Annotated in this window: 49 protein-coding genes, 3 tRNA genes and 3 rRNA genes (1 of these 55 running past the window's edge); 27 read left to right on the top strand and 28 right to left on the bottom strand. The window is 51.5% G+C overall.

Translation table 11 applies throughout. The annotated features are described in order from the left end of the window. Positions 1-792: the 3' portion of a bifunctional DNA-formamidopyrimidine glycosylase/DNA-(apurinic or apyrimidinic site) lyase gene (mutM, locus tag HMF8227_RS00270; protein ID WP_109338265.1), read on the top strand. Its footprint begins 18 nt before the window's first position; only the last 792 of its 810 coding nucleotides appear in the window; its start codon lies off the left edge, out of view; the stop codon is at positions 790-792. Here the strand turns inward: mutM and coaD are convergent. The 3 genes from coaD to HMF8227_RS00255 form a co-directional block, all read right to left on the bottom strand. After that, a complete protein-coding gene (coaD, locus tag HMF8227_RS00265) occupies positions 789-1,271 on the bottom strand; it encodes a pantetheine-phosphate adenylyltransferase (RefSeq protein WP_109338264.1) in 483 nt (160 codons plus the stop codon). The two genes, mutM and coaD, sit on opposite strands and share 4 nt — an antisense overlap. A 61-nt stretch (positions 1,272-1,332) precedes the next feature. Continuing rightward, positions 1,333-2,397: a glycosyltransferase family 9 protein gene (locus HMF8227_RS00260; protein ID WP_109338263.1), complete on the bottom strand. Its 1,065-nt coding sequence runs from the start codon at positions 2,395-2,397 to the stop codon at positions 1,333-1,335. 2 nt (positions 2,398-2,399) lie between these two features. After that, on the bottom strand, positions 2,400-3,818 hold the full coding sequence (locus HMF8227_RS00255) for a capsule assembly Wzi family protein (protein ID WP_162558427.1): 1,419 nt from the start codon (positions 3,816-3,818) through the stop codon (positions 2,400-2,402). A gap of 199 nt (positions 3,819-4,017) precedes the next feature. On the opposite strand from HMF8227_RS00255, the gene HMF8227_RS00250 reads away from it, so the two are divergent. After that, a complete protein-coding gene (locus HMF8227_RS00250; protein WP_109338261.1) occupies positions 4,018-4,803 on the top strand; it encodes a glycosyltransferase family 2 protein in 786 nt (261 codons plus the stop codon). Between the two features lie 4 nt (positions 4,804-4,807). On the opposite strand, the gene HMF8227_RS00245 is transcribed toward HMF8227_RS00250, so the two are convergent. Next, positions 4,808-5,551: a 3-deoxy-D-manno-octulosonic acid kinase gene (locus HMF8227_RS00245; protein ID WP_109338260.1), complete on the bottom strand. Its 744-nt coding sequence runs from the start codon at positions 5,549-5,551 to the stop codon at positions 4,808-4,810. A 45-nt stretch (positions 5,552-5,596) separates the two neighbouring features. Here HMF8227_RS00245 and HMF8227_RS00240 point away from each other — a divergent pair, with 45 nt between their 5' ends. Further along, positions 5,597-6,631: a glycosyltransferase family 9 protein gene (locus HMF8227_RS00240; RefSeq protein ID WP_109338259.1), complete on the top strand. Its 1,035-nt coding sequence runs from the start codon at positions 5,597-5,599 to the stop codon at positions 6,629-6,631. On the opposite strand, the gene waaA is transcribed toward HMF8227_RS00240, so the two are convergent. Beyond that, positions 6,611-7,903 carry a lipid IV(A) 3-deoxy-D-manno-octulosonic acid transferase gene (gene waaA, locus HMF8227_RS00235; protein WP_239421164.1) on the bottom strand — a complete coding sequence of 431 codons (1,293 nt, stop codon included), beginning with the start codon at positions 7,901-7,903 and terminating at the stop codon, positions 6,611-6,613. The genes HMF8227_RS00240 and waaA overlap by 21 nt on opposite strands. Positions 7,904-8,092: 189 nt before the next feature. Between waaA and kbl the strand changes: the two genes are divergently transcribed. The 7 genes from kbl to HMF8227_RS00200 all read left to right on the top strand — a co-directional run bounded on the left by kbl (position 8,093) and on the right by HMF8227_RS00200 (position 16,710). Further along, entirely contained in the window at positions 8,093-9,289 is a 1,197-nt protein-coding gene (gene kbl / locus HMF8227_RS00230; protein ID WP_109338258.1) for a glycine C-acetyltransferase, read from the top strand. Then, entirely contained in the window at positions 9,286-10,311 is a 1,026-nt protein-coding gene (tdh, locus tag HMF8227_RS00225) for an L-threonine 3-dehydrogenase (protein ID WP_109338257.1), read from the top strand. The genes kbl and tdh overlap by 4 nt, the downstream gene beginning before the upstream one ends. A 3-nt stretch (positions 10,312-10,314) precedes the next feature. Further along, the gene (gene glpE, locus HMF8227_RS00220; RefSeq protein WP_109338256.1) at positions 10,315-10,635 is read left to right on the top strand and encodes a thiosulfate sulfurtransferase GlpE; all 321 of its coding nucleotides are present in this window, start codon (positions 10,315-10,317) and stop codon (positions 10,633-10,635) included. After that, entirely contained in the window at positions 10,628-11,476 is an 849-nt protein-coding gene (gene glpG, locus HMF8227_RS00215; RefSeq protein WP_162558426.1) for a rhomboid family intramembrane serine protease GlpG, read from the top strand. The genes glpE and glpG overlap by 8 nt, the downstream gene beginning before the upstream one ends. Before the next feature lie 107 nt (positions 11,477-11,583). After that, positions 11,584-12,246: a recombinase RecA gene (locus tag HMF8227_RS00210; protein WP_109338254.1), complete on the top strand. Its 663-nt coding sequence runs from the start codon at positions 11,584-11,586 to the stop codon at positions 12,244-12,246. Between the two features lies 1 nt (position 12,247). After that, positions 12,248-13,639, top strand: a complete 1,392-nt coding sequence (locus HMF8227_RS00205) for a Y-family DNA polymerase (RefSeq protein ID WP_109338253.1) — start codon at positions 12,248-12,250, stop codon at positions 13,637-13,639. Continuing rightward, complete coding sequence (locus HMF8227_RS00200; protein WP_109338252.1) at positions 13,639-16,710, top strand: error-prone DNA polymerase; 3,072 nt, start codon at positions 13,639-13,641, stop codon at positions 16,708-16,710. The genes HMF8227_RS00205 and HMF8227_RS00200 overlap by 1 nt, the downstream gene beginning before the upstream one ends. A gap of 70 nt (positions 16,711-16,780) precedes the next feature. On the opposite strand, the gene HMF8227_RS00195 is transcribed toward HMF8227_RS00200, so the two are convergent. Continuing rightward, positions 16,781-18,367 (bottom strand): AbgT family transporter, encoded by a 1,587-nt coding sequence (locus HMF8227_RS00195; protein WP_239421162.1) that lies wholly within the window; start codon positions 18,365-18,367, stop codon positions 16,781-16,783. Between the two features lie 177 nt (positions 18,368-18,544). On the opposite strand from HMF8227_RS00195, the gene HMF8227_RS00190 reads away from it, so the two are divergent. Next, positions 18,545-19,441, top strand: a complete 897-nt coding sequence (locus HMF8227_RS00190) for a DUF2785 domain-containing protein (protein ID WP_109338251.1) — start codon at positions 18,545-18,547, stop codon at positions 19,439-19,441. Between the two features lie 621 nt (positions 19,442-20,062). On the opposite strand, the gene rrf is transcribed toward HMF8227_RS00190, so the two are convergent. From rrf to HMF8227_RS00165, 5 genes are all read right to left on the bottom strand, one after another. Then, a 5S ribosomal RNA gene (rrf, locus tag HMF8227_RS00185) occupies positions 20,063-20,178 on the bottom strand. A gap of 108 nt (positions 20,179-20,286) precedes the next feature. Beyond that, positions 20,287-23,168: ribosomal RNA gene (locus HMF8227_RS00180) — 23S ribosomal RNA — on the bottom strand. Between the two features lie 287 nt (positions 23,169-23,455). Beyond that, a tRNA-Ile gene (locus tag HMF8227_RS00175) sits at positions 23,456-23,532 on the bottom strand. Position 23,533: 1 nt separating this feature from the next. Further along, positions 23,534-23,609 (bottom strand) — tRNA-Ala (locus HMF8227_RS00170). Positions 23,610-23,679: 70 nt separating this feature from the next. Beyond that, positions 23,680-25,212 (bottom strand): 16S ribosomal RNA (locus HMF8227_RS00165). The 16S, 23S and 5S rRNA genes sit together here with 2 tRNA genes alongside, the layout of an rRNA operon. Positions 25,213-25,272: 60 nt before the next feature. Between HMF8227_RS00165 and HMF8227_RS14980 the strand changes: the two genes are divergently transcribed. Further along, the gene (locus HMF8227_RS14980) at positions 25,273-25,575 is read left to right on the top strand and encodes a hypothetical protein (RefSeq protein WP_162558425.1); all 303 of its coding nucleotides are present in this window, start codon (positions 25,273-25,275) and stop codon (positions 25,573-25,575) included. A 50-nt stretch (positions 25,576-25,625) separates the two neighbouring features. After that, entirely contained in the window at positions 25,626-26,153 is a 528-nt protein-coding gene (locus HMF8227_RS00160) for a gamma carbonic anhydrase family protein (RefSeq protein WP_109338250.1), read from the top strand. A gap of 3 nt (positions 26,154-26,156) precedes the next feature. On the opposite strand, the gene aroE is transcribed toward HMF8227_RS00160, so the two are convergent. Continuing rightward, a complete protein-coding gene (gene aroE / locus HMF8227_RS00155; RefSeq protein WP_109340961.1) occupies positions 26,157-26,975 on the bottom strand; it encodes a shikimate dehydrogenase in 819 nt (272 codons plus the stop codon). Here aroE and HMF8227_RS00150 point away from each other — a divergent pair. Next, positions 26,944-27,444, top strand: a complete 501-nt coding sequence (locus HMF8227_RS00150; RefSeq protein WP_338056538.1) for a group II truncated hemoglobin — start codon at positions 26,944-26,946, stop codon at positions 27,442-27,444. The genes aroE and HMF8227_RS00150 overlap by 32 nt on opposite strands. Here the strand turns inward: HMF8227_RS00150 and hemF are convergent. From hemF to HMF8227_RS00120, 6 genes are all read right to left on the bottom strand, one after another. After that, a complete protein-coding gene (gene hemF / locus HMF8227_RS00145) occupies positions 27,405-28,331 on the bottom strand; it encodes an oxygen-dependent coproporphyrinogen oxidase (protein ID WP_109338249.1) in 927 nt (308 codons plus the stop codon). The two genes, HMF8227_RS00150 and hemF, sit on opposite strands and share 40 nt — an antisense overlap. A 2-nt stretch (positions 28,332-28,333) precedes the next feature. Further along, on the bottom strand, positions 28,334-28,903 hold the full coding sequence (gene tsaC / locus HMF8227_RS00140) for an L-threonylcarbamoyladenylate synthase type 1 TsaC (protein WP_109338248.1): 570 nt from the start codon (positions 28,901-28,903) through the stop codon (positions 28,334-28,336). A gap of 83 nt (positions 28,904-28,986) precedes the next feature. Then, complete coding sequence (locus HMF8227_RS00135) at positions 28,987-29,562, bottom strand: DNA topoisomerase family protein (protein WP_109338247.1); 576 nt, start codon at positions 29,560-29,562, stop codon at positions 28,987-28,989. A 60-nt stretch (positions 29,563-29,622) separates the two neighbouring features. Continuing rightward, complete coding sequence (locus HMF8227_RS00130) at positions 29,623-30,099, bottom strand: DUF494 family protein (RefSeq protein ID WP_109338246.1); 477 nt, start codon at positions 30,097-30,099, stop codon at positions 29,623-29,625. 1 nt (position 30,100) lies between these two features. Beyond that, positions 30,101-31,213: a DNA-processing protein DprA gene (gene dprA, locus HMF8227_RS00125; RefSeq protein WP_109338245.1), complete on the bottom strand. Its 1,113-nt coding sequence runs from the start codon at positions 31,211-31,213 to the stop codon at positions 30,101-30,103. 31 nt (positions 31,214-31,244) lie between these two features. Next, complete coding sequence (locus tag HMF8227_RS00120; RefSeq protein WP_109338244.1) at positions 31,245-32,300, bottom strand: LysM peptidoglycan-binding domain-containing protein; 1,056 nt, start codon at positions 32,298-32,300, stop codon at positions 31,245-31,247. 149 nt (positions 32,301-32,449) lie between these two features. Here HMF8227_RS00120 and def point away from each other — a divergent pair, with 149 nt between their 5' ends. The 5 genes from def to HMF8227_RS00095 all read left to right on the top strand — a co-directional run bounded on the left by def (position 32,450) and on the right by HMF8227_RS00095 (position 37,314). Then, positions 32,450-32,959: a peptide deformylase gene (gene def / locus HMF8227_RS00115; protein ID WP_109338243.1), complete on the top strand. Its 510-nt coding sequence runs from the start codon at positions 32,450-32,452 to the stop codon at positions 32,957-32,959. Between the two features lie 10 nt (positions 32,960-32,969). Beyond that, on the top strand, positions 32,970-33,905 hold the full coding sequence (gene fmt / locus HMF8227_RS00110; RefSeq protein ID WP_109338242.1) for a methionyl-tRNA formyltransferase: 936 nt from the start codon (positions 32,970-32,972) through the stop codon (positions 33,903-33,905). Continuing rightward, positions 33,902-35,194, top strand: coding sequence for a 16S rRNA (cytosine(967)-C(5))-methyltransferase RsmB (gene rsmB / locus HMF8227_RS00105; RefSeq protein ID WP_109338241.1), 1,293 nt, complete (start codon positions 33,902-33,904; stop codon positions 35,192-35,194). Before fmt ends, rsmB begins: the two co-directional genes overlap by 4 nt. A 37-nt stretch (positions 35,195-35,231) precedes the next feature. Then, positions 35,232-36,611, top strand: coding sequence for a Trk system potassium transporter TrkA (gene trkA / locus HMF8227_RS00100; RefSeq protein WP_109338240.1), 1,380 nt, complete (start codon positions 35,232-35,234; stop codon positions 36,609-36,611). A gap of 121 nt (positions 36,612-36,732) precedes the next feature. Then, positions 36,733-37,314 carry a DUF2452 domain-containing protein gene (locus HMF8227_RS00095; RefSeq protein ID WP_109338239.1) on the top strand — a complete coding sequence of 194 codons (582 nt, stop codon included), beginning with the start codon at positions 36,733-36,735 and terminating at the stop codon, positions 37,312-37,314. 42 nt (positions 37,315-37,356) lie between these two features. On the opposite strand, the gene HMF8227_RS00090 is transcribed toward HMF8227_RS00095, so the two are convergent. The 4 genes from HMF8227_RS00090 to elbB form a co-directional block, all read right to left on the bottom strand. Beyond that, positions 37,357-37,443, bottom strand: a tRNA-Leu gene (locus HMF8227_RS00090). 103 nt (positions 37,444-37,546) lie between these two features. Beyond that, complete coding sequence (locus HMF8227_RS00085; RefSeq protein WP_109338238.1) at positions 37,547-38,998, bottom strand: TrkH family potassium uptake protein; 1,452 nt, start codon at positions 38,996-38,998, stop codon at positions 37,547-37,549. A gap of 102 nt (positions 38,999-39,100) precedes the next feature. Beyond that, positions 39,101-39,742: a helix-turn-helix transcriptional regulator gene (locus HMF8227_RS00080; RefSeq protein WP_109338237.1), complete on the bottom strand. Its 642-nt coding sequence runs from the start codon at positions 39,740-39,742 to the stop codon at positions 39,101-39,103. Beyond that, entirely contained in the window at positions 39,735-40,391 is a 657-nt protein-coding gene (gene elbB / locus HMF8227_RS00075; RefSeq protein WP_109338236.1) for an isoprenoid biosynthesis glyoxalase ElbB, read from the bottom strand. Before elbB ends, HMF8227_RS00080 begins: the two co-directional genes overlap by 8 nt. A gap of 394 nt (positions 40,392-40,785) precedes the next feature. Between elbB and polA the strand changes: the two genes are divergently transcribed. After that, entirely contained in the window at positions 40,786-43,530 is a 2,745-nt protein-coding gene (polA, locus tag HMF8227_RS00070) for a DNA polymerase I (protein ID WP_109338235.1), read from the top strand. A 367-nt stretch (positions 43,531-43,897) separates the two neighbouring features. Here the strand turns inward: polA and yihA are convergent, their stop codons facing one another. Then, positions 43,898-44,518 (bottom strand): ribosome biogenesis GTP-binding protein YihA/YsxC, encoded by a 621-nt coding sequence (yihA, locus tag HMF8227_RS00065; RefSeq protein ID WP_109338234.1) that lies wholly within the window; start codon positions 44,516-44,518, stop codon positions 43,898-43,900. A 193-nt stretch (positions 44,519-44,711) separates the two neighbouring features. On the opposite strand from yihA, the gene HMF8227_RS00060 reads away from it, so the two are divergent. From HMF8227_RS00060 to HMF8227_RS00045, 4 genes are all read left to right on the top strand, one after another. Continuing rightward, positions 44,712-45,329 carry a c-type cytochrome gene (locus tag HMF8227_RS00060; RefSeq protein WP_109338233.1) on the top strand — a complete coding sequence of 206 codons (618 nt, stop codon included), beginning with the start codon at positions 44,712-44,714 and terminating at the stop codon, positions 45,327-45,329. 353 nt (positions 45,330-45,682) lie between these two features. Then, positions 45,683-46,315 carry a class I SAM-dependent methyltransferase gene (locus HMF8227_RS00055; RefSeq protein ID WP_109338232.1) on the top strand — a complete coding sequence of 211 codons (633 nt, stop codon included), beginning with the start codon at positions 45,683-45,685 and terminating at the stop codon, positions 46,313-46,315. 21 nt (positions 46,316-46,336) lie between these two features. Continuing rightward, the gene (gene yihI / locus HMF8227_RS00050; protein WP_162558424.1) at positions 46,337-46,846 is read left to right on the top strand and encodes a Der GTPase-activating protein YihI; all 510 of its coding nucleotides are present in this window, start codon (positions 46,337-46,339) and stop codon (positions 46,844-46,846) included. A gap of 3 nt (positions 46,847-46,849) precedes the next feature. After that, positions 46,850-47,290 carry a DUF2489 domain-containing protein gene (locus HMF8227_RS00045; RefSeq protein ID WP_109338230.1) on the top strand — a complete coding sequence of 147 codons (441 nt, stop codon included), beginning with the start codon at positions 46,850-46,852 and terminating at the stop codon, positions 47,288-47,290. Here the strand turns inward: HMF8227_RS00045 and HMF8227_RS00040 are convergent. Continuing rightward, complete coding sequence (locus HMF8227_RS00040) at positions 47,278-47,874, bottom strand: DNA-3-methyladenine glycosylase I (protein WP_109340959.1); 597 nt, start codon at positions 47,872-47,874, stop codon at positions 47,278-47,280. The genes HMF8227_RS00045 and HMF8227_RS00040 overlap by 13 nt on opposite strands. Before the next feature lie 104 nt (positions 47,875-47,978). Between HMF8227_RS00040 and glyQ the strand changes: the two genes are divergently transcribed. From glyQ to HMF8227_RS00025, 3 genes are all read left to right on the top strand, one after another. Continuing rightward, entirely contained in the window at positions 47,979-48,887 is a 909-nt protein-coding gene (gene glyQ / locus HMF8227_RS00035) for a glycine--tRNA ligase subunit alpha (protein ID WP_109338229.1), read from the top strand. Next, positions 48,887-50,956 carry a glycine--tRNA ligase subunit beta gene (glyS, locus tag HMF8227_RS00030; protein ID WP_109338228.1) on the top strand — a complete coding sequence of 690 codons (2,070 nt, stop codon included), beginning with the start codon at positions 48,887-48,889 and terminating at the stop codon, positions 50,954-50,956. The genes glyQ and glyS overlap by 1 nt, the downstream gene beginning before the upstream one ends. Before the next feature lie 99 nt (positions 50,957-51,055). Next, positions 51,056-51,490, top strand: a complete 435-nt coding sequence (locus tag HMF8227_RS00025) for an early set domain-containing protein (RefSeq protein WP_109338227.1) — start codon at positions 51,056-51,058, stop codon at positions 51,488-51,490. Positions 51,491-51,594: 104 nt separating this feature from the next. Here the strand turns inward: HMF8227_RS00025 and gyrB are convergent, their stop codons facing one another. Genes gyrB through dnaA form a run of 4 tightly spaced genes read right to left on the bottom strand, consistent with a single transcriptional unit; the run spans position 51,595 to position 57,671 of the window. After that, the gene (gyrB, locus tag HMF8227_RS00020; RefSeq protein ID WP_109338226.1) at positions 51,595-54,015 is read right to left on the bottom strand and encodes a DNA topoisomerase (ATP-hydrolyzing) subunit B; all 2,421 of its coding nucleotides are present in this window, start codon (positions 54,013-54,015) and stop codon (positions 51,595-51,597) included. Next, positions 54,016-55,122, bottom strand: coding sequence for a DNA replication/repair protein RecF (gene recF, locus HMF8227_RS00015; RefSeq protein ID WP_109338225.1), 1,107 nt, complete (start codon positions 55,120-55,122; stop codon positions 54,016-54,018). A gap of 28 nt (positions 55,123-55,150) precedes the next feature. After that, a complete protein-coding gene (gene dnaN, locus HMF8227_RS00010) occupies positions 55,151-56,254 on the bottom strand; it encodes a DNA polymerase III subunit beta (RefSeq protein ID WP_109338224.1) in 1,104 nt (367 codons plus the stop codon). 19 nt (positions 56,255-56,273) lie between these two features. Then, positions 56,274-57,671 carry a chromosomal replication initiator protein DnaA gene (gene dnaA / locus HMF8227_RS00005; RefSeq protein WP_109338223.1) on the bottom strand — a complete coding sequence of 466 codons (1,398 nt, stop codon included), beginning with the start codon at positions 57,669-57,671 and terminating at the stop codon, positions 56,274-56,276.

Below are 57,671 nucleotides of genomic sequence, written 5' to 3'. Positions count from 1 at the left end.
GTCGAAGTCAGCCGCCGAGGCATCAGCCCTCATATTAAAGGACAGACCATTGCTCGCTGGGTTATCCGTCAGCGTCAGTTGCGCTGGCCCATTCCAGAAGCCGTCGAGCAAAGCCGCGGACTCAGGATCACCGACATCCGTCGAAGGGCGAAATACCTGCTTTTAGATACAGACGCGGGCAGTATTATTTTGCACTTGGGCATGTCGGGTAAGCTCAGAGTGGTTGACGCCACTCTGCCAGCAGAAAAGCATGACCATCTGGATCTCGTGTTCACCAATGGGCAATGCCTGAGGCTGAATGACCCCCGACGTTTTGGTGCATGCCTGTGGCAGTTCAAAGACGAGCAACATGAACTCTTACAGAACCTGGGACCAGAGCCGCTCACCGAAGATTTTGATGCCGGGCATTTGTATTTAAGCTCCAGAAATCGTCGCCAGGCGGTCAAAAACTTTATTATGGACAATCGTATCGTGGTGGGTGTCGGCAACATCTACGCCAGTGAAGCGCTGTTTATGGCAGGCATCCATCCTAAGCGCGCCGCAGGAAGGGTAGGCCAGAAAGCCTACCAGAGATTAACGGCCGCCATAAAACAGGTACTGGCAGGAGCCATAGAGCAAGGCGGCACCACCTTAAAAGACTTTACTCAGGCCGATGGCAACCCCGGCTATTTTGCCCAGAGTCTGAATGTCTATGGACGCAAGGGTGAGCCCTGTTTGTTGTGCGGCAACGCGATCCAAGCTCAGGTAATAGGGCAACGCAATACCTATTACTGTGTTAGCTGCCAGAATTAGCGGCCAAACTTGCCTGTCAGGGCCTGCTGTACCACCGGATGGCAGAAACTACTGACATCGCCGCCATGCAGTGCCACTTCTTTGACCAAGGTACTGGAGATAAAAGAGTTTTCTTCCGAAGGGGTCAGAAACACACTCTCCAGATCAGGGTTCAGACGACGATTCATATTAGCCAACTGAAATTCGTATTCGAAGTCAGATACCGCTCTTAGCCCCCGAATCAGAATATTGGCATTTTTTTGACGGGCAAAGTCCGCCAGTAAGCCGGTAAACCCTTGCACATCGACGTTATCCAAGCCAGCAGTAATCTCTTTGATCAGTTCAACACGCTCTTCCAGTGTGAACAGTGGTTTCTTACTCGGGTTAGAGGCAATGCCCACGGTGACATGGCTAAACATACTAGCCGCACGCTGGATCAAATCCGCATGGCCATTGGTAACAGGGTCAAAGGTTCCAGGGTAGATGGCTCGGGTATGCATAATTATCGTGATTTATTAACGAGGGCTAAGCTTAGCATCTCAACTCGGGTATTTAGAAGCCTCAAACAAAGAAGTGCTTCACGCATGCATCAGTCACTTTCTCTGGTGGTATATCGTTAATATACCTTGAACTGAACAGCACCTTGGATGCATTAGGCGGGCACCAGTGAGCACTTTGCTGACGCATCAGAGTAACCTGGGGTTTATCAAATACTGATGCCAGATGGGCTATTGCTGTTTCAACCGTCAACACGGCATTCACCGCTTGTACCATAGCCGCAAGCTCGAAAACGCCATCGCTAGATGAAGCAACACAGGCTAGTCCTCTTTCCTTGGAAAGGCTTTTCGTGAGGCTCTCTACCTCCTGTTTTTGGTGTGGCGGTGTATTAATGATAAATAAACACTCTGGATGAACCTTAGCCAGCTGTTCAATCACATCAACCATTTTAGTCCAGCTATAATCACGCTTATATGTGGTGGATAAATGATTCACTAAGACACTCTTCTGAGTCCCAAAGGGCTTATGCCAGTTTGCTATCGCTCTGTTCACGCGACGGACTGCCGTTCCATTCAAAGTCAACGGGGCGACTTCAATAGCTGGTTTTATGCCCGTTAGCGCCTGAAATCTCTGGCCGTAAATTCGATGAATTGAGCTACCATCAAAATCATCGGGTACGCAATCGTCCAGTCGGGAGAACCGCCAATAACCAATAGGAGATAAAACCCCCGAAGGCTTAAGACCACTGCAATACGATTTATCCGCAATAAACCGCGCATATTTTGCGTAATAGGAACTTCGGGCTGTAGCAATAAAAAAGACTGCATCGTAACCGTTGGAGCGTGCCATCTGCAATAATTGCTGCCGATGCGCCTCATCTTTCGCCAGAGGGTAGACACGATCAATAAAGCTTTCGCTTTCTAACCAACCTTTTAAGAGAGAGGCTCGTCCGGCACTCCAGGCTTTAGGGCGCGGACGAAAATCATCCAGCCAGATATCTAATTGCAGTTGAGGATATTTTTGCCTGACTTGCTGCAAGAATGTTCGCTGGTATATATAGTCACCTATTGCCAGGTGACTCATGTAGAGTACTTTGGTGGCTTTTGGGAAAATTTGGTAAGCAAGCATGGTCACCACCGATAATAGATATTCAATCGGCTCTGCGTGTCACCAAGCGTCGTCTTGCTATAAAGCAAACCGGCCCCAAAAAAGCCATATGAGGTCGCATGACTGTATTGGAGCTCAACCTGGTAGCCTCTCTGATAATCAAAGGCATCCCGCTGCTCGTTGCGAATCAAGGCGATTCGAGCATGCAGTACCCCCAGGCCCGGCCACTGGTAATTAATTCCTAGCGTGTCGACCGACGCTGGCGGAGCTGTGTTTTCTACTTTTTGCTCTGCACCCCAGTGCCCCATCAGCCGGCCCGCATTAGTGTAACCATCCGGATAGAGGTGATGCACATACCACGCCGTTGACCAGTGGTTGTGCTCATATCTCAATGAGAGATTTTCAGCAACCATGGGCAAATAAAGCCCTACAGAAAATGTTTGGTTGCCCAACTTATAGTTAGACTCATCTAACGTGTCCTCGCCACCAAACTCACCGTAAACCTGAAACGGCATGCCCCAGTTAAGATTCAATTGAGTGGTAATGGATGCCTGTTGGTTACCAAACTCATAATTCGGATCATTTTCCTTTTCATCCCTACCTAAGTTGTCTTTGCCCGCCGGATTGAATAACGCCTCAAATACATCACCAAGGTCGACGTCACGCTCTCCACCGCCGAACTGTAACGTTCGATTAAGCCCTAAAGTCCAGAATTCAAACGGGGTAAAACTCAGGTGCAGGCCTCCATGACGAGGGCTCCCCGGGAACAGCTTATCTCCCAACCTGATACCCTCTACAGACTCCAACTTAGAATAAAAAAGCTCGTATCGAATATTCCAGTCTGTTATCGGTGTTGCATTACTGACTGTAATGGATGGAGACGGTTCAGCGTGAGTACTTACCAACATTGATGAGTACTTAAAGGGCGAAAACCAGTGTTCTCGATACCCGAACTCAAACTGAGCGTACTCATAACCAAACCCGAGATAACTATTGGTATGTCTAAATCCAGCAGCCTCACTGTAATTGATGCCGGCAGAGGCTAGAAAATAAGGAGAAGGTTGGTAGAAAGCTCCGCTCGAAAGGGCATAACTGTCGCTTATCATCGCGCCCCGGTTGTTAGCCAAAGGCTGCTCTCCATCGTCACTCAGCGCCAATTCGAGATCTATATGCGTACGGCCATAGGTGCGGGTATATCGCGACATATAGCGACTCAACTGCCCATAAAGACTGGGGTGACTGGTTTCAATCTGCTCCAGGCGGCGATATACCTCGACCGCTTTATATGGCTTCGTTAAAGGCGCACCGGGTGTAATTGCCAACAACTGGTCAATTAAAGCCTCAGCCTCGTAAGCCGTGTTTAGAGGAAGGTAAGGTGACAAACCTTTGGCTAACGTGGAGCAACTGAAAATAACGAGCAAAAAATAAATACTGGGTTTCAATGTCCTTTCCATGTTCAATGACTGTTGAGCACAGGTTCTGGCAAGTGGTAGCCTGCTAAATAGCGTGACGATATACTATCAAACTGTGGTCTTTAGCACATTGGAATAAGCCCACATTGTTTTTTGACACGTCTAGGCTCGGTAAAAAGCCGGTTAACATCTATCGACCACAACTATTAAATGGCTACCAGGACAGCACATGAGCACCACGCCGATCAGCGCCTTTATTATTACCAAAAATGAACAAGCCCATTTAGCAGAAGTGCTGGATTCACTGAGCAAGTTTGACGAAGTCGTAGTGGTAGATTCAGGCAGCACAGACCAAACAAGGTCTATAGCCCGGGAGAAGGGGGCCAGAGTCATTGAGCGTGACTGGCCTGGTTTCGCCAAACAAAAGCAATACGCGATGACGTGCTGCCAACATGACTGGGTCCTCAACGTGGATGGCGACGAAGTCCTGCCAGAGGGGACTTACGAACAATTGCAAAAGCTCATTGGCGCACAGGCTCAATCCAATACGGTAATAAGACTGTATTTTGAAGACTTGTTCTGGGGCGAGCCAATGGCGTCGATGTCTGCCAAACGCTCCATAGTCCGCTGTTTTCATAAGTCGGCTGTCTCGTACCCTGACGATCGACGGGTGCATGAAAACGTTGTACCAAAGAATGTGGTTAATGAGAAACCCATGCCCAACTTGGTAAAGCACTATGGCTATGACAGCACGCACGGCCTTATGGATAAGCAGAACCAGTATTCCCTGCTAAAGGCGAAGGACAAATACGATAAAGGCAAGCGGGGGTCGATACTCAAGCTGGCGGTCATATTTCCGCTCACCTTTATCAAAGCCTATGTGTTTAAGAAGATGTTCGCCTCCGGCGCCCGCGGTTTTGTGCATGCAACCATAGAAGCCATGTATGCCTTTCTCAAAGAAGCCAAGCTGCTTGAAATGAACTATCGTCAGCGCACGAAAGATAGGAGTATCTGAGCATCTAGTCCAAGCCTTCCTGTAACAGCTCCCAGTCCGTGGAGCCCCAGTTAAAACCGTGTTCTCCTGTGCTGGCTTTTTGCAAAGAACGCTTAAGCCTGTTGATGGGCTCCTGCTTCCACTGCTCCCCCGACCTGATATAGCAACGGTCGAAGTCGATAATCCAGACCTGACCATCCTGATCCATCATAATATTGCGGATATTCAGATCGTGGTGATACACCTGATGGCGATGCAGTGTGGCAATGGCTGCGCCGACGCGCTGCCACTCTTCACCGGTTAACGGCCGCTGAGAGAGTATCTGATGTAAATCCTGGCACTTGGGAATCAATTCTGTAATAAGATCCGCACAGTAAGTAAGCCCTCGCTTTTCGACATGCGCTGCCACCGGCTTGGGTACATTCAAACCTTGTTTACGAAGCTGATACAACAAATAAAACTCGCGCCAGGGCCGGCTGCGCTCAAGGCCGGTAAAGAGGTATTGGTCGGTCAGTAGCTTACCCACCATACCACCACGGTGAAAATGACGCAGAGCCCAACGAGTGTGCTCTTTAGCCTGCACAAACACCGTGGTGCCCCGCCCGCTGGCCTGCCCCTTCAGTTTGCCTCGTTCACGCCAGAAATCAGGCGTGAACAGCTGCGCCGACATACTATCGATTTGCTCCCTGTCGAACAAAAAATAATGGGGCTTAGCTGTCTGGGTGCAAATTCGGGTCATGGTGACGATGTTCTGTGGTAAATTGCCCATTGTAATTAAAACCGCCGCAAATGCAGTAAGGAAGCCCGGATAACGATGAAAAAGCTGTGCTTACTCCGCCTGTCAGCCATTGGGGATGTCTGTCATGCCGTGACCCTGGTTAATCGCATTCGTAGCTATTGGCCAGACACCGAGCTAACCTGGATTATCGGAAAGATTGAATACCAGCTGGTTCAGCACCTCTCCGGTGTGCGCTTTATCATTTTCGACAAGAGCCGTGGCAAGGCCGCTTACGAGGAACTCAAAGCAACCCTTAAAGGCGAGCGTTTTGACGCTCTGTTAATGATGCAGGTGGCCTTACGCGCTAACTTAATCTCACGCGCCGTTAGGGCTGACAAACGCATTGGCTTTGACTGGCAGCGCAGCAAAGAGCTGCATTGGCTGTTTACCAATAATCGCATTGACCCACAAACCCACGCCCATGTATTGGATGGCTTTATGGCCTTTGGGGATGCCTTGGGTCTGCCCCGTCCGCAAGCGCCCGACTGGCAAATCCCCATCCCGGAAGAAGCCACTCGTTGGGCCAAGTCTGAAAGAAACCAGCTCGGTAAATTCGCCATTATCAGCCCGGCCGCCAGTAAAGCCGAACGTAACTGGCTGCCCGAACGGTATGCCCAAGTAGCCGATGCCCTGAATCAAAGAGGCATTAAGACCGTTCTGTGCGGCGGTCCTGCCGATATGGACCGGGCGCTCGCCGCGAAAATTCAACGCCATACAGACCATATTAGCGCCGATTACGTAGGCCAAACCTCTCTGGCGCAGTTGATGGCTTTGATCGGCGAAGCGGATTTAGTGATCGCCCCTGACACAGGCCCTGCTCATATGGCCACCAGCATTAACACCCCAGTTATCGGCCTCTATGCCCACAGTAATCCCAGACGTACAGGCCCTTACCGGGATCAGCACAGAGTCGTGTCGGTATATGATGAAGTGATTAAAGAGCAACGAGGTAAACCCTGGACAGAGCTGCCTTGGGGAGCGCGAGCCAAGGGTGAAAATTTAATGACGCGGATTTCAGTAAAAGCCGTGGAAGCCAGGATTGACGACTGGCTAGCCGAACAGGACGGCTAGAGTCTTTTCAATCGCGCCACTATTACGCTCAATGGCCCGCAAACCGGCCCTACCGGATTGCTGTCGCAAGTTTGGGTTGAGCAGGCAGTCTCGGATCTGCCGTTGAAGCTCAGCGGCGTCTTCTACGCTGCAGAGAGCCCCCACATCTTCCAGCGCCTGACAAATCATCGGATTATTGTATTGGTTCGGCCCCATGATAATAGGCAGGCCACAAGCGGCGGGCTCGAGGGCGTTATGCCCGCCCCTATCAGCAAGACTCCCTCCCACAAAAGCCAGGTCGGCCAGCAGGTAGAGCTGGTTCAGTTTACCCATCTGATCGGCCAGCAATACTTCGGTCTCTGAGGTGCAAGGGGTGTTCTGACTCAGTCGAATGAGGTTCACCCCCTGCTTCTCACAAAGGTCGGCCACGCTATCAAATCGCTGAGGATGCCGCGGCACCAACACCAGTAACAGCTGAGGCCAGTTTTTTCTCAGCGCCCGATAGGTTCTCAGCAACGTCATCTCCTCAGGATCATGGGTACTGCCGCCGATAATCACCAGCCGGTTCTCAATAGCCCACCGCCGACGCAGATCGGCGCGTTGCTCCTTAGCCTGGTGAGGAATGGCAATATCAAATTTCATATTGCCGGTATCCACTAGCTGGTCCTCGCTCGCTCCCAGGTTGCGGTATTGGATAGCGTCTCGCTCGCCTTGTGCACAGATACGGCTTAAGCCTTGAAGCATGGGCTGAAACAGCGCCCCGAAGGATTGGTATCGTGCCGCCGAGCGCTCGGTCATTCGGGCATTCACCAAGTAGACCGGTATCTGACGCAGGCCGCACTGGCGCATCATATTGGGCCAGAGCTCCACTTCCATAATGACCACCCGCTTAGGGGCCAGTCGGCGCAACAAGCGGTTCATGGCCCAGCCCGTATCATAGGGCAGATAGCAATGACGTACCCTATCACCCAGCAGGCTATTAACCTGTTCAGCGCCGGTATCCGTGGTGGTGGTGATCACGATGGGTAGCTCAGGTTGGCGTTTTAAGATGGCTTTAATCAGTCCCGCCGCGGCTGTTACCTCCCCGACGGAAACACAATGTATTAGCCAGCCTCCGGTGGGCAGCTTATCGGGCAGCACGCCAAACCGTTGAGCCCACTTGGGATCTTTTCGAACGCCTTTTAGCAACTGGCGAATAAAAAGCACCGGCAACAAACTCCACACCAACGCCGAATAGCCCAGCAGGGCCAAGTGCTGCTTTACACTTAACTTGTATAGAGAAGTTGACACCATAGGCACCCCGTATCGGTTTCGGCGGCATCATAGCAAAGCCCGAGAATAAAATCTCAGGCCCGCCCCTGCCACAAAAGCTGTACGCCGATTCATGCGGCCTGCTCTACAAGCACGCCGATACGCGTTAAAATAACCGTTAAACGACAGAATACTAAGAGCAGGCCCCGCCTGTTCTAGCGGAGAAACATTATGAACAAGGGCTTTTTTACCCATCTCCAACATGAGCTGGACGACATCCGTGAACAAGGGCTGTACAAGGCCGAGCGCGTGATCACCTCACAGCAACAGGCTGATATTGAAGTCAAAAATGGCGAGCATGTACTGAATTTCTGCGCCAATAACTACCTGGGACTGGCCAATCACCCCGAACTAATCCAAGCCGCCAAAGAAGGGCTAGACACCCATGGCTTCGGTATGGCTTCGGTGCGTTTTATCTGTGGTACCCAGGACAATCATAAACTCTTAGAGCGCAAGCTAAGTGACTTTTTGGGCATGGAAGATACCATCCTGTATTCCTCCTGCTTCGACGCCAACGCGGGGCTCTTTGAAACCCTGTTGGGTCCGGAAGACGCCATCATCTCCGATGCACTGAATCACGCCAGCATTATTGATGGCGTACGCTTGTGTAAAGCTAAGCGCTATCGCTACGCCAACAACGACATGGCGGCTCTGGAAGAACAACTGCAGCAAGCTCAAAAAGACGGGGCCCGATTTAAGCTCATTGCCACCGACGGGGTCTTCTCCATGGACGGTGTCATCGCCAATCTAAACGGCGTCTGTGACCTGGCTGAGAAATACGATGCCCTGGTCATGGTAGACGACTCTCACGCCGTGGGTTTTGTGGGCGAAGAAGGCCGCGGTAGTCACGAGCACTGCGATGTGATGGGCCGGGTGGATATTATCACCGGTACCTTAGGTAAAGCGTTGGGCGGCGCATCCGGCGGCTTTACCTCGGCACGCAAGGAAGTCATCGACATCCTTCGTCAGCGCTCACGGCCTTATCTGTTCTCCAACTCACTGGCGCCGGCCATTGTCTCCGCCTCCATTAAAGTCCTGGATATGCTGGAGCAGCACGACGACCTGCGTCAGAAGCTTAACGACAACAGCCAATATTTCCGTCAGCGAATGACTGAAGCGGGCTTCGAGTTAGCCGGCGCAAACCATGCCATCATCCCGGTCATGCTGGGCGATGCTAAGCTGGCCAGCCAGATGGCCGACAAAATGCTGGAGCGTGGCATCTATGTGATCGGCTTCTCCTTCCCTGTTGTGCCTAAGGGCCAGGCCCGTATCCGCACCCAAATGTCGGCGGCACACAGCAAAGAGCAGCTGGATAAGGCCATTGACGCCTTTATCGAAGTTGGCAAAGAGTTGGGGGTGATTTCATGAAGGCACTTTCGAAACAGCATAGCGAAAAAGGCATCTGGCTTACCGAAGAGCCGAAGCCGGAGATGGGCCACAACGATCTGCTCATCAAGATCCGTAAGACCGCCATCTGTGGTACTGATATGCACATCTACAATTGGGATGAGTGGTCACAAAAGACCATCCCGGTACCCATGGTGGTGGGCCACGAGTATGTCGGCGAGGTCGTCGACATGGGTCAGGAAGTAAGGGGCTTTGAGATAGGAGATCGGGTATCCGGTGAAGGCCATATCACCTGTGGTCACTGCCGCAACTGCCGTGCTGGCAGACGCCATCTCTGTCGCAACACCTATGGCGTGGGCGTTAATCGCTCCGGAGCCTTTGCCGAGTATTTGGTCATCCCGGCGTTCAACGCGTTTAAGATTCCCGACAACATCAGCGATGAACTGGCCTCCATTTTCGATCCCTTTGGCAACGCAGTACATACCGCCTTGTCCTTTGATCTTGTCGGTGAAGATGTATTGATTACCGGCGCCGGGCCCATTGGCATTATGGCCGCTGCCGTGGCTCGCCATGTGGGGGCTCGCCATGTGGTGATTACGGATATTAATGACTACCGACTGGACCTGGCCCGACAGATGGGCGCAACCCGGGCGGTGAATGTAAGCACCGAGTCTCTGGACGATGTCATGGAGGAGCTGGGCATGAGCGAAGGCTTCGACGTCGGGCTCGAAATGTCCGGTGTGCCTATGGCATTTCGCGACATGCTGGACAAAATGAATCATGGCGGCAAGGTCGCTATGCTCGGCATTCCCTCAGAAGACACCGCCATTGACTGGAATCAGGTGATCTTTAAAGGTCTTGTGATTAAGGGTATCTATGGTCGGGAAATGTTCGAAACCTGGTATAAGATGGCCAGCCTGATTCAGGGCGGTCTGGACCTGTCGCCGGTGATTACACACCAGTTTAAGGTGGATGACTTCCAGCAAGGTTTCGATGTCATGAACTCCGGCCAGTCCGGTAAAGTTATTTTGAACTGGGACTAGCCCATGACCTTTAAACACATCTCGGCGGCGGATGCCCAGCCGAAGCTCACAGCGGGCGAAGCGGTATTGGTGGATATTCGCGATCCCCAGTCATTCTCTCAAGGGCATATCGAAGGGGCGGTGCATCTTACCAACGACACCGTCGCCCGCTTTTTAGCCGGGCAGCCCCCTGAGCAACCGGTCATCGTATGCTGCTATCATGGCATTAGCAGCCAACAAGCAGCGGAGTATCTCAGCCAACAAGGGCTTAAAGAGGTTTACAGCCTCGATGGGGGCTTTGAGGGCTGGCGTCTGGCGTTTCCTTTTGTGTCGGCCGATGACTAACATCCTTGCTGGCTTTAAGACCGAGTCTCACGCCCGGGTACTGATGGATTATCTTCGCAGTCAGAATATTGGCTGCCATGTCGAGTGTGATGATGAAAGTGAGTACTCACACCAGATTATTTTAGCCGACGCCACCGATGGTAACCGCGCGCGGCATATTCTCGATGATTTCCTGCATAACCCCCATCAGGCCAAATTCCAACAGGCTGCATGGCGGCTGGGTACGGGTATCGATACGGGCAGCCAGGCCTGGCTCGGCATCAACCTCAAGGCTGCTTTCTGGCGTGCGCCCCTAACATGGCTGATACTGGCCAGCGTGCTGCTGGTGTTTCTGCAGGCTCATTTGGTGGGTATGACGGTGCTATTGCAGCACCTTCACTTTCAGCCAATCTCTGCGGTGCTTGAAAACGGTGAACTATGGCGCCTGGGCTCACCCATATTGCTGCATTTCTCACCGACCCACCTGATCTTTAACCTGTTCTGGTGGGGCCTGCTGGGTCAACGAGTCGAACGGATATTGGGCCGCCCCGTGCTACTCCTGGTGCTGGTACTGACTGCTTTCATATCCAATTATGTGCAATACCTGCTTTCCGGTGCCAACTTTGGTGGTCTCTCCGGCGTGGTATACGGCCTGATGGGATTTGTCTGGTGGTGCGGCTGGCTTAGGCCCCAGCTGGGCCTGTCACTCGACAAGCCCCTTGTGGGCTTTATGCTAATCTGGCTGGTACTGGGCTACACCGACCTGCTGTGGGTCAATGTGGCCAATGGCGCTCATACCGCAGGGCTGATTTCAGGCTGCCTTCTCGCATTCATCTTTTGCCGACGCTCACTAAAGACCTGAGTAGGGCCTGCTCTCTACAGTCAGTTAACAGCCGCATTAATCTGGTTTTCAGAGTCAAAAACCTGTACTAGAATAACTGTACGTTTATACAGTTATTCTAGTGCAATATGAACTCGCTCGTCTCTCAGCTAAAACAACGTGGACTGGTATGGCAAGCTTCGGCGGCACCTGATCTGCCTCAAGGTGCCGCCTTACCGTTCCCCGACTTGGACAAGCAGCTCCCCCAGCCGGTGATGCATCATCGGCTGATTGAAATACAGTCACTTGTAGGCATTGGCGAGCTGAGGTTATTGCTACCCAGTCTTGCCGGGCATTTGAAGAAAACACAGCGACAATTGGCATTTATTGCGCCGCCTTATCAGCTATCCAGCGATGCTTTGCATTACAGCAACTTTGATCTGTCTAAGATCTGGGTGATTCCTACGGAACAACAACAAAATGCCCTGTGGGCTGCAGAGCAATGCCTACGAAACGGCTGCTGCCTGAGCGTCATAGCCTGGCTCCCCCACCTCAGTCATGCACAGACCAAGCGCTTAGTACTGGCCGCACAGGAGGGTCAGTCTCATATCTTCGTATTGCGTCCCCTCCAGAGTGACTCCCTTGGTCATGGACTCTGTCTGCAGGTGGCACCCCATTCCAGGGGCTTAACCATTGAGGTAAAACGGTCTCAGGGTGGATGGCCACCGCCTCCTTTTGACGTTGACCTAAACGACTCATGGCCCATGCTGACCTTACCCGCAACGATTAACACCTTAAAGCGAGCAAGCTGATATGCTGTGGCTGTATTTGCACTTCCCTAGCTTGCAACTCGATAACAGCGACGACCAATTCTCAGAGCTAGCCGTCGCGATCATCTGCCCCAGACAATACCAGTTATTGCAGGTTAATAAAGTCGCCGAGCAAGCAGGCCTGTACCCGGGCATGGGCCTGGCTACCGCTGCCGCCCTCTGCCACTCTCTCAAGGCCATCCCTTACTGTAGGCGGAAATCAAGACAGGCCTTAAGTCACCTGGCTAACCGGCTTTACCAAGTGACGTCTGATATCAGCCTTTATCCTCCTGATGGGCTGCTATTCAGAGTTAGTCCAATGCTGAGAATCTATGGCGGCCTAGAGGCCTATTGGCAAAAGGTGAAAGGCACACTACCGGCTTGGCTGAACTATCATTACGCCTGTGCCGAAACCCCTCTGGCTGCGCGTCTTCTGGCTCACGCTCAGACCCAGCTCATCACCAACTGTTCAGACAGGATTCAACAAGCACTGAATCAAATTTCTGTCGACAGGCTGGATTGTGACCACAAAACCCAATCACAACTGATCAAAGTGGGCGTACGGACAGTCGGAGCGCTCTTAACCATTCCACCGGATCAACTCACCCGACGCTTTGATAAGGCCTTCATGCACTATCTCTTTCAACTCAGTGGCCGGTTGCCTCACCCGGTTAATTGGTATCAGCCTCCAGGCTATTTTCAGGTTGAACTAGAGCTACTGTATGAATGTGACAATAGTAAAAGGTTGGCTCGCCCCATCAAGAAGCTGCTTGAACAACTGACCGAATACTGGATAAGCAGAGATAAAACCAGTCAACATATCCGCTATGTACTGCTAATGCGTGACGCGCCCGCGTACTGTCTGGATGTCCACGCCGCAGAAGCAAGCCGCTGTGCCGAGTTTTGGCTCAAGCTCACAGAGCTGAAACTAGAAACAGTGAACCTCCCCGCGCCGGTTTATGCCATTCACCTTATTTGTCATCAACTCCAGCCCTATCACGCCGACAACGGTTCACTGGTTGCTCCCCAACAAAGCGGCAATGTCGCCATACTGCTATCCAGACTCTTAAGTAAACTGGGACACGAGGGCGTGCTTACGCCAATATTAAAAGACGATTACCGTCCAGAGGTGCGTAATGCCTATCAGCCGGCCTCAAAATCCCCTCAGCAACTCAGCTTAGCCCGACAACTCAGGCCCAGCTTATTACTCTCCCCTCCCATTCCCTTGATGAAGAAACTTCGCATCGTACAAGGTCCTGAGCGACTCGTCACAGGATGGTGGGACCATAGCCCAATCCACCGAGATTACTTCATCGCCACCAGTGACGAAGGGCGCTGGCTTTGGATCTACCGCACGCCGGACAAACAGTGGTACATCCACGGATTTTTTAGCTAATGAGCTACGCAGAGCTGGTGTGCCAGAGTAACTTTTCTTTTCTCACCGGAGCCTCGCACCCGGAAGAGTTGATCGGGCAGGCGGATAAGCTGGGGTATAGCGCTCTGGCCATCACCGATGAGTGCTCGGTAGCCGGGGTCGTCAGAGCCTATCGGGCCCTGCAGGAGCATCAGTACCGAGTGAAACTCATCGTTGGCAGCCTGTTTCGGTGTGAACAGCAGAACATGGTTTTACTCTGCCCCAATAAGTCGGCTTACAGCGAACTATGCCAGCTGATAACCCAGACCAGACGACGAGCAGACAAAGGCCATTACCAACTCGAGCGTAAGGACTTAAGTGCAATGAAGCATCTGCTGGCTATCTGGTTACCCGATACCGAATGCGACAAACTCCATACCTGGGCTGCATTCTTAAAAAAGCACTTTGCCGAGCGCTGCTGGCTGGGTGCCAAACGTCACCTGAATGCGCAAGAAGAGCAACAAGTCCAACAACTTCAGCACCTATCCCGACAGTGGCAACTGCCCATTGTGTGTCATAGCCATGCGTTAATGCATCAGCCAGAACGACTCCCCGCTCAGCACACTCTGACTGCCATTCGACACGGCTGCCGAATTGATCAGCTCGGGGAAGCTGCCTTGTCCAATGCTGAAGCCTGCCTGCGACCACAGGCCAAACTACGCCGACTCTATCCAGAGTGCTGGATCCAGACAACCCAAGACATTGCCGACCAATGTGATTTTTGTCTCAGTGAGCTGTCTTACCAATACCCTTCTGAATTTATTCCCTCAGGCTCTACCGCCAGCCATTACCTTAAACACCTGGTCGAAGAAGGGGCGCAAAAACGCTACCCCGAAGGGGTTCCGGATGACATTCAGGCTTTAATTGATAAAGAACTGACACTGATTAAACAACAACAGTACGAGTGTTTCTTTTTAACCATTTACGACCTGGTTCAGTTTGCTAAGAAAAATAATATTCTTTACCAGGGCCGAGGCTCGGCGGCCAATTCGGTCGTTTGCTACTGCCTGGAGATTACCGCGGTCAGCCCGGACAAAATCGGCATGTTGTTCGAACGATTTATCTCAAAAGAGCGTAACGAGCCGCCGGATATCGATGTGGACTTTGAACACCAGCGCCGTGAAGAAGTCATTCAGTACATTTATCAAAAATACGGCCGCGAGCGCACCGCTTTGGCGGCCACGGTGATCAGTTACCGACGTAAGAGTGCTATTCGTGATGTGGGCAAAGCCTTGGGCATTCATGAAGCCAAGTTGGACTTTTTTATTAACAATATTAACCACAGAGACAAGGAGATTCCCTGGACTGAACAGCTTTCTCAGCTCGGGTTGGACCCTAAGTCTCCAAAAAGTAATGATTTTGTCAGCTTAGTGAACACGCTTATCGGCTTTCCCCGCCACCTGTCGCAACATGTTGGTGGCTTTGTCATTTCGGCCAGCCCTTTGCACGAGTTGGTGCCAGTGGAAAACGCCGCCATGGCCGAACGCACCGTGATTCAGTGGGATAAGGATGATCTCGAAACCTTAAAATTACTCAAAGTTGATGTCCTGGCGCTGGGCATGTTGACGGCCATCCGACGCTGCTTCGATTTGATTAAGCTTCATTATGGCCATCACTGGTCTATCGCCGATATCAGTAACCTGGGTGATGACCCCGGTGTTTATAAAATGATTCAACGGGCCGACACCATCGGTGTATTCCAGATTGAGTCACGTGCTCAAATGAGCATGCTGCCCCGACTAAAGCCCAAGAGCTATTATGACCTCGTGATCGAAATTGCCATTGTCCGACCAGGCCCTATTCAGGGGGACATGGTTCACCCCTACCTGCTGCGCCGATTTGGTCGTGAACCGGTGGATTATCCATCTGAACCAGTCAGGGGCGTGTTGGAACGCACCCTGGGCATTCCGATTTTTCAGGAGCAAGTGATCCAGCTAGCCATGGTAGCGGCTGGGTTTTCCGGTGGTGAGGCCGATCAGCTCAGACGCGCTATGGCCAGCTGGAAAAAAAACGGTAAATTAAACGCCTTCCGCGATAAGTTGCTCTCTGGCATGACCGAACGAGGTTATTCCGAAGCCTACGCCGAACGGATTTTTCAACAGATTTGTGGCTTCGGTGAATACGGTTTTCCTGAATCCCATTCCGCTTCGTTTGCCATCCTGGCTTATGTTTCGGCCTGGCTGAAGTACTATTACCCTGAGGTCTTTTTCACCGCCTTACTCAATAGCTGGCCGATGGGCTTTTACCCCCCATCACAACTGGTTCAGAATGCCCGATGCCATCGAGTGGCATTTTTGCCCGTATGTATAAATCGATCACAGTGGGAACATCAATTGGAAGCCTCCCCATCAGGCTGGTCGGTACGGCTAGGGTTCCGGCAAATAAAAGGGGTGCCCAGAGCCCTTTGCGAGACACTCTGTCATAAGCGGCCTCCACAGGGCTTTCGGCACATACATGAACTCAAAGAGCTCTTACCCATGAATGTGCTACAGGCACTTGCCAGTGCCGATGCGTTAAGATCAATGAGCGAAAATCGCTATGCCTGCCGCTGGCAGTTAATGGATGACACCCAAACCCTGCCACTGTTTAAGAATGAAGAGTCTTCTACCTCAGGGTGGGGCTTCCAGCCTAACCTGATGGAGAGTATGCAAGAGGACTATGCGAGCCAGTCCCTGAGCCTTGATCACCACCCTGTGGCCTTACTGCATCAGGCTGGGAAGCTACCAGAGTGTACTTTTTCCGAGCAGTTACCTCAGTTGCCCCATAAAGCCCTCGTTACCGTTATAGGCCTGGTCACTTGTCGTCAGCGCCCTGGAACGGCCGCCGGCGTCACGTTTATCACTCTGGAGGACCATACCGGACTTACTAATGTTGTTTTATGGAAAGGAACGGCTCAACAACAGCGTCACGCCTATATCTCTGCCAACCTGCTCAGGGTCGAGGGTATACTGGAGCGCGGGGATGGTGGTGTTACCCATGTCATTGCCGGGCGGCTGGAGAAACTGGATCATCTATTAGATGATTTTACCTGCCACTCTCGCGACTTCCATTAGACTTTTATACCAACCTCATTCAGTAAAGGGTGATTGGCCAGCCGTTGCCGGCCAATCACCGTCTTCGCCCTTACTGATAGTACGTAGCGGCTCCTGGTCCAACGGGTAAACCGAGTAAAAATACCCAAACGTAGAATAAGATCGTCCAACCCGCCAGGAACACCAAAGAATAGGGCAACATCGTGGCCACCAGGGTGCCTATGCCTAAGTTCTTCTGATAGCGGCTGGCGACTGCCAGGATTAAACCAAAGTAACTCATCATAGGTGTGACAAGGTTGGTAACTGAGTCTCCGATTCGATAAGCCGCCTGTATCACTTCAGGGGCGAAGCCTACCAACATCAGCATGGGCACAAATATCGGTGCGGTCACCGCCCACTGTGCCGAAGAACTGCCTAGGGAAAAGTTCACCAATGCACACATGAGAATAAACAAGACGAAGACTTCAGGCCCATTTAATCCAAAAGCCTGCAGCGCAGCAGCGCCTTTAACCGCTAATACTGTGCCAAGGTTAGTCCACTTAAAAAACGCCACAAACTGTGCAGCAAAGAACACCAAAACAATGTAAAGACCCAAACTGCTCATGCTCTTGGCCATGGCATCGATAATATCGCGATCAGTCTTCATAGTGCCGACCGTCTTCCCATAAGCAAACCCGGGCACAGCAAAAGTGATAAAGATGATCGCCACAATACCTTTTAAAAAGGGAGAACCTGCCACCTCTCCGGTTTCCGGATGCCGCAATACGCCCCACTCAGGTACAATCGTCAGCGCAAGTACAGCGGCGAGCGCCAAAAACGCTAGCCCGGCATTTCTAAGTCCTCGTTTCTCGCCTGCTGACAACGGCTCCATGGATTGCTCACCTAAGTCCACCGACGCGGACTCAGGGTCATATTGACCTAACCTCGGCTCAACCACTTTTTCTGTGACCCAGGCCCCCAAAGCCGCGATCATAAACGTACTCACGCCCATAAAGAACCAGTTAACTTCAGGACCCACGATGTAATCCGGATCCACCATGTGCGAAGCCGCTTCGGTAATACCCGCCAATAACGGGTCAATCGTACCCAGCAGCAAGTTCGCACTGTAGCCGCCAGATACGCCTGCAAATGCTGCGGCGAGTCCCGCTAGCGGATGTCGCCCCAAAGAATGAAAGATCATCGCTGCCAGCGGTATCAACACCACATAACCGAGTTCAGAGGCGGTATTAGACAGAATGCCAGCAAATACCACCACGACAGTTACCATACGCTGGGACGCATTCATAACCATCCCACGCATTGCCGCAGACAATAACCCCGAATGTTCCGCCACAGAAACACCCAGCAATGCCACCAGAACCGTACCTAAAGGGGCAAAGCCGGTAAAGTTGGTTACTAACCCGGTAACAATCCTTTGGAGACCTTCGGCATTCATTAGGGACACAACTTCAATTACCCCATCCGGATCTCTTCCTGCTGCATCGGCCGGTCTTGGGTCTACGACACCAATATCGAAATATCCCAGAATGCCGCTCATCACTACTACAGCAACGGCAAAACTGGCAAACAAGGTAATTGGGTGAGGCAGCAGATTACCTAACCACTCAACCGTGGCGAGGAAGCGATTAAACCAACCACTTTGGTGTGGATGACGTTCAGCACTGTCGATGAATGACACAATATACTCCAATCTCCTCAAAACCGGCGCGATTCTATCCTAATCTGACATCTAACGCATCGATCTACCCTTTTTGCAGATTGCTTATCTGTACACCCAGCCGACGGAAATCTGTAGTAGGAATTGAGCCGTCATTGAGGCAAGCTGAGTCTGGAGCTCGCTATTAAGGTATTCTCAATGAAAGCCATTTTTTTACTGACCACCCTTTTATGCTCATGGCCTGTATTCGCATCATCAGTGTCCGAAAAACAGTGCCTAAAGGATTGGGGCGGGAAAGCTCAACTGCAGGAATTACAGACTGCCAACTTCCGGTTAGAGGATGCAACACCAGAACAGCTTCTCGGCATGCGTCACTGCCTGGCATCCAAGAGTCCCGTCATTCGAGACCAAATCGCCTACCAGGCTTTTTATACCTGGCTGCGAGAAGGCGTACTCCCTCAAGAGATCAAGAGAACACTTGCTACTCTGCTCATTAGCGACATTCAGCATCGTCGTTCTGACCCGCGCAATGTTTACTTACCTTTTGCGGTCTTGGTTTTATCAGAGGTAGTGCGCGCAGACGGAGTCAGCCCCTTTTTGTCTTCCCAAGAAAGACGTGACTATGCAACAAAGTTCAGCGAGTACGTAAAAAGCATCAGCGATTATCGGGGTTACGACGACACTATGGGGTGGCGTCACCAGGTAGCTCATAGCGCCGACGTCGTCTTACAGATGATTGTCAGCCCTCACTTCGGCACTGAGACTAAACTCCATATGCTTGACGCCCTGGCAACGCAAATATCGCCTGAGGGTCATTTTTATCACTTTGGCGAACCCAAGCGAATTGCCAGAGCAGTAGCCTATGCAATGATGATGCTCCCTGCCGACAGCGTAGACTGGGAAGTATGGCTTATATCCATTAGCCAGCCCTTCCCCTATAAAGACTGGGAAACAACCTATACCAGCGAAGCGGGGCTGTCTAAACGCCACAACACCGTCGCATTTTTACAATCACTTCTTGTGTATACCCACCAAGCAGAAGAGCTTACACAGTACCAGACCCTGGTTATGGATCGATTAATCACCATGAGGTAATCGCACCGACCAAAGACAAGAAGATAATCTCGCTTGTGAGCAGTCCATGGACATTGCGATATTGGGACTTCAGCATTAGACCAAAGCATTGTTTAAGAGATGTGACCTTCGTCAGCATGACGAGTGTTCTACTGCAGAGGTATTCACCTCTCACATGGGGGCGGAGCAAGACCGTTATGCCGGTGGCATAACGCAGCTTGTGGAGCGACGAGCATGGAGGCCTACATGGATGTAGGTCATTAGAACAACGCAGGAGCAGTTGTCGTGATGCGAGGCGGCTTCATGGACGAATGACAGATGACTGCTGGCCGTTGGAATACGATACCCTTGCCAGTGCGATGGGTTGGGTCTTCCATAAGGCAGCACGTCAGTGCTGCTTAAAGCACAAAACCCCGAGCCTTTCGACTCGGGGTTTTGCTTTAATTAGAAGCCTGGCGGTGTGCTACTTTACTCCGCGCAATCCTGCGCTACGCCCTTCGGGCCGTCGTCGCGTAGCTCCGACGTTCAAATTCGTTCCCGACGAATTTGTCACATTCCATGTTCGAGTGCACACCCGAATACTATTGATGCAAATAAAAAAGCCCCTCTCTTTCGAGAAGGGCTTTTCTATTTGAATTAGAAGCCTGGCGGTGTGCTACTCTCACATGGGGAGACCCCACACTACCATCGCCGCTAATACGTTTCACTTCTGAGTTCGGAATGGAATCAGGTGGTTCCGTATTGCTATTGCCGCCAGGCATAAACTGTGAACAATTTGAGCAAGCTGTCTTTAAATCGGTAATCTGTCTGTCTTGGTATTGCTCTGATGCGCGTTACTTACTGTTTTAACGTCACTTGGGCGTTGTATGGTTAAGCCTCACGGGCAATTAGTACGGGTTAGCTCAACGCCTTACAACGCTTACACATCCCGCCTATCAACGTCCTGGTCTTGAACGACCCTTTAGAGAGCTTAAGCTCTAGGGATGACTCATCTCGAGGCTCGCTTCCCGCTTAGATGCTTTCAGCGGTTATCGATTCCGAACGTAGCTACCGGGCAGTGCCATTGGCATGACAACCCGAACACCAGCGGTTCGTCCACTCCGGTCCTCTCGTACTAGGAGCAGCCCCTCTCAATCATCCAGCGCCCACGGCAGATAGGGACCGAACTGTCTCACGACGTTCTAAACCCAGCTCGCGTACCACTTTAAATGGCGAACAGCCATACCCTTGGGACCGACTTCAGCCCCAGGATGTGATGAGCCGACATCGAGGTGCCAAACACCGCCGTCGATATGAACTCTTGGGCGGTATCAGCCTGTTATCCCCGGAGTACCTTTTATCCGTTGAGCGATGGCCCTTCCATACAGAACCACCGGATCACTATGACCTACTTTCGTACCTGCTCGACGTGTCTGTCTCGCAGTTAAGCTGGCTTATGCCATTACACTAACCTCCTGATGTCCGACCAGGATTAGCCAACCTTCGTGCTCCTCCGTTACTCTTTGGGAGGAGACCGCCCCAGTCAAACTACCCACCAGACACTGTCCGCAATCCCGATAAGGGACCAACGTTAGAACATCAAACATACAAGGGTGGTATTTCAAGGTTGGCTCCACATCATCTGGCGACAATGCTTCAAAGCCTCCCACCTATCCTACACATGTAGGTTCAATGTTCAGTGCCAAGCTGTAGTAAAGGTTCACGGGGTCTTTCCGTCTAGCCGCGGGTACACCGCATCTTCACGGCGATTTCAATTTCACTGAGTCTCGGGTGGAGACAGCGTGGCCATGGTTACACCATTCGTGCAGGTCGGAACTTACCCGACAAGGAATTTCGCTACCTTAGGACCGTTATAGTTACGGCCGCCGTTTACCGGGGCTTCGATCAAGAGCTTCGCATACGCTAACCCCATCAATTAACCTTCCGGCACCGGGCAGGTGTCATACCGTATACGTCCGCTTACGCGTTAGCACAGTACTGTGTTTTTAATAAACAGTCCCAGCCACCTGGTCACTGCGACCGCCATCTGCTTAGGGAGCAAGTCCCATCACAAACAGCGGCGTACCTTCTCCCGAAGTTACGGTACTATTTTGCCGAGTTCCTTCACCCGAGTTCTCTCAAGCGCCTTAGTATTCTCTACCTGACCACCTGTGTCGGTTTGGGGTACGGTTCGTATTATCATATGCTTAGAGGCTTTTCCTGGAAGCGGGGCATCTGTGACTTCAACTCCTTGGAGTCTCGTCTCGTGTCTCGGCCTTAGAATCCCGGATTTGCCTAAGATTCCAGCCTACGCACTTTCACATGGACAACCAACGCCATGCTCACATAGCCTTCTCCGTCCCCCCTTCGCTGATAATACAAGTACGGGAATATTAACCCGTTTCCCATCGACTACGCATTTCTGCCTCGCCTTAGGGGCCGACTTACCCTGCCCTGATTAGCATGGGACAGGAAACCTTGGTCTTCCGGCGTGGGGGTTTTTCACCCCCATTATCGTTACTCATGTCAGCATTCGCACTTGTGATATGTCCAGCACACCTCTCGATGCACCTTCAGCCACTTACACAACGCTCCCCTACCCAGCATGTAAACATGCTGCCGCAGCTTCGGTGACTAGTTTTAGCCCCGTTACATCTTCCGCGCAGGCCGACTCGACTAGTGAGCTATTACGCTTTCTTTAAAGGGTGGCTGCTTCTAAGCCAACCTCCTAGCTGTCTGTGCCTTCCCACATCGTTTCCCACTTAACTAGTACTTGGGGACCTTAGCTGGCGGTCTGGGTTGTTTCCCTCTCCACGACGGACGTTAGCACCCGCCGTGTGTCTCCCGGATAGTACTCTACGGTATTCGGAGTTTGCATGGGGTTGGTAAGTCGGGATGACCCCCTAGCCCAAACAGTGCTCTACCCCCGTAGGTATTCATCCGAGGCGCTACCTAAATAGCTTTCGGGGAGAACCAGCTATCTCCCGGTTTGATTGGCCTTTCACCCCCAGCCACAAGTCATCCCCATCTTTTTCAACAGATGTGGGTTCGGTCCTCCAGTTGATGTTACTCAACCTTCAACCTGCTCATGGCTAGATCACCGGGTTTCGGGTCTATACCTGGCAACTAGACGCGCAGTTAACACTCGCTTTCGCTACGGCTCCCCTAAACGGTTAACCTTGCTACCAAATATAAGTCGCTGACCCATTATACAAAAGGTACGCAGTCACCTAACAAGTAGGCTCCCACTGATTGTACGTATACGGTTTCAGGTTCTATTTCACTCCCCTCACTGGGGTTCTTTTCGCCTTTCCCTCACGGTACTGGTTCACTATCGGTCAGTTAGGAGTATTTAGCCTTGGAGGATGGTCCCCCCATATTCAGTCAAGATAACACGTGTCCCGACCTACTCGATTTCACTATCAGATTGTTTTAGTGTACGGGGCTGTCACCCTGTATCGCGGCACTTTCCAGAGCCTTCCACTAACGCACTGATAACTTAAGGGCTAATCCCCGTTCGCTCGCCGCTACTAAGGGAATCTCGGTTGATTTCTTTTCCTCGGGGTACTTAGATGTTTCAGTTCTCCCGGTTCGCCTCTCATGCCTATAGATTCAACATGAGATACCTCTAAAGAGGTGGGTTTCCCCATTCGGACATCTGTGGCTAATAATGCATTTTGTCAGCTCACCACAGCTTTTCGCAGACTTACACGTCCTTCATCGCCTCTAACTGCCTAGGCATCCACCGTATACGCTTTGTCACTTAACCATACAACCCCAAATAACGTCAGAATCGTACAGTCAGTAACGCGCTAATCATCAGATAAAGCAATACCAGACGACGTCTAGATTACTTCGCTTGATTGATTTAAATATCAGCTTGCCAAATTGTTAAAGAACATTAAGTGTCGAAACACTTATCAATAATGACTGTCAGTCAGTATTCATAAGTATTTCTGTATAGCGATTCGCGGACATATTTGCTAGTCAAGGCGTCGTGCAGCGTAGCGTACAATCAGTACGTGAGCTGTGCGACAACGCAGAATAGCGAATATGTGGTAGGCTTGGGCAGACTTGAACTGCCGACCTCACCCTTATCAGGGGTGCGCTCTAACCAGCTGAGCTACAAGCCTATGGTGGAGCTAAGCAGGATCGAACTGCTGACCTCCTGCGTGCAAGGCAGGCGCTCTCCCAGCTGAGCTATAGCCCCTCGCTATACTCTTTCTCTTTGCAACAAAACAATCTGTGTAGGCACTGCATCAAAAGATGTCAGCATTTCGTAAGGAGGTGATCCAACCGCAGGTTCCCCTACGGTTACCTTGTTACGACTTCACCCCAGTCATGGAACACAAAGTGGTGATCGCCCTCCGAAGTTAGGCTAACCACTTCTTTTGCATCCCACTCCCATGGTGTGACGGGCGGTGTGTACAAGGCCCGGGAACGTATTCACCGCAGTATTCTGACCTGCGATTACTAGCGATTCCGACTTCATGGAGTCGAGTTGCAGACTCCAATCCGGACTACGATTGGCTTTAAGGGATCCGCTCCAGCTCGCGCTCTCGCTTCCCTCTGTACCAACCATTGTAGCACGTGTGTAGCCCTACACGTAAGGGCCATGATGACTTGACGTCGTCCCCACCTTCCTCCGGTTTGTCACCGGCAGTCTCCTTAGAGTGCCCAACTTAATGCTGGCAACTAAGGACAAGGGTTGCGCTCGTTGCGGGACTTAACCCAACATCTCACGACACGAGCTGACGACAGCCATGCAGCACCTGTGTCAGAGTTCCCGAAGGCACCAATCCATCTCTGGAAAGTTCTCTGCATGTCAAGTGTAGGTAAGGTTCTTCGCGTTGCATCGAATTAAACCACATGCTCCACCGCTTGTGCGGGCCCCCGTCAATTCATTTGAGTTTTAACCTTGCGGCCGTACTCCCCAGGCGGTCTACTTAGCGCGTTAGCTTCGCTACTCACAACCTATAGTCGCAAACAGCTAGTAGACAGCGTTTACGGCGTGGACTACCAGGGTATCTAATCCTGTTCGCTACCCACGCTTTCGCACCTGAGCGTCAGTCTTTGGCCAGGGAGTCGCCTTCGCCACTGATGTTCCTCCAGATCTCTACGCATTTCACCGCTACACCTGGAATTCCACTCCCCTCTCCAAGACTCTAGTCTGCCAGTTCTAAATGACCCTCCCAGGTTGAGCCCGGGGCTTTCACATCTAGCTTAACAAACCGCCTGCGTGCGCTTTACGCCCAGTAATTCCGATTAACGCTCGCACCCTCCGTATTACCGCGGCTGCTGGCACGGAGTTAGCCGGTGCTTCTTCTGTGACTAACGTCAATATGTGCAGGTATTAACTACACATCCTTCCTCATCACTGAAAGTGCTTTACAACCCGAAGGCCTTCTTCACACACGCGGCATGGCTGGATCAGGGTTGCCCCCATTGTCCAATATTCCCCACTGCTGCCTCCCGTAGGAGTCTGGGCCGTGTCTCAGTCCCAGTGTGGCTGTCCTTCCTCTCAAAACAGCTAGAGATCGTCGCCATGGTGAGCTCTTACCTCACCATCTAGCTAATCTCACTTGGGTTCATCCGGTAGCGAGAGCCTAAGCCCTCTTTGGTCCGTAGACGTTATGCGGTATTAGCCACCGTTTCCAGTGGTTGTCCCCCTCTACCGGGCAGATCCCCAAGCATTACTCACCCGTCCGCCGCTCGTCAGCAGAGAAGCAAGCTTCTCTCTGTTACCGCTCGACTTGCATGTGTTAGGCCTGCCGCCAGCGTTCAATCTGAGCCATGATCAAACTCTTCAATTAAATAATCATGAATATCTTTGGCTGACACTCTTTTAACGAGTGCCCACACAGATTGTCTCGTTGCAAATTGTTAAAGAACATTTCGCTTCAAATCCAAGCTTGGCTTGCCCTGAAGCGGGATGCGCATTCTACGCTAACCCCATCGACTGTCAAGCATTTTTATTTAAAAAGTTGCTTGCCTTTCCCTGTCTCGCTGAAGCGCTTAAATGCCTCTTCAGCAACTTCGATTCGCGTCCTGCTGCGGCGCCGTTAGTGGCTGTCCCGTCGAAGTGCGGCGCATTCTACAGCTCCCCGCTTATCCTGCAAGTGCTTTTTGATATTTTTATTTCAACTGCTCAGGAAATGGGCAAACTGCTTATTTAGCGACTCATTTTGCTATGATCAGGACAGTTTCCACTAATTAAAGAGCCGTTATGACCATTCGTAGCTATAAAGACATTCAACCTCGCTTTGGCAAGAACTGTTATGTGGACGAGTCTGCCGTCTGGGTCGGTGATATTCACTGTGGTGACGATGTCAGTGTGTGGCCATTAGTAGCAGCGCGGGGAGACGTGAACATCATCCGCATCGGCAACCGAACCAACATTCAGGATGGCAGCGTGATTCATGTCACTCGGAAGTCCACATCGACCCCTGATGGATATCCGACCATCATCGGTGATGATGTGACCATAGGCCATAAATGCATGTTGCACGGATGCACTCTGGGTAACCGTATTTTAGTTGGTATGGGCGCTATTATTATGGACGGCGCGATAGTTGAAGACGATGTATTTGTTGGAGCGGGCTGTTTGGTGCCACCGAATAAACGTCTTGAGAGTGGTTATCTCTATGTTGGCAGCCCTGCGAAGCAGGCCCGCCCATTAAAAGACAGCGAACGTGCCTTTTTAAAACAGTCGGCGGATAACTATGTCACTCTTAAACAGGATTACATTGAGTAAAGATTAAGCCGAAAGGTTATTCCGCAGTGCCTGACGCACACTCTGTGTATCAGGCATCACCCCTCGCCAGATGGAGAAACTTAAGGCTGCCTGTTCCACCAGCATGCCCAGACCATCGATAACCTTCACCGCCCCTTGTTGTTCGGCCCATTGGTTAAAGGGGGTTTGCTGCTGCCCATACACCATGTCATACACATAGGTTTCCTGGCCGATGATCTCTGAGCTTATATCCGGACGCTCACCTGACAAGCCACTGGAGGACGCGTTAATAATAATATCAAACGGCTGACTCCACTTGTTGTCCAGACCACTGGCACTGACGTTGCCCTTTTTAAACACCAGCTTTTCCAGGTCCTGAGCTTTGGAAGGCGTGCGATTGGCAATGTGCAGCGCATCGACACCCGCTCGCAGCAATGGTAACAGCACCCCGCGTGCTGCACCGCCGGCACCGATCAACAATACTCGCGCCTTGGTCAGCGGAACCTGGTGGTACTTCAGATCATTGATCAGCCCCTCACCATCGGTGTTATCACCGAAAATGCCCTCTTCTTCACAGGACAAGGTATTCACTGCCCCCGCCAGTTCGGCATCTTCAGAGTGCCTTGTGGCCAACTGGAATGCCTGTTCTTTAAATGGCAACGTAACATTGCACCCCATACCCCCTGAGCGAATAAAGTCCTGCACGGTTTCCGAAAAGTGTTCCAGAGGTGATAGGATCTTTTCGTAACTCAGTTCTTGCCCCGTCTGCTCGGCAAACTGCCGATGAATCAGCGGCGACATACTGTGTGCGATGGGATTTCCAATAACGGCGTACTTATCCATGATCATGAAGCGGCTTAAAAAACTTACTTCGAGACTAACGCAGTCCTCCACAGAAGCAAAACCAAAAAGCTTATATGACATAATTGGCGGTGAGGGCGTCACTCGCCAGCTCTGTGAAACGTTTTACGATGTTATGGAGAACGACCCTAACGCCGCCGAACTGCTGGCCATTCACCAAGAAGACATGTCTCTCACCCGGCAGAAGTTTTTTGAGTTTATGAGCGGCTGGTTGGGAGGCCCTCAACTCTTTGTCGAGAAGTACGGTCACCCCCGTCTCAGGGCCCGCCACCTGCATGTGGCCATCGACGACACCATGGTGACTCAGTGGCTGTATTGTATGCAGCGGGCGCTGAAGCAGACCCTGCCCGAGCGCCAGCATCAGGAGTTAATCTGGTCGAACATTCAACCCTTGGCCTGGCATATGAAGAATCAGGACTCCGGCAGTTCCGATAGCCAGTCGCGCGGATAAAGGTAGTCTTTGGTGAGCTTTTCCTCTGGGCTACCTGGAAGAGGCTGGTAGTCATATTCCCAGCGGGCCAAAGGAGGCATAGACATTAGTATCGACTCGGTTCTCCCGCCGGATTGCAGACCAAATAAAGTTCCGCGATCATAAACCAGATTGAATTCCACATAGCGCCCACGACGGTAAAGCTGAAAGTCCCGCTCCCGATCACTGTAAGCCAGCTCTTTACGCGCTTCAACGATGGGCACATAAGCATCCAGGTAGCCGTTACCCACCGCCTGCATGAAGGCAAAGCTTTGATCGAAGCCCCACTGATTCAGATCGTCGAAAAACAGCCCCCCAACACCCCGAGTCTCATCACGGTGTTTCAGGTAAAAATAGTCATCGCACCATTTTTTATAGTCCGGGTACACTTTTTCGCCAAATGGCGAACAGAGGTCATGAGCGGTCTTGTGCCAATGGCGGACGTCCTCGTCAAAGGGATAAAAGGGCGTAAGGTCGAAACCACCGCCGAACCACCATACCGGCGCCTCGCCATCTTTTTCAGCTATAAAGAAGCGCACATTGGCGTGGGATGTCGGCACGTAGGGGCTACGGGGATGAATGACTAAAGAAACGCCGAGAGCCTGAAACCGGCGTCCGGCTAACTCGGGTCGTGAGGCGGTAGCCGATGGTGGCAAGGTCTCACCATGAACATGGGAAAAGTTCACTCCGCCCTGCTCGATCACCTTGCCTCCTCGCATCACGCGAGTACGACCGCCCCCGCCCTCTTCGCGGGTCCAGGCATCTTCGTGAAAATTCCCGCGCCCATCCACCAGCTCCAAGGTCTGGCAAATGTTGTCCTGCAGCCCCAACAGGAACTGCTTTACCGATGCTATATTAACTTCAGACATAATCAGCTACTTCTAATGACCTGACCGGTCATACCATTTCTAATTTGAGTGGGCGCTGCATTGCCTCCCACCTCTCCATCCACCAGGTAGACCTGCTCATCAAAGTAGGCTTTCACCTCAGCGGCACTGCGCGCCGGTTCGTGACCCGAAGGGTTAGCACTGGTGGAGACAATAGGCTTATCAAGCTCATGACACAGGGACTGTACTATCGGGTGAGCCGATACACGTACCGCTATCAGTTCCGACCCTCCAGTGATCCAGTCCGGGGCTTTAGCCGACTTAGGCAGCAGCCAGGTGTAGGGACCTGGCCAGCTGGACACTATCTCCGCTCGGCGGTCCATGGGAATCGCTGCATCGTTGATATAGGGAAACAGCTGAGAGAAGGTAGCACCAACTAATATCAGCCCCTTGGAAACGGGCCGCTGTTTTATCTGCAACAAACGCTCTACGGCCGCTTGCTGTTCAGGGTCGCAACCGAGACCAAAGACGGCTTCGGTGGGGTACGCGATCAACTGCCCCTCAGCATAGGCTTGTTGCAGAGGCGTTAAACTCTCTGTGGATGTTGTGTTCACGGGCTTAGGTTATCCATGGTTTGTAGAGCGGCATCTTATACCAATCCGGATAGACTTTTAACCACTCAGCGGAGTCAATCCTCCTAGCCGTCTGCTATAACTTTAGCCTGGCATTGCTTTTGCGGGCACTGCCATACCTGCTCACCGTTGAGCTGCCGCTCAACCATAATCGGCCAACCACACTCCGGACAGGCTCTTTCCACAGGAGAGTGATTCAGGATATAGCGACATTCGGGATATTGGTCACAAGCGTAAAAGTGCTTACCGTAACGATTGGTCTTTTGATGAAGCTTTCCCTTAGCGCAACTCGGACAGTCAACAGGACTATCCTCCTGCGGTTCGGAATCATCTAATTTCTCAATATGATGGCATTCGGGAAAATGAGTGCAGCCAATAAACAAACCGTAACGGCCTTTTTTTACCGCCAGTTCAGAGCCACACTCCGGACAGGCACTGCCCTCGATCACCTTAAGCTGGTAGTGCTGTTGTTCGTGCAGCGGTTTACTGAAGTGACAATCAGGATAACGGCTGCACCCTAAAAATAAGCCAGAACGTCCCGACCGAATTTGCAGGTTAGCGGCGCATTCGGGGCACTCACCATAAGCATGGTGTAAAGCATGCTCGTCGGCATTAAACAAAGAGTGATCAATCTTCGACATAGGCCGATTATGCCATAAAGGGAAGGCGCTTAATATCTAAGCGCTGTTATTACGGGCAGGCTAATGTAGCTGGCCGTCGGGCTCCAAGAACAGTAGTTCTTCCATCTGGGCGTAGGCATTTTCCTTGCCAGGCACATTGAAGAGCACCATCAACACCACCCACTTCAGATCTTCCAGGCAAAACTCCTTGGCATCCAGCTCCATTACCCGATCAATAACCATTTCCCGGGTATTGGCATCCAGCACATTGATTTGCTCCAGGAACATCAAAAAGCCTCTGGACTCAACGTCCAGGCGCATCTGCTCCTGCTGGGTGTAAATCCGGTTTACTGCCGAGGTGGACACCTGGCCCAGATAGGGATGCTGATCCGATTCCTGCAACTGAGCCAACTTTTCTAACCACGCTAACGCCTTGTAAATCTCGTCATGGTGGAAGCCGGCACGCACCAGCTCATCGGTCAGTTCGTCCTGATCGACACGGATTTCCGTTTCACTGTGGATGAAGTTTTCGAAAAGATACATGAGGATGTCAAACATACTATCTTCCCCTCAGTTTGATGTAGCCACCGGGGACGGCTGCTACCAGACCGCGCAGTTCATACTCTACCAACTGAGAGAGTACCGCCGTCACTGGCCGATTACTGCGCTGTGCCACCACGTCTATGGGGGTCACTTCATAGTCTACACTATCTAACAATGGATCCCTTGCCAAGCTTTCAGCCTCACTTTTTTGTTCATTGGGTATCGCCTCAAACGAGGTTTCGAGCCTAACATGGGGATACTCCTCAAGTATTTCATCGGCCGATTCAATTAATTTTGCACCCTGTTTGATCAGAAAGTGACACCCCTGAGCCATAGGGTTATGAATATGCCCGGGCAATGCGAACACATCCTTCCCCTGCTCGATGGCATAACGGGCGGTAATTAAGGAGCCGCTCTTTATCGCCGCTTCTATCACTACTGTACCCAAGGACAAGCCACTGATAATGCGATTGCGTCGGGGAAAGTTCTTCGCCAGTGTCGGAACGCCGGGAGCAAACTCCGATAGGATACAGCCGCCTTGTTCAATGATTTTGCTGGCCAGCTCTTTATGTCGTCGGGGATAGACCTGATCGATACCGCAGCCAAGTACACCAATGGTTTTACCTTTCCCGGCCAGCGCGCCTTTATGGGACCAGCCATCAATACCCAGTGCCAGTCCCGAAGTCACCACCATACCCTTTTCGGCTAATCCTCTGGATAAGGCATAGGCCTGTTCGCGACCATAGGTATCCGGATTACGGCTGCCGACCATGGCAATCTGAGGCCGTGAAATAACGGAAGGATCACCGATACCAAATAACAACAGCGGTGGCCGGGCCAACTCCCGTAAATGTTCAGGGTAGGCCTCATCACAAAAAGTCAGTATGAAGTGCGAAGGTTCTGAGTCCAACCATTCAAGCCCTTGCCTAAGCCATAGCTGATTGGGCTGGAGCAGAATATTGACTTGTTCTTTAGATAAGCCCCATTGACTCAAGTTACCCTTATGAAGCCTTGCCAGTCGGGCCAGGTCCGGCCCAAGTCCCTCGATGAGCCGTTGGAATAACGAAGAGCTTAAGCCCGGCATCTGGTCCAGAATTAGCCAATGTTCCAATGTCAGTTCCTTTGACATGCCTCATACTCCTAAAGCTTATAGTCTCCACCTATGGGTGACCGACCCGAGTTCCCCGTTGTATAAAGTCTTCAGCCTCGACGATTAAACCATAGCTAACCCGGTCAAAAACCTGAAACAGAATCAATTCTCCCACTTTGATGGCTGGGCCTCTGTGGATGTTGTCCTCTCCGGTAAGCCAGGTTTGACCTTCTTGGGTGTAGCGAGGTTTCTCCTCACTGGCATCTACCGTCTCACCTTCATTGTACAGCCCCATCACCATACCTGGCGCCGCTTGTTCACGTCCAAGGTCCACCACAACTACATCATATTTACCCATCAGTTTGTGGCTCTGGAAATTATCGATCACAAACCCGGTCACTCCGGCAGGAGCGGGTACCAAGGGCAAGGGTTTCTGAACCGGTAACCAGGTCTTGGGCAACAACCGATCCCCCTGAACCGTTTCATAGTTAGTGTTATCAACTCGGATCAGGTGGTGCTTACCGGAGCTATCGTCCAGCTTCTCGACATCGGCCACCTTCCGACCCTGAACGCCCAAAACATTGCCTCGCATATCTTTAAGCTCACCCTGCTTACGTACCACAACCCGTGCTGCTGGTTCGCCGTAGGCTTCGGTCATCAGTATGTCATCGGAGGCGTACATCACTTGCCCATGATAATCCCCCAGGACTCTGGGCTGATTCTGATAAGCCAGCACGTCCACCACCAGCATTTCCTCCACAAACGGAGCGAGCACATCGGGCGAAATGGTCGGGATTGGCTGAGTCTTTCGGGTCTTGTGCCCCTGGGGGCTCAGAATCAGCTCAGGCTTTGACTCCACCAGCAATACCGGCTCACCGGCGTCATCAAATTTAAGCCTCAGTACATCGCCGGGGTAGATAAGGTGAGGGTTCTCAATCGTCGTGTTGTGTCGCCACAGCTCAGGCCAGAACCAGGGATTGTCCAAATACATTCCCGAGATGTCCCAAAGGGTATCCCCTTTTTTCACCACATAGGTTTCAGGGGCATCGGGTTTAACCTCCACCGCCGCCAGTGACAGAGATAAAGTGGCAAAAAGCCCTGAAATTAGCCATCGGAGTGTGCCCATAGAGTCCTCTTAACAATACGCCAGTTATTATGTTTTAACCTTGGAATAGGTTAGAATAGCCTTTATTAGTGAACATTAAATAGCTTATACGAGTCCAATCGTATGGCTTTTAATACGAGCCAGTTACCCTAGTTTAGTTGAAGATTGCCATGGCGAAATTAGAAGTATTACGTTTTCCTGACGAGCGCCTGCGTACCGTCGCAAAAGATGTGGAAAAAGTGGATGACAACATCCGACAATTAGTCAGTGACATGTTTGAAACCATGCGCGAAGAAAGCGGCATTGGTTTGGCGGCTACTCAGGTAGATGTGCATAAACGAGTGGTGGTTATGGATGTCTCCGAAGAGCAGGATGAACCCCGCGTGTTCATCAACCCAAAGATCACCCATAAAGATGGGAGCACCATCAGCGAAGAAGGCTGTCTGTCGGTGCCCAACAACTACGCTAAAGTGGATCGCGCTGAAAAAGTTACCGTGGAGGCCTTAAATGAACAGGGTGAAGCCTTCACTCTGGATGCGGAGGGTCTGTTAGCCATCTGCATCCAGCACGAACTTGACCACCTCAAGGGCGTGTTGTTTGTGGATTACCTATCGCCCCTGAAGCGCCAGCGCATTCGCAAGAAACTGGAAAAAGAAGCCCGCCTATTGGCCAAAGCCTAAGGGATATTGGATGAGCCAAGCTCTGCGTATTGTTTTTGCCGGGACGCCGGATTTTGCCGCACGCCACCTTCAGGCGCTGATCGACTCAGACCATCACCTGGTGGGTGTCTACACCCAACCGGACAAACCTGCAGGCCGGGGCAAGAAGCTCACTCCAAGCGCCGTTAAATGCCTGGCTGAAGAGCATGACTTACCCGTTTATCAGCCGCAAAGCATGAAAACCGACGACGTCCAGCAGCAACTGGCCGAGCTTAATGCCGATGTGATGGTAGTCGTGGCCTATGGTCAGATTTTACCTCAATCGATTCTGGACACCCCCAAACACGGTTGTCTGAATGTGCATGGCTCGTTGTTGCCACGCTGGCGCGGTGCCGCTCCCATCCAGCGCGCTATCTGGGCAGGAGATCCAGAAACGGGGGTGACCATCATGCAGATGGATGCGGGGCTGGATACCGGTGCCATGCTACATAAGGCCAGCCTGCCCATTAAAACGACGGATACCAGTGCCTCACTTTACGAGAAACTGGCAGAGGTGGGGCCTAAGGCCTTAATCGACTGCCTGGATCGTCTCAGTGAATTAATCCCCGAGCCACAAGACGAGCAACAAGCCAGTTACGCCCAGAAACTGTCCAAGGACGAAGCCCGCATCGACTGGCAACTTAGCGCCGAACAGATCGAGCGCAATAGCCGCGCCTTCAACCCCTGGCCAGTGGCGTTTTTCCGCCACCAGGACAATAACATTAAAATCTGGCAGGCCAGCGTGATCGATCAGCAAGGAAAGCCCGGGGAAATTATCAGCGCCGACAAGTCCGGAATCCTGGTGGCCACCAAAGATAAGGCATTGCGTCTGGAGGTGATCCAGCTTCCCGGTAAAAAAGCCATGCCGGTCTCTGATGTACTGAACGCCCGTGGTGACTGGTTTAAGCCCGGGACTCAGTTGTCGTGAACGGCGCTCAGTTACGCAGCGATGCGGCCAAGGCTTTATTTGCGGTCCTAGAACAGGGCCAGTCCCTGCGCGAATGCCTACCACCATTACAACAGTCCCATGAGAGTCGTGACCGCGCCTGGTTACAGGAAATGGTGTACGGCAGCTTGCGTCAATTACCGATCTTACAATTCTGGTTGCGTCCCCTGTTGCATAAACCCCTAAACAAACAGCAAAAAATCGTTGAGTCCCTGCTGTTAGTGGGCCTCTACCAATTGGGTTACTCCCGGGTGGCCCCTCACGCTGCTGTCAGCGAAACCGTCGCCGCCTGTGATGTGTTAGGTCATGGCAAGCTGAAAGGTCTAGTAAACGCTTGCTTACGTAATGCGCAGCGTCAAAATGTGTTCGAGCACGCTCCAGAAAGCGAGCAAGTCCGACTCACTTTACCCAAATGGCTATACCGGGAGCTCAAGCAGGCCTATCCAGACAACTATCTGAGCATTAGCGCTCAGATGCACCGACAAGCCCCCCTTTGGCTCAGGGTTAACCAACAACAAATAACGGCTGCCAATTACGCCCAGACGCTGGCCGATCAAGGCATTCCGTTCGACACCTCGCCGCTCTGCCCGGATGGGCTGATTCTGAGAAAGGCCTGCGAGATCACTCAATTACCCGGCTACGATGAGGGTTGGTTTAGCGTCCAGGATGGTGCGGCACAACAAGCGGCCCGGTTGCTGAGCCCCGATTCAAGCGAGCGCGTGCTGGATATGTGTGCCGCTCCCGGAGGTAAAACCGCTCACCTGGTGGAGTCACAACCCAGTATTCACTGTGTGGCTCTGGATTCGGAAGCGCCCCGCCTTGAACGCCTCAGGCAAAATTTCGAGCGGCTGCATCTGGATGCCGAAGTGGTCTGTGGAGATGGACTTGCACCAGAAAGCTGGTGGGATGGCCAGCTCTTTGACCGGATTCTGCTGGATGCCCCCTGCTCAGCAACCGGTGTAATTCGTCGCCACCCTGATATCAAATGGCTGAGAAAGGGCGCCGATATAACAGCTCTCACAAAGCTGCAAGAACAGTTATTGCAGCGGGCCTGGTCCATACTGAAACCAGGCGGAACCTTACTTTATGCCACTTGTTCATTGTTGCCCCAGGAAAATCATCAACAAGTGTCGGCATTTTTGGCCCAGCAGAGCGACGCGAAACTCAGTAAAATTCAACCCGAAGAAACCGATGCGCATCCCGGCTGGCAAATACTGCCGGGGGATCAGGATATGGATGGTTTCTATTATGCTAGGCTGATAAAGTGCTAGCTACCACGCTCAAACAACAACACAATAACAGCAAGCCATGAAGATCATTATCGTGGGTGCCGGACAGGTAGGCGGAACGCTGGCCGAGAATCTGGTTGGCGAGAAAAACGAAATCACCGTTATCGACTCCGACGGCCAAAAGCTTCGAAGCCTGCAAGATCGTTTGGATCTGCAGGTTATTACCGGCCTGGGGTCACACCCGGATACCTTACTTCAGGCCGGGGCGGAAGATGCAGACATGATCATCGCAGTCACCAACAGTGACGAGAGCAACATGATGTCCTGTCAGGTGGCCCATACCCTGTATAAGACGCCTACTAAAATCGCGCGCATTCGGTCTGAACAATACTTGCTGTACCAAGACGAACTTTTCAAGCACTCGGACATTCCGGTCAATCATCTGATCGCTCCCGAACAGTTAGTCACCCGTTCAATCAAGCGCCTGATTGACTATCCCGGAGCTCTGCAAGTGGTGGAGTTCGCCCAGGGCAAGGTCAGTCTGGTTGCCGTTAAGGCCTATTACGGAGGCTTGCTGGTGGGCCACGCGCTGTCCGCCTTAAAGGAACATATGCCCAATGTTGAGACCCGGGTCGCGGCCATCTACCGCCGCGGACGCCCCATTCGTCCTCTGGGTACCACAGTTATCGAAGCCGATGACGAGGTGTTTTTTATCGCCGCTACCAAGCACATCCGCGCGGTAATGAGTGAGCTGCAAAAGCTGGAAGCCTCCTATAAACGCATTATGATTGCCGGCGGCGGTCTGGTGGGCGCTGGACTGGCCAAGCAGCTCGAAGAAAAACACAATGTGAAGCTAGTGGAGTTTAACCACGAGCGGGCTCAACAGCTCTCCACCGAGCTTAAAAAGACCATTGTCTTTCGCGGCGATGCCTCTGACCATGAACTGCTCACCGAAGAGCATATCGAAGACATCGATGTATTTATTGCCGTCACCAACGATGACGAGGCCAATATCATGGCGGCCATGTTGGCCAAACGGCTGGGCGCTCAGAAAACCATGGTGCTGATCCAGCGCAGTGCCTATGTAGACTTAGTACAAGGGGGCGAAATCGATATCGCCATTTCGCCTCAACAAGCCACTATCTCGGCGCTGCTGACCCATGTCCGCCGCGGTGACGTAGTGAATGTTCACTCACTTCGAAGAGGCGCTGCTGAAGCTATTGAAGCAATCGCTCATGGTGATGAGAACACCTCCAAAGTCGTGGGCCGAACCATCAGCGAGATCAAGCTCCCTCCAGGCACAACCATTGGTGCCGTAGTGCGCAACGAAGAGGTGATCATCGCCCACAGTGATACACAGATCGAAGCCGATGACCATGTAATCCTGTTCCTGGTCGATAAGAAGTTTATTGGTGACGTGGAACGCCTGTTCCAGCCCAGCGCCTTCTTCTTTGGTTAGTCTCGGTTTGTCTTCCCAACCCGCCTGGGTAGAAAGGTAAATAACGCCCGTAGTGATCTTCGTGACTTGCCATCGGGTAAACAGCCTTTAATTCATACTCTGGCTGGCTATCATAAAGGCTATGGCAAAGAAGAACCCCAACCCTCAAGGCAAGGGCCTGACGCCCGTGGTACAACAGCGTCAGGAGCTGCTGGCAAGCGCTATACCGGATAAGTCCGCCTCACAAATCCTAACCGACTACGCCATTTCATTGTTGGTATTGTCGGCGCGTTTTCAATTCAAACCCAGCCCCGGGCAAACCTATACGCTCTATTTAAAACAATACAATTTGGGGCTGAGTTTGATAGAGCCGGAGGCCTGGCCTGAGTCAATGGGCAAACCGATTGCCCGCTGTCAGCTTAATAACGATATGACCTGGCACATAGGCGGGACACTGTTCGATCCTAAAGATAAGAGCGTGGTGCGGATACTAGATAGCTTTTTAAAAGGCTTTGAAGAGCGACTCTCAGCCAGTCAAAGCTTGGAGCAGGGTCTGCCTTACTTTGCCGGGCATCTGCCCTTCTACCCACGCTTATTTGCCAATGTCATGGCGAAGTCGTTGGAGCAAAGTCTTCAGCAGTCTAACTTAGTCGGACGCAATCAGCATTATTGGCTGACGCAACTGGATTCCAGTAAGCTTCTTACAACGACAATTGAAAAATAGTCGCGATATTGGAATATGAAAAACAAGGGAGATAAGAAGAGATGGTGCCCAGGGGCGGACTTGAACCGCCACGGCCGTGAGGCCACTAGCACCTGAAGCTAGCGTGTCTACCAATTTCACCACCTGGGCATCTGAGGCGCGAAATTTACCGGCCTGACGGGGTATTGTCAACAAAATATCGCGCTTTTTTACAAAAAGCCGCGCAGATGTCTAAAAGACCAGCAATTTGGTATTAGCTTCGCCAGAATGTCGGCGAGAATAACACCAACAGGGAGAATACTTCCAAACGGCCAAACAACATGGCTACCACCAACAGCCACTTGCCGGGGTCGGTGACATCGGCAAAATTGGCGGCCACAGCACCCAGCCCCGGCCCCAAATTGTTTAAGCATGCGGCGGTAGCAGAAAAGGCGGTTAAGTCATCCATTCCCGTGCCTACCAGGGCAATCATGATAACAATAAACACCACCGTATAGGCCGAGAAAAAGCCCCATACCGCTTCCACGACCCTATCGGGCAGGGCTCGCTGGCCTAATTTAACCGCATAGACCGCCTTGGGGTGAATTAAACGATCCACCTCCCGTTTGCCCTGCAAATACAAAAGCAATACACGCACCACTTTCAGGCCTCCGCCGGTTGAACTGGCGCACCCCCCGATAAAGCTGGCAAACAATAACAGGATAGGTAAAAACACCGGCCAGTCTGCAAAGGCGTCGGTGGCAAAGCCCGCAGTTGTGCTGATGGACACGGCATGGAACAGCGCCTGATCGAAGGTTTGCTCTACACTGGCGTACCATTGGTGAGCGGTAAGCACGGCAAAACACAATGCCACCAGCACCGCCTGGATAAAGAAAAACGCCCTGAGTTCGGGGTCATTTAAGTATGACTTAATGCTTCGATTATTCACCGCATGGTAGTGCAGCGCAAAGTTCAGAGAGGAGATCCATAAGAAGATCACACACACCGTGTTAATGGCGCTACTGTCAAAGTGACCGATGCTGGCGTCATAGGTGGAAAAACCACCGATAGCGACTGTCGAGAAGGCATGGCAAATGGCATCGAACCACCCCATTCCGGCTATCCGATAAGCGACGGTGCAGGCAGAGGTCAGAGTCAAATAGATATACCACAGGTGTTTAGCTGTATCGGCAATTCTGGGCGTCATCTTGGAGTCTTTCACCGGGCCGGGAATTTCAGCCCGATACAACTGCATTCCCCCCACCCCAAGAATTGGCAGAATCGCCACCGCCAACACGATGATTCCCATACCCCCTAGCCATTGGAGTTGCTGACGATAAAACTGTACCGCTTTAGGCAAATACTCGATGCCCTCGATCACCGTGGCTCCTGTGGTTGTCAGCCCGGAGAAAGCTTCGAAAAAGGCATCAGTAAAGCTCATTTGGGGCTGTTCCATCAGCACAAAGGGTAAAGCCCCGAAGCTGGCGAGTACGGTCCAGAACAATGCCACAATAACAAAACCTTCCTTCGCCCTGAGCTCCCGCCGATGAGAGCGATTCGGGTACCAGGCCAGCAAACCGGTCCCCAGGCTCAGAAAAAATGCCAATAAGAACGGTAATCCGCCGCCATCCTGATAGATCAACGACACCAGGGCAGGCGGAGCCATGGTCACACTGAACAAAGCCACCAATAGCCCCAGAATCCGAATTATGGTGCGATACTGCATAGGAAAGCGGGCATCCTTATTGTTGTTTTATACCGACTAACACTCCAGTCGGCGGCATTGAGTTAGGCGCATTATGATACAGGCCCGATGAATTGACCACTGTCAGCGCCCATCAGAGATCGGCTCGATGCGATAACAGCAGCGGCGCTGCCCTTTCAGGATATGTTCATCCCGGCGAATGTTCACCTCTGGTCCCAGGCAAGCCTGAAACAGAGCCAATTCAGAATCGCAAAGCTGCTGGCAGTGACTGGCAGCAGCACAAATGGGGCAATGGTTTTCAATAAACACATAACCAGCCTCAGCTTGATGCCACTCCGCCATGTAGCCCTCTTGTGTGCGTAAAGTGGCCAGTGTCTGCAACTGTTGCTCCAGCGAATCCTGACCTTTCAGGGCTTGTAAGTAGTGCTGCCGCATCTGTTGTTCGCGGTTTTTCAGCAATGCCACCAACCCCTGCTCTCCGTACAAGTCCTTAGCAGAGTCGAGCAGGCTTAAAGTCAGCGAACTGTGCGTATCCGGAAACCGCTCGGACGCCTTCGGTGTTAAACTCCAATACTGAGCAGGACGGCCTACTTTCTCAGCCTTATTACGGCTCGTGACGTACTCGTTTTGCTGCAACTGCAACAAGTGCTGACGCGCGCCCATCGGGGTCATCCCCAACGCATCGGCGAGTTGGCGAGCCGTCTGCTCGCCGCCTGTTTTCAGCAGGTAAAGAATCTTATCGCTGTTGGTCTGACTATCAGCCACGAGCCAGGTCCACTACCTTATCCACCAACTTGTCTATACCTGTGGCAGCCTCAATGATGCGCTCAGCCAACATGTACGCCGGAGTGGTCACCACTTTATTTACCTCATCCACGACGATGTTTTCCACGTCACACTCTATATGCTCTACGCCCATTTGGGTCAGTCCTTCAGCCGTATCCTTGTCATGCCCTATCGTGCCCTTCACTCCTTTGCCGTAGACCTGTGCCAAAAGCGCCGGGGCAATACACATATAGCCTGCCGCCTTGCCAGCCTGCGCGAAATCACGACACTTACCCAGCACCTGAGCATTGACCTCGCAATCGGCGCCTCTCACAGCGAAATCGCACAAATTCTTAGCGACGCCGAAACCTCCGGGTATCAGAAGAAAGTCGAACTGCTCCGCATCAAGCTGCTCCAGTGGTTTAACCTCACCACGGGTAATGCGGGCGGATTCCACCAGCACATTGCGGCTCTCCGGCATTTCCTCTCCGGTGAGGTGATTAACGACATGATGCTGTTCAATATCCGGTGCAAAGCACTGATATTGAACTTCTTTGCGTTCAAGGGCTAATAAGGTCAGAACCGACTCGTTAATTTCGGCCCCGTCAAACACACCACATCCGCTTAAAATTATCGCCGCTTTTTGCATTCTGTCCTCCAACTCGCTGTAACGCTTACTTATGCTTTTTACTTTTTATTAACATAGCGTTTTGTTCTAAGAATCCACACAATCTTCACTTTCCATCGACACAAGTTATGGTAGAGTAGCTTCCCTCTCGGGCCAAGTGCAATTCTTACCCAGAGAGTTATCCACAAGGAATAACAACAATAATACCGACGGATGGCTTACCCTCTTATTTATCCATAAGCCGCAGTATCCAAGAAATCTAACGCTATGAGACCGTCCTGGCGGAGCATTACTGTGCCTGCTCAAAAAACAGTCTTGCACAGACTTATCCACAAGCACCGTTTCAGCACGCACATGGCTCTGAGCGCCCCCTTGTGGCATCCTATGCGCCATCATCCTGACAAGATTTCCGATTATGACTCAAGTAATGGATAAACCCCTGATCCTGGTCGATGGCTCGTCATATTTATTTCGCGCCTACCATGCCATGCCTAACCTGACCAATAAGGACGGAGAGCCCACCGGTGCCGTCTATGGCGTAGTTAATATGCTCCGTTCTCTGATCAAAGAGTACCAGCCCAGTCATATGGCCGTGGTATTTGACGCCAAGGGCAAAACGTTTCGGGATGACATCTACAGCGAGTATAAGGCCCATCGCCCACCGATGCCCGATGACTTGCGCCAACAAATCGAGCCCCTACACAATATTGTACAGGCCATGGGCCTGCCGATGCTGGTGATAGATGGTGTTGAAGCGGATGACGTCATCGGGACTCTGGCCCGGCAAGCGAGTGAGCAAGGACTTGCCACCCTGATCAGTACCGGCGATAAAGACCTTGCCCAATTAGTGGACGAACATGTCACTCTCATCAACACCATGACCAATACCAAGCTCGACCGGCAAGGAGTGATCGATAAATTCGGCATCCCACCAGAATTGGTGATCGACTATCTGGCCCTTAAAGGTGACTCTTCGGATAACATTCCCGGTGTTGCAGGCGTAGGAGACAAAAGTGCTCTGGCCATGCTAAATGGTATTGGAGGTCTGGATAAAATCTACGCCAATCTTGATGCCATTGCCTCGCTGGAATTTCGTGGCGCTAAGAGTATGGCGAAAAAGATGCAGGACAACGAAGACAACGCCCGATTGTCCTACGAGCTTGCCACCATTAAGACCGACGTAAATCTGCCCCAACCTCCCATTGAGCTGCTGATCCAGGACGCCGACCACGACCAATTGGTCGACCTGTTTCAGGCTATGGACTTCAAACGTTGGCTTGAGGAGGCGAAAGACAATGGTGGTACCGCCCCAGAACTTGTCGCTGCGGAACAAAGCCAGACCATCGGCCAGGACCAGTATCACACTATTCTCACGGAAGAAAACTGGCAGCACTGGCTGGAACGCTTACAGCAAGCCAGCCTGTTCGCTTTCGACATCGAAACCACCAGCCTGAATTACATGAACGCTCAAATCGTCGGTTTTAGCTTTGCGATCGCCGAAGGTGAAGCGGCCTATCTGCCTCTGGGCCACGACTATAATGACGCCCCCGAACAGCTTGACCTGAAAGAGGTGCTTGAGCAGTTTAAGCCCCTTTTGGAAGATCCTAAGGCGCTTAAAGTGGGCCAGCACCTCAAATACGATAAGAATGTCTTGCGTCAGTATGGTGTTGAGCTAAACGGCATCGCCTTCGACACCATGCTGGAGTCTTATGTGCTGAATAGCACCAGCGGCCGTCATGATATGGACAGCCTGGCCGAGCGGTATCTGGATCACAAGACCATCCATTTTGAGGACATTGCCGGTAAAGGGGCCAAGCAGCTTACTTTTAATCAGATTCCGCTGGAGCAAGCCGCTCCTTACGCGGCTGAAGACGCCGATGTTACCCTGCGCCTGCACAACAAGCTCTGGCCTCAACTCGCCGAAATTAAAGAGCTGCAACAGGTACTGACCGAAATAGAGGTTCCCCTTGCATCGGTACTGTCTAAGATGGAAACCACCGGTGTACTCATCGACAGCCAGAAGCTGAGCCAGCAAAGTCAGGATGTGGCCAAGCGCATCATGGAAGTGGAGCAATCGGTGTATGAGGAAGCGGGCCGAGAATTTAACCTGGGCTCAACCAAGCAGTTACAGCAGGTGTTGTTTGAGGATATGGACTTGCCAGTCGTCAAGAAAACCCCCAAAGGGGCCCCTTCTACCTCCGAAGACGTCTTACAGCAACTGGCCAACAGTTACAGTTTGCCCAGCAAGATCATGGAATATCGCGGCCTGACCAAACTAAAAAACACCTATCTGGACAAGCTGCCCAAGATGATCCACCACCGTACCGGACGGGTGCATACGTCCTATCACCAGGCTGTCGCAGCCACGGGACGACTGTCCTCAACCGAGCCTAATCTGCAGAATATTCCTATCCGTACCGAAGAGGGCCGCCGGGTGCGCCAGGCTTTTATCGCCGAACCCGGCTGTAAAATCGTAGCGGCCGACTATTCTCAGATAGAACTTCGCATCATGGCACACCTATCCGGTGACAAAGGTCTGTTACAGGCTTTTAAAGATAATCAGGACATTCACCGTGCTACAGCTTCTGAAGTGTTCGGAGTAGAACTGGATAAGGTCAGTGCCGAGCAACGTCGAAGTGCCAAGGCGATTAACTTCGGTTTGATCTACGGTATGTCCGCCTATGGGTTATCGCAACAGCTCAATATTTCCCGTGCCGATGCTCAAAAGTACATGAATCTTTATTTCGAACGCTATCCCGGCGTATTGGCTTATATGGAGCGCACCCGCGAACAAGCCAAAGAGCAAGGCTATGTCTCCACGGTGTTTGGTCGCCGTCTGTATTTGCCAGAAATCAACAGCCGTAACGGTGCCCGCCGTAAAGGCGCGGAGCGCGCAGCCATCAATGCCCCCATGCAGGGCACCGCCGCCGATATCATCAAAAAGGCCATGTTGGATGTGGCCCACTGGGTCGATCATGAGGTGAACGATGAGGTGCGTATGATCATGCAGGTGCATGATGAGTTGGTTTTTGAAATAAAAGAACAGAACCTATCGCCCTGTTGCGAACGTATAAAAGACCTGATGCAGAACGCTGTAGAGCTTGATGTCCCTCTTATTGTGGAGGCTGGAGTGGGTGATAACTGGGATCAGGCGCACTAACTTTATGTAATTAAATTACAAAAAACGCTTGATTTCTGAGTCCGAAACGCTACTATTAGTCGCGTAGGGTACAGAGGTAAGATGTTCTATCTTTCAGACCTTTGCTTTAGCCCCGGCAGTTTGCCGGGGTTTTTTTATGCCTACAGCGATATAAACGACATTGCCTGCCCTTTGCCACGAAGAAAACTAATTACAGAAAAGAAATTAAGTTTCTTTTGAACTTCTCCGTACTGGCCGCGTCTCAATTAACGGTTTATTTGTGTGTGTCCCGTGATGGCCCTGCAGTCTGATACATTGCAGGGCCTTTTCTTTGTGGAGGTACAGTGTTTAAGGCTGTAGGGGGCTGGCAGGTGGTCTTACGACAAGCTTAGTCTGACGTTGACTCCTGATTGCTGATATAACCGAACCACTGGTCCATTATCTGCTCCACCTCATTCATGCCAATGCCAGTAAGCGCCGAAAAGGCATGCACGGTCACATCGCCGTTAAAAGCAATAGCTGCTTCTCTGGCCATCAATAGCTGCGCCTTGCGCTTACCACTTTTTAGCTTATCCGCCTTAGTCAATAGAGCCAGCACGGGAATCTCGCTGTCGACAGCCCATTGGATGACCTGTTGGTCCAGGTCTTTAAAAGGGTGCCGGATATCCATCAGTACCACGATGCCCTTAAGACTCTCCCGGTAATTAAGGTACTCGGTTAACGAGCGCTGCCATTTCAACTTAACCTGTTCGGGCACCTTGGCAAAGCCATAGCCCGGCAAGTCGATCAGCCGACGCTGCTCATCCAGTTCAAACACGTTGATGAGCTGAGTGCGGCCCGGCGTTTTACTGGTCCGCGCTAAGTTTTTTTGTCGTGTTAAGCGATTCAAAGCACTGGATTTGCCCGCGTTGGAGCGACCAGCAAAAGCAATTTCAGTACCGGCGTCCCTGCCAAGGTGACGGATGTCCGGGGCGCTCAAAACAAAGTGGGCTTGGCTATAACGGCTCACTGCATACTCCGCAGATGGTTGAAGGTTAACGAGCCTCATAGTGTATCATTGCTGGATTGAAAGTACGGAATAATGCCGAATTAACAATAAAACCCCGCCTTTAACGGGGAAAATATTTTACTCAGGCGCTAATTGTGTAAAATACGACAAAGTATTTGATGCCAGCTAACGAAAGCGCAACGAGATCGAAGTTATGAAAAGAATATGTTTGATGCTTTGCCTGACATTCGCCCTGCCCACTCTGGCCCAAGGCGATGCCGAAGCAGGTAAGACCAAGTCCCAGACCTGTGCCGCCTGTCATGGCCCCGACGGTAACAGCGCCGTCGACATGTACCCCAAGCTGGCCGGTCAGCACTATGATTATCTGTTAAAACAATTGCGCGAGTTTAAGCTGGGTGCCCAGACCAATGGCGATGAAGGCCGTTATGACCCGGTGATGTCCAGTCAGGCCATGCCGCTATCCGAGCAGGATATGCACGATCTAGCGGCATTCTATGCTTCACAGGAACCGATGCAGGGCAGCACGCCGGAAGACGTTATCGCTCAGGGTGAAGCTCTGTACCGCGGTGGTGACACCGAGCGTAAGGTAACCGCTTGTATTGCTTGCCACGGCCCTCGCGGCGACGGCATGGGCCTGGCGAATTTCCCCGATATCAGTGGCCAACACAGCACTTACCTGAAGGCTCAGCTGGAAAAATTCCGTTCTGGCGACCGTAACAACGACCACAATGGCATGATGCGCGACATCGCCATGAAACTGACCGACGAGGACATTGAAATCCTGTCAAAATACATCAGCGGTCTTTACTGATTCACAAGGCGGTTTACGAGCCGCCTTTTTTGTGTCCAAAGCCGGAACACAAAAAAAGTACAAAAAATATCTTGTAAAGATATTGTAAAAAAATTTAAAGCCGGTAAGCTTTGGGACACTTTGATGCAGCGCAACTAAAAATAATAACGCATGCCGCATCACAAGAAGAATAAAGTGTCAGGATGACCAATAATAATAACAACGACTTCGTTAACAATAATAAAAAGTGAAGGCCTTCCGAGAGGAAGGAGTAACGTCCGGGAAAGACGATAATGGGAGAAGTGTCGCTCGGCACTTGGTTAAATGAAAGGCGATAGGTAGACTATCGCCTTTTCTTTATGCCCGAATAGAACATGCAGTGCCCCCTGTGCCGCTCAAACAATTATCAGCATTATCACAGCGACCCGCGTCGGGACTATTATCAGTGCCAGTCTTGCCAACTGGTGTACGTACCCGATGAGCAACGCCTTGATGCACACGCCGAGAAAGCTGAATATGATCTGCACAATAACCAGCCTGATGACCCTGGCTATCGTCGCTTTCTGAGTCGCATTACCGTCCCAGTCTGCCAGCGAGTCACACCCGCCAGCCGCGGGCTGGACTTCGGTAGCGGCCCTTGTCCGGTTCTGGCCATGATGCTAACTGAGCAAGGGTTTGACATGACGTGCTATGATCCTTTCTATGCGCCAGAGACTCAGGCACTCAAGCGGCGCTACGATTTTATTACCAGCACCGAGGTGGTGGAGCATTTATTTGAACCCGGCAAGGAGCTGGCCCGGTTACTGGATTGCCTGAGGCCGAGAGGACAACTGTTTATTATGACCAAGAGGGTGATCGATCATAGCCGGTTTCAACATTGGCATTATAAGAACGATCCTACCCATGTGTGTTTTTTCAGCGATGCTAGCTTCCACTGGTTTGCCGAAAGACACCAACTACAACTTAGCCTGTTGGGTCCGGATGTGGTCGTCCTGACACGCCCTTAACCCTAAGCGGAGATCGATAACGTGAGCAAAACCCGTCTATCCAAAGAGTACAAAAGAAAACATCGCCAGCCTGCTCCCAAGGGAAAACTGAGCCAGACCAGCTCCGGCAAGACCAAACACCCCAAAGGACGCCCCGCAGGCAAGCGTAATGCCCCTGAGTCTGGCGCAAAGCCATCAGGCTCTGCCAAGACTAAGGCTGATCCGAGACTTGGCAGTAAAAAGCCGATCCCGCTTAATCCGACGCCTGAGCCGAAGGCAGAAGCCCCCGCTCGTTTTTACAGCCCCAAAGAAGAACTGGCCGCCATCGAAAACGACCAGCGTCTTGAGCAGCTATTGGATAAAGAAGAACAGGGTCAAAGTCTGGCCGCCGATGAACAGGCCTACATGGACAAGCAACTGCAAAGGCATGCAAAACTTTGTCAACTGCTGGGCATTGATCTGGAAGCCGAAGAAGACAGTAACGATAAGAACGATGAAGATCTGCTCGATAAGCTGGACCCGCGCCACCTGGATGACTTTAAGCCTGAGTAACTTATGCTAATCACCATTTTGATCACCAGCGCTGCTCTGATCGTGTTGGGGCTGGGCTTTTATGCTGGCAAATTGTTATGTCAGCTGCGCCATCAACAACAGCAGCGGCAACAAGCCGAGGAAAAGCGTAAGGCCTATGTGCATCAGAGTATTCAGACTATTGCTAAAGCGGTAGAGCAGCAACAGTGCGGTCTGTCCGAGGCCAGCATTCGCCTGTGCGTGCTGCTCGACAACCTGCCCGACCGTGAGGAGCAGGATTATGCCCGGCAGTTCCCCGCCCTGCACGACCTCTATGATCGAATAAAACATATGCCAACCCACGATGCCTGGAAGGCTTTACCTAAAAAAGAACGCCGGAAAATGGAGTTACAGCAAGGCCAGTTCGAGGCCGAACTGGAAACCGCTATTTTGAAGGAAGCCGAGCAACTGCGTCAGCGCTTCTGACTTTCTTTATGGCCCAGGGCACGAACAGCCTCATAACAATGACAGTCGGTGGTATGGTCGTTAACCATCCCCACCGCCTGCATAAAGGCATAGCAGATGGTACTCCCTACAAAGCTAAAGCCTCGCTTTTTTAAGGCCTTGGCCATGGCATCCGACTCAGGCGTACTCACCGGAACCTGCTCAAAAGATGCCCACTGATTCTGCACCGGACTTCCTCCCACAAAGCCCCACAGGAAATCGGCAAAGCCCTCACCCTGCTGCCGCATAGCAATATAAGACTTAGCATTCTTTATTATTGACTTTATCTTTAATCGATTGCGAACAATACCCGGATTAGTCATCAGACGTTCAACATCGGCCTCGGTCATGGCCGCGACCTTGTCTGGGTCAAAGTTATAAAACGCCGCTTCGTAGTTAGCCTGCTTCTTTAAGATGGTGATCCAGCTTAATCCCGCCTGTTGTCCATCCAGGCATAACTTGGCAAACAACTGCTGACTATCGTATTCAGGGCGTCCCCATACGTTGTCATGGTAGTGTTGATAAACGGGGTCATCGCTGACCCACCCGCAACGTGTTAACGACACCATAAACCGCTCCGTTCCAACAAAAGAAAGTTAAATTTAGCCTACATTCAAAAGCGCTCAAAAGGTATACTTGGCGGCATTTTTCAGACCATTAAGCAAGCCATATGCAGAAGTTCGATATTAATACCTTCCAGGGGCTGATCCTGGCGCTTCAGGATTACTGGGCACGCCAGGGCTGTGTCATTATCCAGCCGCTGGATATGGAAGTCGGTGCCGGTACCTTTCACCCTATGACGTTCCTGAAGTCCATTGGCCCTGAACCTATTAACAGTGCCTATGTTCAGCCTTGCCGCCGCCCTACTGACGGTCGCTACGGCGAAAACCCGAATCGACTGCAACACTATTATCAGTTTCAGGTTATGCTTAAGCCCTCCCCGGACAATATTCAGGAGCTGTATTTGGGCTCACTGAAAGAGTTGGGCTTCGATCCCCTGGTGCACGACATTCGCTTTGTGGAAGATAACTGGGAATCCCCTACACTGGGCGCCTGGGGCCTGGGTTGGGAAGTCTGGCTTAACGGCATGGAAGTGACCCAGTTTACCTACTTCCAGCAGGCAGGTGGCCTGGAGTGCGCACCGGTAACTGGCGAGATCACCTATGGTCTTGAACGTCTGGCCATGTACATCCAGGGTGTCGACAGCATCTACGATCTGGTTTGGACCGACGGTCCCATGGGTAAGGTCACCTATGGCGATGTATTCCATCAAAACGAGGTGGAGCAGTCAGCCTATAATTTTGAGCACGCCGATGTAGACGCCCTGTTTCGTCAGTTTGATCAGTGTGAAAAAGACAGCCAGTATCTGATTGAACAAGGCCTGGCGCTGCCCGCCTATGAGCAGGTCATGAAAGCCTCTCATGCCTTCAATATGCTCGACGCACGCCATGCCATTTCCGTCACCGAGCGTCAGCGCTATATCCTGCGGGTACGCACCCTGGCCAAAGCCGTGGCCCAGCGTTATTACGAATCGCGCGAAGCTCTTGGATTTCCCCTGTGCCAAAAGGAGAGCCGTTAATGCACACAGAGTCATTACTTATTGAAATTGGCACCGAGGAGTTGCCACCTAAGGCACTGCAGAGCCTGTCCATCGCCTTTGCCGATGGAATAGAGGCAGGCCTCGAGAAAGCAGAACTTTCATTCTCTAAATTAGATACCTTTGCCGCCCCACGTCGATTGGGTGTGTTGGTTTCTGACTTATCCGCTCAGCAAGCCGACAAGGTGGTGGAAAAGCGCGGCCCCGCGATTAGTGCCGCCTTCGACGGAACCGGTGAGCCTACTAAGGCCGCCCTGGGATGGGCAAGGGGTCAGGGGATCGAACTGGACGATGCTCAACGTCTCAAAACCGATAAAGGTGAATGGTTACTGCATAAGGCCGAGGTGAAAGGCCAAGCCCTGGACGCCCTATTGCCAGAGATTGTCTCTGCCGCACTCAATGGCTTACCTATTCCCAAGCCGATGCGCTGGGGAAGCAGCCAGACTCAGTTTATTCGTCCGGTTCATACGGTGACCCTGCTTTACGGAGCAAAAGTTATCGATGCACAAATCTTAGGCATTAACTCAGGCCGCAATATCAATGGCCATCGCTTCCATAGCTCTGGAGCTATCGAGTTAGCCCACGCCAATGATTATCAGGAGGCGCTGCATAAGGCCTATGTTATCGCCGATTTTGATCAGCGTAAGGCCCGCATTCGACAGCAACTTGAAGACGCGGCCAAACATCAGCAAGCCGTCGTTGATATGGACGATGATTTACTGAATGAAGTCACTGCTCTGGTCGAGTGGCCTGAGGTACTGGTAGCGTCTTTTGACCAACGCTTTTTGGATGTCCCCAAAGAAGCGCTCATCTACACCATGAAGGATGACCAGAAGTACTTCCCGCTGCTGAGCCAAGACGGTCAGTTACTACCTCGTTTTGCCTTTGTGGCTAATATCGACAGTAAAGATCCCCAGCAGGTCATCAAGGGTAACGAGCGGGTGATCCGTCCCCGCCTGGCCGATGCCGAGTTTTTCTTTAACACCGACCGCAAACAGAGTCTCGAGTCCCGGCTGGACTCACTGGGTTCTGTACTGTTCCAGAAGCAGTTAGGAACACTCGCCGATAAATCTAAGCGCATTGCCGAGCTGGCTGCGTTTGTTGCTTCTCAGCTCGAGGTCAACCAGGCCTACGCTCATCGTGCCGGGTTACTCAGTAAGACTGACCTGATGACCCAGATGGTCATGGAATTCCCCGACGTCCAGGGAGTTATGGGCATGCACTACGCCCGCTTTGATGGTGAGCCTGAGGTGGTGGCCAAGGCGCTGTTTGAACAGTATCTGCCCCGCTTTTCCGGCGATATCCTGCCAAGTGAACCAGAAAGCGCGGCGGTAGCGATTGCCGATAAAGTGGACACACTGGTGGGCATTTTTGGTATTGGTCAGTCGCCTAAAGGCGATAAAGATCCCTTTGCTCTGCGTCGCGCGGCCATCGGACTGATCCGCATTATGGTTGAGGGCCAGTATCAGCTGGACTTGTTGCCACTGCTGGAAAAGGCCACAACCCTGTTCGGCGACAAACTCACCGCTAAGGAAACGGAAAAGCAAGTACTGGACTTTGTACTGGGCCGCTTCCGCGCCTGGTATCAGGAGCAAGGCGTAGATGCTAACACCGTGCAGGCGGTGCTAGAACGTCGCCCCACCAGTCCGGTGGATTTCGACGCCCGCATTCAGGCTGTTAAGGCTTTCCGTTCACTGGAAGCCGCCGAATCATTGGCAGCAGCCAATAAGCGCGTGGCCAATATTCTGGCCAAGAGCGAAGTAAATATTGACGAACTTAACGTCGACCACGCCTTGCTTAGCGAGGCAGCTGAAACTCAGCTAGCTGAACAGGTCAGTCAGGCTGCCGTCGATGTTAATACAGCGGTAGCGGAATTAGATTATAAAACCGCTCTTTACCGCCTGTCCGAGTTGCGGGATACCGTGGATGCTTTCTTCGATAGCGTGATGGTAATGCATGACGATCCGGCCATTCGTACCAATCGACTGGCAATACTGGGACAGTTGCGCCAATTGTTCCTTAAAGTGGCCGACATATCGGTGCTTAACTAAGAGCCCTTTACCGGGCTAGTGCTTTCATTACCAGCCCGGGGTTGCTATAAGGGTATTGGGTCGCCCCCATTAAAAACATCTCTAAAGGTTAGAAGTATTATGAAATACGCTTTTATCTCATCCACCATAGCGCTGGCTACGCTGTTAGCCGGTTGCTCCGTAACTAGGGACATACTTCCTCAGCAGTCCGTCCCGGAAGATCTGTACCTACGGGGAGTGTTTAACTGGTGGGAAGCCGATGAAGCGTATAGATTGAGCGCCTCTGACAAGGCGATATTCAGCACCACCGCCGAGCTGATCGCCGACGGACAGCCTTACGATTTTCGTTTTGCCGACAAAGATTGGTCACCGGGCGCGAACTGCGGGTACGAGAACGCCACTGATCAGAGCATTTCTTTGAACCAGGTAGTCATCGCCGACTGTGATAGCGAGAATAATCATTTTCAATTTACCCCCCCAAAAACCGATACTTACCGTTTCAGTATCGATTTTTCTGAGCCGAGTCAGCCCAAGGTGACAGTCACTAAGGCTTAGACAACCCGTTTTTAAAGGAGAATTAGTTTTCTCTAAGTAATAAAAAAGCCATCCGCACGGATGGCTTTTTTTACGGCATGATTTAACGCCAGAGCAGATTGTCACTACACATCGAGGTTCGCCACATTAAGCGCGTTTTGTTCGATAAAGGCGCGACGAGGTTCGACCTGGTCACCCATCAGCGTGGTGAACAGTTGGTCGGCACCGATGGCGTCTTCGATGGTCACCTGCAGCATACGGCGGCTGTCTGGGTCCATGGTGGTTTCCCAAAGCTGCTCTGGGTTCATCTCACCCAGTCCCTTATAACGCTGCACGTAAATGCCGCGCTTAGACTCATTCAACAACCATTCCAATGCCTCTTCAAAGTATTGGATTTCGTGTTTCTTCTCGCCTCGGGCCACATAGCCACCAGGCTCGATCATATTGTTGATTTGCTCATTAAGGGCGCGAATGCGCTTATATTCCGTCGACTCGACAAAGTCGTGGTCAATGCGGTATTCGGTATCGATACCATGCTGGCGTACCACGATAGCGATGTACCAGGCATTACGTTCTTCGTCGGCACGCACTTCATACTTGTACAGCGCGCCGTCGGCTTCTTTCTCTTCTATGGCAGCCACGAAATCCTTAGCAAAGGCATCCAGCTTACCCTTATCATTTAAATCGCTGGGTTGAAGGCGGTCACTGTAAACCAAACGGGTCAGGATCGAATAAGGCATCATGCGACTGATACGGTCGATCATTTCCATAGTGGTCTGGTACTGCTTCACGATAGCTTCTAATGCTGTGCCGGAAATCGCCGGAGCATCAGCATTCACATATAAGGCAGCGTTATCCAGGGCCATCGAGGTCAGATAAGCGGTCAAAGCAGGCTCATCCTTAATATAGTGCTCCTGTTTACCTTTTTTCACCTTGTACAACGGCGGCTGGGCAATATAAACGTGACCCCGTTCGATGATTTCCGGCATTTGACGATAAAAGAAGGTCAACAGCAGTGTGCGGATATGCGAGCCATCTACGTCAGCATCGGTCATGATGATGATTTCGTGATAGCGCAACTTGTCGGGATCATACTCGTCACGACCAATACCGCACCCCAAAGCCGTTATCATGGTGGCCACTTCCTGAGAGGAAAGCATCTTGTCGAAGCGTGCCTTTTCTACGTTCAGGATCTTACCCTTGAGCGGTAGAATGGCTTGGTTACGTCGATTTCGTCCCTGCTTTGCGGAACCGCCGGCAGAGTCACCCTCCACAATATAGAGTTCAGAAAGCGCAGGGTCTTTTTCCTGGCAGTCGGCCAGTTTACCAGGCAACCCTGCCAGGTCTAAGGCACCCTTGCGTCGGGTCATTTCCCGTGCTTTCCGGGCCGCCTCACGGGCTCTGGCAGCATCGATGATCTTCCCCGCAATAATCTTGGCTTCGTTAGGATTCTCTAGCAGGTAGTCCCCTAGCTTCTCGCCCATGGTGGTTTCAACGGCCGACTTCACCTCTGAAGACACCAGTTTATCTTTAGTCTGAGATGAGAACTTCGGATCCGGTACCTTGACCGATATAACGGCGGTCAGTCCCTCACGGGCGTCATCACCGCTGGTATTGGTCTTGGCTTTCTTATTCAGCCCTTCATGTTCAATGTAATTGTTCAGGGTTCGGGTCAACGCACCTCGGAAACCCGCCAGATGGGTACCACCATCCCGCTGCGGAATGTTGTTGGTGAAGCAGAAGATATTCTCCTGGAAACTGTCATTCCACTGCATGGATACTTCCACGCTGATACCATCTTCCCGCTCAGTCGCGAAGTGGAACACCTTGTCGTGAATGGGCGTTTTTTTATCATTAAGGTATTCAACGAAGGCTTGAATTCCACCCTCGTATTTAAAGTGATCACGCTTTCCGTCGCGTTCGTCCTGAAGAATAATGGATACACCAGAGTTTAAGAAAGACAACTCTCGTAAACGCTTAGCCAGAATATCGTAATGGAATTCCGTATTACTGAATGTCTCATCCGAAGGCCAGAAACGAAGTTGGGTGCCAGACTCATCCGTCTTACCCACTGCAGCCAGAGGAGACTGCGGCACACCATGCTGATACTCCTGCTCAAAGATCTCACCGTTTCGCTTAATGCGCAGTACCAGCTTCTCTGAAAGCGCATTAACCACAGAAACACCCACACCGTGCAAGCCCCCAGATACCTTATAAGAGTTATCGTCGAACTTGCCGCCCGCGTGCAGCACCGTCATTATTACCTCTGCTGCAGATACTCCCTCTTCTTCGTGAATCTCCGTTGGAATACCACGGCCATCGTCCCGAACGGATACCGAGCCATCGTTATGGATAGTCACTTCAATATCGGCACAGTGACCGGCTAAGGCTTCATCGATGGAGTTATCTACAACCTCAAACACCATATGGTGAAGACCCGTGCCGTCATCGGTATCGCCGATATACATACCGGGTCTCTTTCTCACCGCATCCAGTCCTTTTAGGACCTTGATGCTGGACGAGTCGTAATTCTGCTCTTCTGACATTTACTTTAACTCCTCTTTCACCTGGCCATGTTCCACGTGAAACACTTTTTTATCTTTATAATCGTCCATAAACGCAACCTGCTGTTGCTCTATGGCTGTAACAAAAACCTGTGCAGATGATGCCAGCAACTTCGTGAGAAACTTCTCACGCATGGCAGCATCCAACTCAGCCCCGATGTCATCTAATAGAAACAAAGACTGTCGGCCCTGGACCCGATGCAAATACTCGGATTCAGACAACAATAACGCGGCAACCAGCATACGAGCCTGCCCACGAGAAAGCCTCTCTGCGGCTAACACACCCTCTGTTTTTATTCTTAAATCAGCCTTGTGGGGACCACTATGGGTAAAGCCGAGCCGTTGGTCTCGCTCAAAGTTTTGCTGTAAAACCGCCGCTAATGAACGACCTTTTTCCCATCCCCTATGATACGAAATTTCGAAGCAAAAATCCGTTAGAAATTGCTTTAGATTATCATTGATATAGGGTTGTAACGCCGATACTAGCGCCTCTCTGAGATCATTGAGCTGCTCACCGTAACGAACCATCTGTTGGGTCCAGTAGTCGCTACCATCTGCCTTTAATTCTGATGAGTTTTGCTTAAGCAATGCGTTCCTGTGTTTCAATGTTTTTTGATAGCAAGCACTCACACTATGGAACGACTGTTCCACGTGGAACAGTGCCCAATCTAAGAATCGACGACGACCCCCAGGGCCACCTGAAACAATATCGGCACTTTGCGGTGTGAACAGCTGAACGGGTAGATGTCGCACTAACTCAGACACGCGCTGTAAGGTTTCGCCATTACGCCGAATCTGAACGTTTCCTTTTCGGTCACGCTGGTAACCCAACTTAATAACACTCTCATCATCAGGCTGATCAGACGTGATCTGGCAGAAAACGACGAAGGCCTCTTCGCCGTGCTGAATCGCATGGTCATGACGGTGGGTACGAAAAGAGCGGCCGAATCCAAGATAGTGAATGGCTTCGACCAGCGATGATTTGCCGCTACCATTGGCACCGTAGATCACGTTTAAGGAGGTGGACGGATGCAGGCTTACATCCGTCAAATTCCGAAACTGCTTTATCTGGACGTGGTCCAGTTTCATAAAAGGGCGGGGAACAAATTCAATGAGACTACAAGCGCATTGGCATCACTACATAGAGTGCCGCGTCATCGGCTCCATCTTCTATCAAAGCACTGGAGTTGGAGTCGGACAGGGAAATTTTTACCGTGTCGGAGACCAAGGCATTCAGTACGTCAATCAAATAAGCCACGTTAAAGCCAATTTCCAGCTCATCACCCTGGTAGTCCACATCGACCAGCTCTTCTGCTTCTTCCTGCTCTGGGTTGTTGGCAGTGATCTTCAATTCACCACTGGCCAGATTGAGCCTGACACCACGAAACTTCTCGTTAGAAAGAATGGCAGCACGGGTAAATGCCTGCTTCAGAGACTCGTTTGTGGCCTCTACCAACTTATCACCATCCTTAGGTAATACTCGTCGGTAATCCGGGAAACGGCCGTCCACCAGTTTGCTGGTAAATATAAACTCGTTTGAGAAGATGCGAATATGATTAGCACCGATTTGAATCTTTAGCGGCTTATCTTCGTTCTCTATCAACCGGGAGATCTCCAGTACGCCCTTTCTCGGGACGATGACCTGGCGCTCAGGCAAACCACCCTGCTCATAGTTAAGCCGACACATAGCCAGACGATGCCCATCGGTAGCGACGGAGCGAATCACATTGTCCTCTGTCTCGAAAGACATACCATTAAGGTAGTAACGCACATCCTGCTGAGCCATTGAGAAGTGGGTCGTGTCGATCAGCTTTTTCATATCCGATTGGGTGATTTCAAATTCCACTTCACCCTGCCAGTCTTCCAGGTTTGGATAATCACTGGCAGACAGCGTCGAAAGAGAATACTTACTGCGTCCGCACTTGAGAATGGCTTTACTGCCATCGATGGTAAACTGAATATCGCTGTTACCGGTAAACCCTTTACAGATATCCAGCAACTTCTTGGCAGGTACCGTGATTTCACCTTCCTCAAAGTCCCCGGTCAAGCTCACATTAGAAATCAGCTCTACCTCTAAATCCGTACCTGTCAGCCATAGTTTGCCCTCACTGACCTTAATGAGCACATTAGATAAAATGGGTAAGGTATGACGACGCTCAACGGCACCGGCGACCAATTGAAGTGGTTGTAAAAAGTTTTCCCTGCTGATGGTAAATTTCATGAGCGACTCGTCTTTATTTTTATGATGACAGTGTGCGAATCAGATTTTGATAATCTTCTTTTATATCGTGACTCTCTTCACGCAATTGCGCAACCTTTCGGCAAGCATGCAATACGGTTGTATGGTCCCTTCCGCCGAAGGCATCGCCAATCTCCGGTAAACTATGGTTGGTCAGTTCCTTTGCCAGAGACATGGCCAATTGTCTGGGTCTGGCCACACTGCGACTGCGTCGCTTAGACAAAATATCCGCCACCTTGATTTTATAATACTCGGCAACCGTTTTTTGTATATTGTCTATAGTAACCAGTTTTTCCTGCAACGCCAGCAGATCCCGCAAGGCTTCACGAACAAAATCGATGGTAATGGGACGGCCAGTGAAGTTAGCATTGGCGATCACCCTATTCAGCGCGCCTTCCAGTTCACGCACATTGGAACGCAACCGCTTAGCGATGAAGAACGCTACTTCATCAGGAAGATGGATACGGTTTTCTGTTGCCTTACGCATTAAAATCGCCACCCGGGTTTCCAGCTCTGGTGGCTCGATGGCAATCGTCAGTCCCCAACCAAAACGTGATTTCAGTCGATCCTCAACACCGTCGATTTCTTTTGGGTAGCGATCCGACGTCAAAATAATCTGTTGATTCCCCTCCAACAAGGCATTAAACGTGTGAAAGAACTCTTCCTGGGAACGATCCTTCTTTGCAAAAAACTGAATGTCATCGATCAACAACGCATCCACAGAGCGGTAATAACGTTTGAACTCCTCGATGGCATTATTTTGCAGCGCCTTAACCATATCCTGCACAAACCGCTCAGAGTGCATGTAAACCACTTTAGCATCGGGCTTTTTATCCATCAGCCCATTGCCTACGGCGTGTAACAAATGGGTCTTACCCAGGCCGGTTCCCCCATAAATAAACAAGGGGTTGTACGCGCCCCCTGGGTTGTCTGCCACCTGGCTGGCGGCCGCCCGAGCGAGCTGGTTGGACTTACCTTCGACAAAGTTCTCAAATCGGTAGGTGCGATTAATGTTGCTCTTATGATCCGCCGGCGCATTGACGACTGGCCCTTGAGGCGAAGAATTCTGTTGTTGGCGTGGCACAAATGACGGCGCCACCCTACTCCCGTTAGCCTGGCCAGTAGCCTGATGAGTCGAAGGCCTGGGAATCGCCGCCGCTGGCGTGCCGGACACTTCAAACCGGAGGCTGGGAGCCTGTCCATCACAAATATCAACACATAATTCATTGATTCTATTGATGTACTTATCCCGTACCCAATCGAGAACGAAACGATTCGGTGCCAGCAGAGTCAGAGTTTGCTCATCTTGCTGAGCCTGCAGCGGTCTTATCCACATGCTGAACTGCTGTGTTGGCAACTCCTGTTGCAACCGTCTAAGACACTGCTCCCACAAAGCCAT

This window comes from Saliniradius amylolyticus, assembly GCF_003143555.1.
GTDB classification, from domain to species: domain Bacteria; phylum Pseudomonadota; class Gammaproteobacteria; order Enterobacterales; family Alteromonadaceae; genus Saliniradius; species Saliniradius amylolyticus.
This window is presented reverse-complemented; position numbering and strand designations above follow the sequence as displayed.

What these genes read in the sequence shown, in the direction of transcription:
- coaD (WP_109338264.1), bottom strand. Translation starts at nt 1,271, where the DNA reads ATGCATACCCGAGCCATCTACCCTGGAACCTTTGACCCTGTTACCAAT.
- HMF8227_RS00260 (WP_109338263.1), bottom strand. Translation starts at nt 2,397, where the DNA reads ATGCTTGCTTACCAAATTTTCCCAAAAGCCACCAAAGTACTCTACATG.
- HMF8227_RS00250 (WP_109338261.1), top strand. Translation starts at nt 4,018, where the DNA reads ATGAGCACCACGCCGATCAGCGCCTTTATTATTACCAAAAATGAACAA.
- HMF8227_RS00245 (WP_109338260.1), bottom strand. Translation starts at nt 5,551, where the DNA reads ATGGGCAATTTACCACAGAACATCGTCACCATGACCCGAATTTGCACC.
- HMF8227_RS00240 (WP_109338259.1), top strand. Translation starts at nt 5,597, where the DNA reads ATGAAAAAGCTGTGCTTACTCCGCCTGTCAGCCATTGGGGATGTCTGT.
- waaA (WP_239421164.1), bottom strand. Translation starts at nt 7,903, where the DNA reads ATGGTGTCAACTTCTCTATACAAGTTAAGTGTAAAGCAGCACTTGGCC.
- kbl (WP_109338258.1), top strand. Translation starts at nt 8,093, where the DNA reads ATGAACAAGGGCTTTTTTACCCATCTCCAACATGAGCTGGACGACATC.
- tdh (WP_109338257.1), top strand. Translation starts at nt 9,286, where the DNA reads ATGAAGGCACTTTCGAAACAGCATAGCGAAAAAGGCATCTGGCTTACC.
- glpE (WP_109338256.1), top strand. Translation starts at nt 10,315, where the DNA reads ATGACCTTTAAACACATCTCGGCGGCGGATGCCCAGCCGAAGCTCACA.
- glpG (WP_162558426.1), top strand. Translation starts at nt 10,628, where the DNA reads ATGACTAACATCCTTGCTGGCTTTAAGACCGAGTCTCACGCCCGGGTA.
- HMF8227_RS00210 (WP_109338254.1), top strand. Translation starts at nt 11,584, where the DNA reads ATGAACTCGCTCGTCTCTCAGCTAAAACAACGTGGACTGGTATGGCAA.
- HMF8227_RS00205 (WP_109338253.1), top strand. Translation starts at nt 12,248, where the DNA reads ATGCTGTGGCTGTATTTGCACTTCCCTAGCTTGCAACTCGATAACAGC.
- HMF8227_RS00200 (WP_109338252.1), top strand. Translation starts at nt 13,639, where the DNA reads ATGAGCTACGCAGAGCTGGTGTGCCAGAGTAACTTTTCTTTTCTCACC.
- HMF8227_RS00190 (WP_109338251.1), top strand. Translation starts at nt 18,545, where the DNA reads ATGAAAGCCATTTTTTTACTGACCACCCTTTTATGCTCATGGCCTGTA.
- HMF8227_RS00160 (WP_109338250.1), top strand. Translation starts at nt 25,626, where the DNA reads ATGACCATTCGTAGCTATAAAGACATTCAACCTCGCTTTGGCAAGAAC.
- HMF8227_RS00150 (WP_338056538.1), top strand. Translation starts at nt 26,944, where the DNA reads ATGGGATTTCCAATAACGGCGTACTTATCCATGATCATGAAGCGGCTT.
- aroE (WP_109340961.1), bottom strand. Translation starts at nt 26,975, where the DNA reads ATGGATAAGTACGCCGTTATTGGAAATCCCATCGCACACAGTATGTCG.
- hemF (WP_109338249.1), bottom strand. Translation starts at nt 28,331, where the DNA reads ATGTCTGAAGTTAATATAGCATCGGTAAAGCAGTTCCTGTTGGGGCTG.
- HMF8227_RS00135 (WP_109338247.1), bottom strand. Translation starts at nt 29,562, where the DNA reads ATGTCGAAGATTGATCACTCTTTGTTTAATGCCGACGAGCATGCTTTA.
- HMF8227_RS00130 (WP_109338246.1), bottom strand. Translation starts at nt 30,099, where the DNA reads ATGTTTGACATCCTCATGTATCTTTTCGAAAACTTCATCCACAGTGAA.
- dprA (WP_109338245.1), bottom strand. Translation starts at nt 31,213, where the DNA reads ATGTCAAAGGAACTGACATTGGAACATTGGCTAATTCTGGACCAGATG.
- HMF8227_RS00120 (WP_109338244.1), bottom strand. Translation starts at nt 32,300, where the DNA reads ATGGGCACACTCCGATGGCTAATTTCAGGGCTTTTTGCCACTTTATCT.
- def (WP_109338243.1), top strand. Translation starts at nt 32,450, where the DNA reads ATGGCGAAATTAGAAGTATTACGTTTTCCTGACGAGCGCCTGCGTACC.
- fmt (WP_109338242.1), top strand. Translation starts at nt 32,970, where the DNA reads ATGAGCCAAGCTCTGCGTATTGTTTTTGCCGGGACGCCGGATTTTGCC.
- trkA (WP_109338240.1), top strand. Translation starts at nt 35,232, where the DNA reads ATGAAGATCATTATCGTGGGTGCCGGACAGGTAGGCGGAACGCTGGCC.
- HMF8227_RS00095 (WP_109338239.1), top strand. Translation starts at nt 36,733, where the DNA reads ATGGCAAAGAAGAACCCCAACCCTCAAGGCAAGGGCCTGACGCCCGTG.
- HMF8227_RS00085 (WP_109338238.1), bottom strand. Translation starts at nt 38,998, where the DNA reads ATGCAGTATCGCACCATAATTCGGATTCTGGGGCTATTGGTGGCTTTG.
- elbB (WP_109338236.1), bottom strand. Translation starts at nt 40,391, where the DNA reads ATGCAAAAAGCGGCGATAATTTTAAGCGGATGTGGTGTGTTTGACGGG.
- polA (WP_109338235.1), top strand. Translation starts at nt 40,786, where the DNA reads ATGACTCAAGTAATGGATAAACCCCTGATCCTGGTCGATGGCTCGTCA.
- HMF8227_RS00060 (WP_109338233.1), top strand. Translation starts at nt 44,712, where the DNA reads ATGAAAAGAATATGTTTGATGCTTTGCCTGACATTCGCCCTGCCCACT.
- HMF8227_RS00055 (WP_109338232.1), top strand. Translation starts at nt 45,683, where the DNA reads ATGCAGTGCCCCCTGTGCCGCTCAAACAATTATCAGCATTATCACAGC.
- HMF8227_RS00045 (WP_109338230.1), top strand. Translation starts at nt 46,850, where the DNA reads ATGCTAATCACCATTTTGATCACCAGCGCTGCTCTGATCGTGTTGGGG.
- glyQ (WP_109338229.1), top strand. Translation starts at nt 47,979, where the DNA reads ATGCAGAAGTTCGATATTAATACCTTCCAGGGGCTGATCCTGGCGCTT.
- glyS (WP_109338228.1), top strand. Translation starts at nt 48,887, where the DNA reads ATGCACACAGAGTCATTACTTATTGAAATTGGCACCGAGGAGTTGCCA.
- HMF8227_RS00025 (WP_109338227.1), top strand. Translation starts at nt 51,056, where the DNA reads ATGAAATACGCTTTTATCTCATCCACCATAGCGCTGGCTACGCTGTTA.
- gyrB (WP_109338226.1), bottom strand. Translation starts at nt 54,015, where the DNA reads ATGTCAGAAGAGCAGAATTACGACTCGTCCAGCATCAAGGTCCTAAAA.
- recF (WP_109338225.1), bottom strand. Translation starts at nt 55,122, where the DNA reads ATGAAACTGGACCACGTCCAGATAAAGCAGTTTCGGAATTTGACGGAT.
- dnaN (WP_109338224.1), bottom strand. Translation starts at nt 56,254, where the DNA reads ATGAAATTTACCATCAGCAGGGAAAACTTTTTACAACCACTTCAATTG.
- dnaA (WP_109338223.1), bottom strand. Translation starts at nt 57,671, where the DNA reads ATGGCTTTGTGGGAGCAGTGTCTTAGACGGTTGCAACAGGAGTTGCCA.